Origin of the sequence: Pseudoalteromonas sp. SS15 (genome assembly GCF_049257195.1) — a bacterium.
Taxonomy (GTDB): Bacteria; Pseudomonadota; Gammaproteobacteria; order Enterobacterales; family Alteromonadaceae; genus Pseudoalteromonas.
This window is the reverse complement of the sequence record NZ_JBMMUD010000003.1, coordinates 173,014-214,528: the sequence shown is the minus strand read 5'-3', so window position 1 is coordinate 214,528 and position 41,515 is coordinate 173,014. Positions and strand designations below refer to the sequence as shown.

General features: G+C 42.3%; 40 protein-coding genes and 1 tRNA gene (1 of these 41 cut by a window edge). 28 read left to right on the top strand and 13 right to left on the bottom strand.

Going from position 1 to position 41,515, the window contains the following annotated elements:
• Positions 1 to 897: hypothetical protein (locus AAEU28_RS07980; RefSeq protein ID WP_421963633.1), on the top strand; the 897-nt coding region annotated here is incomplete at its 5' end.
• 59 nt (positions 898 to 956) lie between these two features.
• Here AAEU28_RS07980 and xerD read toward each other — a convergent pair.
• On the bottom strand, positions 957 to 1,883 hold the full coding sequence (gene xerD, locus AAEU28_RS07975; protein ID WP_138479906.1) for a site-specific tyrosine recombinase XerD: 927 nt from the start codon (positions 1,881 to 1,883) through the stop codon (positions 957 to 959).
• A 79-nt stretch (positions 1,884 to 1,962) separates the two neighbouring features.
• Here xerD and fldB point away from each other — a divergent pair, with 79 nt between their 5' ends.
• A complete protein-coding gene (fldB, locus tag AAEU28_RS07970; RefSeq protein WP_349284499.1) occupies positions 1,963 to 2,484 on the top strand; it encodes a flavodoxin FldB in 522 nt (173 codons plus the stop codon).
• Between the two features lie 405 nt (positions 2,485 to 2,889).
• Here fldB and AAEU28_RS07965 read toward each other — a convergent pair.
• A tRNA-Leu gene (locus AAEU28_RS07965) sits at positions 2,890 to 2,974 on the bottom strand.
• A gap of 252 nt (positions 2,975 to 3,226) precedes the next feature.
• Between AAEU28_RS07965 and AAEU28_RS07960 the strand changes: the two genes are divergently transcribed.
• Positions 3,227 to 3,724 (top strand): RDD family protein, encoded by a 498-nt coding sequence (locus AAEU28_RS07960; protein ID WP_058028864.1) that lies wholly within the window; start codon positions 3,227 to 3,229, stop codon positions 3,722 to 3,724.
• A gap of 340 nt (positions 3,725 to 4,064) precedes the next feature.
• Here the strand turns inward: AAEU28_RS07960 and AAEU28_RS07955 are convergent, their stop codons facing one another.
• Positions 4,065 to 4,988 carry a hypothetical protein gene (locus tag AAEU28_RS07955; RefSeq protein ID WP_421963632.1) on the bottom strand — a complete coding sequence of 308 codons (924 nt, stop codon included), beginning with the start codon at positions 4,986 to 4,988 and terminating at the stop codon, positions 4,065 to 4,067.
• Positions 4,989 to 5,003: 15 nt separating this feature from the next.
• A complete protein-coding gene (gene radA, locus AAEU28_RS07950) occupies positions 5,004 to 6,374 on the bottom strand; it encodes a DNA repair protein RadA (RefSeq protein ID WP_138479877.1) in 1,371 nt (456 codons plus the stop codon).
• Between the two features lie 204 nt (positions 6,375 to 6,578).
• On the opposite strand from radA, the gene AAEU28_RS07945 reads away from it, so the two are divergent.
• The gene (locus AAEU28_RS07945) at positions 6,579 to 9,083 is read left to right on the top strand and encodes a PilZ domain-containing protein (RefSeq protein ID WP_421963631.1); all 2,505 of its coding nucleotides are present in this window, start codon (positions 6,579 to 6,581) and stop codon (positions 9,081 to 9,083) included.
• Between the two features lie 28 nt (positions 9,084 to 9,111).
• Here AAEU28_RS07945 and ampE read toward each other — a convergent pair whose 3' ends face one another.
• Complete coding sequence (ampE, locus tag AAEU28_RS07940; RefSeq protein WP_421963630.1) at positions 9,112 to 9,963, bottom strand: beta-lactamase regulator AmpE; 852 nt, start codon at positions 9,961 to 9,963, stop codon at positions 9,112 to 9,114.
• Between the two features lie 7 nt (positions 9,964 to 9,970).
• Entirely contained in the window at positions 9,971 to 10,540 is a 570-nt protein-coding gene (ampD, locus tag AAEU28_RS07935) for a 1,6-anhydro-N-acetylmuramyl-L-alanine amidase AmpD (RefSeq protein WP_421963862.1), read from the bottom strand.
• 128 nt (positions 10,541 to 10,668) lie between these two features.
• On the opposite strand from ampD, the gene nadC reads away from it, so the two are divergent.
• The 7 genes from nadC (at position 10,669) to yacG (ending at position 17,582) form a co-directional block, all read left to right on the top strand.
• Positions 10,669 to 11,535 carry a carboxylating nicotinate-nucleotide diphosphorylase gene (gene nadC / locus AAEU28_RS07930; RefSeq protein ID WP_421963629.1) on the top strand — a complete coding sequence of 289 codons (867 nt, stop codon included), beginning with the start codon at positions 10,669 to 10,671 and terminating at the stop codon, positions 11,533 to 11,535.
• A gap of 558 nt (positions 11,536 to 12,093) precedes the next feature.
• Entirely contained in the window at positions 12,094 to 12,582 is a 489-nt protein-coding gene (locus AAEU28_RS07925) for a pilin (protein WP_421963628.1), read from the top strand.
• A 51-nt stretch (positions 12,583 to 12,633) separates the two neighbouring features.
• Entirely contained in the window at positions 12,634 to 13,869 is a 1,236-nt protein-coding gene (locus tag AAEU28_RS07920; protein WP_349284513.1) for a type II secretion system F family protein, read from the top strand.
• A gap of 35 nt (positions 13,870 to 13,904) precedes the next feature.
• Positions 13,905 to 14,795, top strand: a complete 891-nt coding sequence (locus tag AAEU28_RS07915) for a prepilin peptidase (RefSeq protein WP_421963627.1) — start codon at positions 13,905 to 13,907, stop codon at positions 14,793 to 14,795.
• A 27-nt stretch (positions 14,796 to 14,822) separates the two neighbouring features.
• Positions 14,823 to 15,431: a dephospho-CoA kinase gene (gene coaE, locus AAEU28_RS07910; RefSeq protein WP_421963626.1), complete on the top strand. Its 609-nt coding sequence runs from the start codon at positions 14,823 to 14,825 to the stop codon at positions 15,429 to 15,431.
• A gap of 135 nt (positions 15,432 to 15,566) precedes the next feature.
• Positions 15,567 to 17,249: a type IV-A pilus assembly ATPase PilB gene (gene pilB / locus AAEU28_RS07905; RefSeq protein ID WP_421963625.1), complete on the top strand. Its 1,683-nt coding sequence runs from the start codon at positions 15,567 to 15,569 to the stop codon at positions 17,247 to 17,249.
• Between the two features lie 93 nt (positions 17,250 to 17,342).
• On the top strand, positions 17,343 to 17,582 hold the full coding sequence (gene yacG, locus AAEU28_RS07900) for a DNA gyrase inhibitor YacG (protein ID WP_421963624.1): 240 nt from the start codon (positions 17,343 to 17,345) through the stop codon (positions 17,580 to 17,582).
• 315 nt (positions 17,583 to 17,897) lie between these two features.
• On the opposite strand, the gene AAEU28_RS07895 is transcribed toward yacG, so the two are convergent.
• Positions 17,898 to 18,338 (bottom strand): Spy/CpxP family protein refolding chaperone, encoded by a 441-nt coding sequence (locus AAEU28_RS07895; RefSeq protein WP_421963623.1) that lies wholly within the window; start codon positions 18,336 to 18,338, stop codon positions 17,898 to 17,900.
• A 160-nt stretch (positions 18,339 to 18,498) separates the two neighbouring features.
• Here AAEU28_RS07895 and AAEU28_RS07890 point away from each other — a divergent pair, with 160 nt between their 5' ends.
• From AAEU28_RS07890 to AAEU28_RS07880, 3 genes are read left to right on the top strand one after another with little or no spacing between them, the layout of a single operon-like run.
• Positions 18,499 to 19,182, top strand: a complete 684-nt coding sequence (locus AAEU28_RS07890; RefSeq protein ID WP_421963622.1) for a response regulator — start codon at positions 18,499 to 18,501, stop codon at positions 19,180 to 19,182.
• Entirely contained in the window at positions 19,163 to 20,560 is a 1,398-nt protein-coding gene (locus AAEU28_RS07885; protein WP_421963621.1) for an ATP-binding protein, read from the top strand. Before AAEU28_RS07890 ends, AAEU28_RS07885 begins: the two co-directional genes overlap by 20 nt.
• The gene (locus AAEU28_RS07880; protein ID WP_421963620.1) at positions 20,557 to 21,522 is read left to right on the top strand and encodes an alpha/beta fold hydrolase; all 966 of its coding nucleotides are present in this window, start codon (positions 20,557 to 20,559) and stop codon (positions 21,520 to 21,522) included. Before AAEU28_RS07885 ends, AAEU28_RS07880 begins: the two co-directional genes overlap by 4 nt.
• On the opposite strand, the gene AAEU28_RS07875 is transcribed toward AAEU28_RS07880, so the two are convergent.
• Positions 21,474 to 22,373, bottom strand: coding sequence for a cation diffusion facilitator family transporter (locus tag AAEU28_RS07875; RefSeq protein WP_421963619.1), 900 nt, complete (start codon positions 22,371 to 22,373; stop codon positions 21,474 to 21,476). The two genes, AAEU28_RS07880 and AAEU28_RS07875, sit on opposite strands and share 49 nt — an antisense overlap.
• A 102-nt stretch (positions 22,374 to 22,475) precedes the next feature.
• On the opposite strand from AAEU28_RS07875, the gene trmL reads away from it, so the two are divergent.
• Together trmL and AAEU28_RS07865 are read left to right on the top strand one after the other, a co-directional pair.
• A complete protein-coding gene (trmL, locus tag AAEU28_RS07870) occupies positions 22,476 to 22,940 on the top strand; it encodes a tRNA (uridine(34)/cytosine(34)/5-carboxymethylaminomethyluridine(34)-2'-O)-methyltransferase TrmL (protein ID WP_138479849.1) in 465 nt (154 codons plus the stop codon).
• Between the two features lie 88 nt (positions 22,941 to 23,028).
• Complete coding sequence (locus AAEU28_RS07865) at positions 23,029 to 26,685, top strand: EAL domain-containing protein (protein WP_421963618.1); 3,657 nt, start codon at positions 23,029 to 23,031, stop codon at positions 26,683 to 26,685.
• A gap of 79 nt (positions 26,686 to 26,764) precedes the next feature.
• Here AAEU28_RS07865 and gpsA read toward each other — a convergent pair whose 3' ends face one another.
• Genes gpsA through AAEU28_RS07845 form a run of 4 tightly spaced genes read right to left on the bottom strand, consistent with a single transcriptional unit; the run spans position 26,765 to position 28,998 of the window.
• Positions 26,765 to 27,772, bottom strand: coding sequence for an NAD(P)H-dependent glycerol-3-phosphate dehydrogenase (gpsA, locus tag AAEU28_RS07860; protein ID WP_404391462.1), 1,008 nt, complete (start codon positions 27,770 to 27,772; stop codon positions 26,765 to 26,767).
• 4 nt (positions 27,773 to 27,776) lie between these two features.
• Complete coding sequence (gene secB, locus AAEU28_RS07855) at positions 27,777 to 28,259, bottom strand: protein-export chaperone SecB (RefSeq protein ID WP_138479843.1); 483 nt, start codon at positions 28,257 to 28,259, stop codon at positions 27,777 to 27,779.
• A 36-nt stretch (positions 28,260 to 28,295) separates the two neighbouring features.
• The gene (grxC, locus tag AAEU28_RS07850) at positions 28,296 to 28,553 is read right to left on the bottom strand and encodes a glutaredoxin 3 (RefSeq protein WP_349284526.1); all 258 of its coding nucleotides are present in this window, start codon (positions 28,551 to 28,553) and stop codon (positions 28,296 to 28,298) included.
• A gap of 13 nt (positions 28,554 to 28,566) precedes the next feature.
• Positions 28,567 to 28,998 carry a rhodanese-like domain-containing protein gene (locus AAEU28_RS07845; protein ID WP_390446859.1) on the bottom strand — a complete coding sequence of 144 codons (432 nt, stop codon included), beginning with the start codon at positions 28,996 to 28,998 and terminating at the stop codon, positions 28,567 to 28,569.
• A 215-nt stretch (positions 28,999 to 29,213) separates the two neighbouring features.
• Between AAEU28_RS07845 and gpmM the strand changes: the two genes are divergently transcribed.
• The 5 genes from gpmM to AAEU28_RS07820 all read left to right on the top strand — a co-directional run bounded on the left by gpmM (position 29,214) and on the right by AAEU28_RS07820 (position 34,484).
• Entirely contained in the window at positions 29,214 to 30,758 is a 1,545-nt protein-coding gene (gpmM, locus tag AAEU28_RS07840) for a 2,3-bisphosphoglycerate-independent phosphoglycerate mutase (RefSeq protein ID WP_421963617.1), read from the top strand.
• Entirely contained in the window at positions 30,758 to 31,891 is a 1,134-nt protein-coding gene (locus AAEU28_RS07835; protein WP_421963616.1) for a murein hydrolase activator EnvC family protein, read from the top strand. The genes gpmM and AAEU28_RS07835 overlap by 1 nt, the downstream gene beginning before the upstream one ends.
• Before the next feature lie 41 nt (positions 31,892 to 31,932).
• Positions 31,933 to 33,162, top strand: coding sequence for a S41 family peptidase (locus AAEU28_RS07830; RefSeq protein WP_421963615.1), 1,230 nt, complete (start codon positions 31,933 to 31,935; stop codon positions 33,160 to 33,162).
• Between the two features lie 52 nt (positions 33,163 to 33,214).
• Complete coding sequence (locus tag AAEU28_RS07825) at positions 33,215 to 33,985, top strand: divergent polysaccharide deacetylase family protein (protein WP_421963614.1); 771 nt, start codon at positions 33,215 to 33,217, stop codon at positions 33,983 to 33,985.
• 79 nt (positions 33,986 to 34,064) lie between these two features.
• Positions 34,065 to 34,484: an HPP family protein gene (locus AAEU28_RS07820; protein ID WP_390446845.1), complete on the top strand. Its 420-nt coding sequence runs from the start codon at positions 34,065 to 34,067 to the stop codon at positions 34,482 to 34,484.
• 99 nt (positions 34,485 to 34,583) lie between these two features.
• Here the strand turns inward: AAEU28_RS07820 and pepB are convergent, their stop codons facing one another.
• Positions 34,584 to 35,879 carry an aminopeptidase PepB gene (pepB, locus tag AAEU28_RS07815; protein WP_421963613.1) on the bottom strand — a complete coding sequence of 432 codons (1,296 nt, stop codon included), beginning with the start codon at positions 35,877 to 35,879 and terminating at the stop codon, positions 34,584 to 34,586.
• Between the two features lie 82 nt (positions 35,880 to 35,961).
• Between pepB and sfsA the strand changes: the two genes are divergently transcribed.
• The 7 genes from sfsA to panC form a co-directional block, all read left to right on the top strand.
• Positions 35,962 to 36,666: a DNA/RNA nuclease SfsA gene (sfsA, locus tag AAEU28_RS07810; RefSeq protein ID WP_421963612.1), complete on the top strand. Its 705-nt coding sequence runs from the start codon at positions 35,962 to 35,964 to the stop codon at positions 36,664 to 36,666.
• A 173-nt stretch (positions 36,667 to 36,839) separates the two neighbouring features.
• The gene (dksA, locus tag AAEU28_RS07805; RefSeq protein ID WP_390446838.1) at positions 36,840 to 37,283 is read left to right on the top strand and encodes an RNA polymerase-binding protein DksA; all 444 of its coding nucleotides are present in this window, start codon (positions 36,840 to 36,842) and stop codon (positions 37,281 to 37,283) included.
• 8 nt (positions 37,284 to 37,291) lie between these two features.
• Entirely contained in the window at positions 37,292 to 38,185 is an 894-nt protein-coding gene (gluQRS, locus tag AAEU28_RS07800) for a tRNA glutamyl-Q(34) synthetase GluQRS (RefSeq protein WP_421963611.1), read from the top strand.
• Positions 38,186 to 38,576: 391 nt separating this feature from the next.
• A complete protein-coding gene (gene pcnB / locus AAEU28_RS07795) occupies positions 38,577 to 39,944 on the top strand; it encodes a polynucleotide adenylyltransferase PcnB (protein WP_421963610.1) in 1,368 nt (455 codons plus the stop codon).
• Positions 39,941 to 40,429, top strand: a complete 489-nt coding sequence (gene folK / locus AAEU28_RS07790; protein ID WP_421963609.1) for a 2-amino-4-hydroxy-6-hydroxymethyldihydropteridine diphosphokinase — start codon at positions 39,941 to 39,943, stop codon at positions 40,427 to 40,429. The genes pcnB and folK overlap by 4 nt, the downstream gene beginning before the upstream one ends.
• 21 nt (positions 40,430 to 40,450) lie before the next feature.
• Entirely contained in the window at positions 40,451 to 41,245 is a 795-nt protein-coding gene (panB, locus tag AAEU28_RS07785; RefSeq protein WP_421963608.1) for a 3-methyl-2-oxobutanoate hydroxymethyltransferase, read from the top strand.
• On the top strand, positions 41,245 to 41,515 hold the beginning of the coding sequence (gene panC / locus AAEU28_RS07780) for a pantoate--beta-alanine ligase (RefSeq protein ID WP_421963607.1). 578 nt of this gene lie beyond the right edge of the window; 271 of the gene's 849 nt are visible here — the first part of the coding sequence; its start codon is at positions 41,245 to 41,247; the stop codon falls past the right edge of the window. The genes panB and panC overlap by 1 nt, the downstream gene beginning before the upstream one ends.

Sequence of the window (41,515 nt, the reverse complement as noted above, 5' to 3'; positions counted from 1 at the left end):
GATAAAACCTATGCTTTTAAAGTGGGTCATAATAATCAGGGCCAGCCTCGATATGATTTAACCCCATATGTTCAAGACCTAAACAATGTGCCAAATGAAATACGTACATTACTGACTAGTACGGCCAATGGCTATAAAGTACTCACAAATGTAACCCGTAGCCTTAATCGTAACTTTAAAATCAATACGTACACCTCTTCTGCTAACACATCTCAATCAATTCACCCCATTATTGATGAAAACTCATTGGGAATAATGAGTAGCTGTGCCAACAGCCCTGAGATGAAAGCGATGAAGTTAGCAGGTAGCATAGTAGCTAAATCTAACTTACAAGTTGAAGCTAATGCTAAAGCGTTTAAAGACGAAAATTTCGAAAACAACTTTCAAGGAATAAGAATTATAGGAGCAAATTTTCAAGGCGCCCTTGGAGCATTTGGGATTGGGGGCACGGTTGAATATGTTGATATTACACAGAACATAATCACTGACTTTACTTACAAAACGAAATATTTCGGCCAAGGTGCAAAAAACGAAGTTGTTTTTGATTTAACTTCAAAAAACGGAGGAATCTCAGTAAGTACAAACCAAATGAGAACAGTTATTGGTGGTTACCCTCTAAACCAGATAAAATCTAGCGGTAAAGCTGAAAATATCTTGAGATCCAATGATATCTCAAAGTGTTTGGCGGAAGCTATTGATAGTACTTATCTTAAAACAGTTTCTAGCCCAACAGGAAACAAATATTCAACCCCTGATGGTTCTGGTTATAAAGGGCCAAGTTTTAATCACTTTCCCCTAAGTGGAGGGGGTGACGGGGGTTCTTTATGTAAACATACTTATTACGATTTAAATGGTAATGAATTGTTTTCTTTTGAGGGCCCATGTCCGGGCGACTAAAAGTGTTAACTCATATTGCCAGAGTTATATAGTTACTCAGGCAATATTTATGGCAAATTTTAAGCTCTAGGATGATGTTCTTGATGCAGCGATTTCAACCTTTCACTCGCTACATGAGTATAAATTTGTGTCGTCGATAAGTCGCTGTGGCCTAACATCATTTGCACGACTCGTAAGTCAGCACCATGATTCAACAAATGTGTTGCAAAGGCATGACGTAACGTATGTGGCGATAATGGCGACGTTATGTTTGCCAAAATAGCATAGTGTTTGATTCTATGCCAAAAAGTTTGACGAGTCATACCTATGCCACGTTTTGATGGGAAAACAAAGTCGGTGGCATGCTTAATCATTAAAGCGCGACCTTGCTGTATAAATAGCTCTATCCAGTGCTGCGCTTCTTCTCCCATCGGCACCATGCGCTCTTTGCCGCCCTTACCACGGACTAACACTACGGCTTGGCGCAAATTAATTTGCTCCATACGCAAACCCACCAGCTCAGTGACACGTAAACCTGTTGCATATAACAGCTCTAACATGGCTTTGTCTCTAAGCCCCATAGGGTCTTCAACATTAGGCGCATCAAGTAAGGCTTCAACTTCGTTTTCGGTGAGTGTTTTCGGAATTGCCTGACCAGTCTTTGGCAGAGCAATATTGACCATAGGTGACGCTGAAATTTTTTGCGCTTTCACCCAGTGTAAATAGAAACGCTTTAATGCACTGATCGCTCTGGCAGTGCTCCGAGGCTTTAAACCCAAATCGACTCGGTGTGCCAAATATTGCTCAATATCTTGCTGCGTTACTTCAAGTAGATTCTCTCTGCCTTGTTCTGCTTTCATAAAAGCATCGCACTTTTCTAAATCGGTGCGATAAGCAGCTAAGGTATTTTCACTCAAGCCATGCTCAAGAAAAAGCACATCGATAAATGCTTCTATCACATCTTCTTGCTCGGTTATGTCATTTTCAAAATCTGCTAAATCGCTCACTGGTCGCCTGTATCAATTTAAAGTGTCATCAGGTAAAATTTACCCCATCATATCAGCCTTATAAGAAGTGATAAACCGCATGCAAATTGGCTTATTCTATGGTTCAACCACCTGTTACACCGAAATGGCCGCTGAAAAAATTCAAGACATCATCGGCAAAGACACCCTGTCTATGTTCAACATTAAAGATGTGAACTTAAAAGACGCTGAAAATTTCGATTTTTTAATCTTCGGTATTTCGACATGGGACTTTGGTGAACTACAAGAAGATTGGGAATCAATCTGGGACGACATCGAAAACGTCAACCTAGCAGGTAAAACCATCGCGCTATTCGGTATGGGCGATCAGCAAGGTTATGGCCAGTGGTTCCAAGACGCCCTAGGCATGCTACACGATAAAATCGCACCACAGGGTGTGACCTTTTTAGGCTACTGGCCAAATAACGATGAATATGAGTTTGAAGCCTCAAAAGCACTGACCGAAGATAAATCACACTTTGTTGGCTTGGCTTTAGATGAAGACAGCCAGTACGAAAAAAGTGATGAGCGCATTGCGACCTGGGTTGAGCAAGTACTTACTGAGTATAGTGAGACGTTATAAGCTAAAAGCTAAAAGCTAAAAAGTTTAGATGAAGCCGCGTTATTTATCGCGGCTTTTTGTTAAGTGAATTTCAGGCATAAAAAAACCCTAACCAAACGGTTAGGGTTATAGAAAAGTGGTACCAGTGGGCGGACTGTTAACCTGTATTAGCGCCACCTGCGTGGCGCTCGAGTTCACCAGTGTTAAACATCAAAAAATAAGGTAATAGTGAATTTCAGGTATAAAAAAACCCTAACCAAACGGTTAGGGTTATATAAAAAGTGGTACCAGTGGGCGGACTTGAACCTGTATTAGCGCCACCTGCGTGGCGCTCGAGTTCACCAGTGTTAAACATCAAAAAATAAGGTAATAGTGAATTTCAGGTATAAAAAAACCCTAACCAAACGGTTAGGGTTATATAAAAAGTGGTACCAGTGGGCGGACTTGAACCGCCACGCCCGAAGGCAACGGATTTTGAATCCGTCATGTCTACCAATTCCATCACACTGGCATAATTTTTCTTTGATCTTCTAACCAAGAGAAAATAAAGAAAAACCACTTTGAGCTTAGGCTTTTTTTCTGTGCCCTCATCTCTGTGCAAAACACTATACAAACATCCCCTAGTGGGAGCAAGCAATTTTTTTATTGCTCCATTTAACTGCTGATATTTTAATCGCTTAACTTTTATAAACAGCAGTTTCGCCATTTTCACTGGCTTTGTGTAAAATAGCTGCATTATTTTCTTATTTAAGTGTTGGCTACGATGTCTGAATTTCCTCGCGCTGGATTAATGCGCCGACTTGCTTCTTTAATGTATGACGGTTTAGTCGTGATCGCGTTTGCTATGCTAACTACCGTGGCTTATCTGCTCATTATTCAGGGCTTTATTTCGTTAGGTATGATTTCATTAGGTGATCATGAAGATGTGTCTGCACTGATTCAATCCACTCCTCTTCTATACGGTCTTCGCAGCATATTGTTAGTTTTAGTCAGTATGATTTTTTTCAGCTATTTCTGGACTAAGAGCGGTCAAACAATTGGTATGCGAGCATGGCGTTTAAAAGTTCAAACCCCTGATGGTCAACTGCTATCTTGGCCGAAAGCCATGGCGCGTAGTTTATTTGCTCTATTAGGCTTAGGTAATTTACTGGTACTGGTTGACTTTAAACAAAAGCGTGCGCTACAAGATATGATCTGTGGTACAGAAGTATTATTACTGAGCAAAGAAGAAAACAAGCGTGTCTATAACAGCTTAGATTAGAACTATACCCAAACTTCCTCAAGATGCATGATTCAGAGCGCAGCCTTCTGTTCTAGTTCAAGGAAAAGAACGCAGTGTAATGACGAGTCCTTTCCAAGTTCTTTGACGATGAAATAGGACTGAAAGCACGCTCCCTTGGGCGAGTTTGATTGGCTTCCATACTGCGTTATCAATTTTCGATTTAGAACCACTAGACCTTCAAATCGATGCCTTGTCTGACAGCCAATCAATTCTCGCTGAACCTCGTATCTTGAGGTGGTTTGGGTATAAAAATAACAGCAACAAAAAAGGCTTCACATCTGAAGCCTTTTTTAATGTTAAGCCAAAATAATACGGTTGCTTAACTACCTTTAACTTGTAAGTTAAGGAACTCTGCTAACTTTTCAGGCTGCTGAGCTAGGCCTGCCAATTCCATTGCAAGTTGCGATACTGCTTTGTTTTCGTTTAGTTGCATTGAAATATTTAAGCTATTTAAGCCATTTACAAAGTTCATTAATTCAGACTTTGAATCTTCAGCAAGCGGCAGCATATCTACTTGCATCTGAGCTTGTTGTACAAACGTCAGTTTATCTAATTGAACTGCAGACAGTTGCTTCTCAACAACCGTGTCAAACTGGCCTTTGTTATTAAACGTAAAGTTGAATGATTGCGGTTGCAGCTCTTGCATTGCCATCATCATTTTACTTTGAAGTTGAAGCTCTTGCTCCATAGTGAGTGGGCTTTGAGATTGTAGTTTTTGCGACTCTAGAGACACTTCCATCAGTGACTTTGAGTTACCTAATGAGAAGGCCATATCCATAGAGGCAACTTCACCGGCAACAAAGCCAATATCGAAGTCGCTCTTACCGCTTGCTTCGTCATACTTTAAGCTTGAAGTGATGTCGTAGCTTGCATTTAATAACTCTGACGGTGCCGTTTGCTGTGCTTGCTCAATGAGAGGCTGAGCAAAACGTAAACCTTGTAAGTCCATTGATGTATATGGGCTAATCTTGTCAGTTTCATAGCCTTCAATGATGATTTGGTTAATCACTGCAAGGTCTTCACCTTCAGGGCCTTTAAACTGAATGTCTTTCAGACTGACTTCTTGGCTAAGCAATGAGTAATTTGCTTCTTTGTAATCAACAGAAAAACCTGATGTTTCTTCAAAAACAGAGATCTGCTTGGCAATCTCGTTATTTAGTTTTTCATTGGCTTTATATTGAGTTACACCGTAACCCGCTGCTATTGTGCCAATAACAGCAATCGCGATAAGCGGTTTTTTCATGTTTTAACTTCCTGATTAAAATAACGCGTCCAGGGCTTCGCTTAGACTGTTCACGCCTATAACTTCCATCCCTTCAATAAGCTCTTTTGGCTTATTGGCATTAGGTACAATAGCACGTTTAAAACCATGTTTCGCGGCTTCTCTTAATCTTTCTTGACCACTTGGTACAGGGCGAATTTCGCCACCAAGTCCAACTTCGCCAAAAACAACCAATTGTCTATCGAGTGAGAAGTTCTTAAAGCTCGATACCAGCGCGGTGATCAAAGCAAGGTCAGCACTGGTTTCAGATACTTTTACGCCACCGACCACATTCACAAACACATCCTGATCTGACACTTGTAAACCGCCATGGCGATGCAATACAGCCAATAACATCGCTAAACGGTTTTGCTCTAAACCAACGGTAACGCGACGCGGGTTGGCTAGCTGGGAATAATCAACCAAGGCTTGTACTTCAACAAGTAGCGGGCGTGTGCCCTCCCAAATGACCATAACCAGTGAACCCGGTGTTTGCTCTTCACCCCGGTTCAAGAAAATAGCCGATGGGTTAGATACTTCTTTTAGACCTTGCCCTGTCATAGCAAACACGCCTAATTCGTTCACTGCACCAAACCGGTTTTTATTACCGCGTAATGTTCTAAAACGGCTGTCACTACTGCCTTCTAATAAAATAGAACAATCAATACAGTGCTCTAGTACTTTGGGGCCCGCCAAAGTGCCGTCTTTGGTTACATGACCTACCATAATAATGGCGACTTGATTCTGTTTCGCAAAACGCGTCAAGTAAGCGGCACTTTCACGTACTTGTGAGACACTGCCCGGTGCCGATTGCACATCGCTCATATGCATCACCTGAATTGAGTCAATCACCATGATGCTCGGCTTTTCTTGTAAAGCCAGTTGGCAAATTGTCTCAACATTGGTTTCTGCAAGGGTTTTCAATTTGTTAGTTGGTAGCCCCAAACGGTGGGCACGCATGGCAACTTGTTGCAGTGACTCCTCACCAGTGACGTACAAAGTATTCATCGACTCGGCAAGTAAACACATGGTTTGCAGTAAAACGGTACTTTTACCTGCACCCGGTGAACCACCGATCAAAATTGCACTGCCGGGAACAACACCGCCACCTAGCACACGATCAAACTCTTTAAAGCCAGTCGAAAAACGCGGTAAGCTCTCAAGGTTTACTTCATCAAGCGTCTGCACCTTAGCATCAACCATGCCCGCATAGCCTGCCATCGCTGAGCTGCGAGGTGCTGACTTAACACTCGGCACCCTAAATTCAGTGACGGTATTCCAAGCCTTACATTCAGAGCATTGCCCTTGCCACCTGGCAAATTCGGCACCACACTCACTACATACAAATGCTGTTTTTTTCTTTCCCATACTAAGGCACACTTTTTGCTTTAAAACTTACTGAGTAAAATTATATTCAGTTTTGTCATATAAATCTGGCACTTTACTCATTTATTGCTCAAGAATAAGTTAACTATGTCTAATTATTGTCATAGTATTAACTAAGAAATCTAAAAGAAAAATTAATGCCGGTATTTGCACGATTACAAAACACGGTAAGTAAAATGGTTTTATATGGCTGAAGACAAGCTGCAACAATATCAACCTTTGATAGAAGAACTCAAGCAACAGTTAGGCTCGCCTGGCTTTGATGGGCTCTTTGCGCAAAAAACAGCCCACCTGTCTAAGCCAGATCAGTTTTTGATCAAAATGGAAATGTCTCGCCTATCTCAACCTATCGCACGATTTATCGATTTACGCGGGCAGGTTTCTGGTGAAGTAAAACCCTATATTCATGATGGCAAGCAGCACTTTATGGACGACTTAGCCATCGCAGTGTTTGAGCAAGAAATTGCTAAACACGGTAAGTATACCCTTGCGGTATATGAAGCTGTCATGAATACCGATAATAACTTTAGAGTCATGCAGAAACGCGCACAGCAGCAAGCGCAAGATGATGCTAACACACCAACGCCCTCTGTTACACATGGGGCGAAGTTAATCAAATTCGCTTCTTATGAAAGTCGCATTGAAGAGCGAATGAATTACTCAATCAAGATAACGGTTGAGATATCTAAGAAAAATATTATTTCTGCTAACACGTCAGATATTTCATTAAGCGGTGCAAAGATCAAAGTGCACCCGAAAGCCGTTTTTGAAAAAGGCCAATTACTGAGCATTCGATTAGTAGGACTTGAACAAGATTTTGAGCTTGGCCTTAAAGACGGCATTCAATACGAAGTCGTTGCTGTAGAGCCGGTAAATAATGAATTTCAATTTGTACGCTTAAAGCGAACATTTGTTGAAAACAATCAGGGCTTTGATGAATTTTTAAATAGCTTCATACACGGTAACAAGCGTCGTTATAAAATCAATTTAGATAACACTATGGATGCGGTCGTATGCAAAGGCTATGAGCAATACTATTTACCACGAGTCAGCTCACTGTTTGTATTTCTCAGCAAGATCAATGACAAACTCACACTTCCTTCAATGGTGCTGACCAACGAAAACAATGCTTTCATTCATTATTACTTTGAAGATGAAAGAAAAAAATCATGTTTGTATAGTATTTTTAATCAAAAGCGACTGGCCTATTTAAATAGCCTTCATAGCCCAGTAAAAGAAGCGGTACTGTATACTTTTACTCACTCAAACGGCGGTAAAATTTACTATTATTCGGCCTTTGATTTCGAACTAAAGCAAGAGCCAAGCCTTAATTCGTTATTCTTTGGGTTTGGCGCCCAAAAAGACAGCTGGCGCGCTTTTAAAGTGCAGATCATGCCAAGCTACCATGAAGATGCTTTTATTCCGCTGTCACTACCTGCCAGTGCCGGAAAGTCGCTCGAAAAATTGAATAAAAGGCCAACACCTCGCGTGCAAGGTTTTATTCAAGACGTACAAAACCTAATGCTACTGACTGATATTACAGATCCGCGTCGCACCGCAGAATATAAAAAGCATCAATATGATGCTGGGCAAGTCAATTTACTCAAACACTTTGGCCATGGTAAGTCATCCACTCCGCCAGCATTGGAAGTTGTAGCGCTAGAATATGTAAATCTGCGCGCACATAAACGCTACCTATATAAAACAGGCACTATTTTTCATGTCGACAGCCACACTGTAATCCAAGGCCATACCCGTGATTTGTCTGTTATGGGCCTTCAAGTCGAGCTTAATTCGCCCACTGATGCGAAAAAAGGTGACTTAGTTTATATCGACTTACCAGAATTGCAGAAAATCACTAAGAAACATGATTTAAAACACTTACGCTATCAAGTCATGGCGGTCAGTAAATCAAAAACTATCATTAATTTAAAAGTACATAAGGTATCTGAAAATAAGCACCCTGCTATTGAATTTTTTACGCAACTCATTGATAAAAACAAGAGCAAGCTGCAAGCCTGTGAGGAGACGCCAAAGATCCCTGGGTTATCGACAGCACTGCGTAATATGATCACCAAAAGTGTGTGCCAGTTTCCTTTGTACTTACATAAAGAGTCGGCGCACTTTAACATTGGTGCTGTAGGTCGAGGCCTTTACTCTACTAAGCTGCACAAAGTTTTAGAGCACTTCAACCAAAGCGGTGACGAGCAAATAGAAATCGCGCCGGTTTTTCCTGCTAACTTTATTGAAGATGAGCTTTCAGAGGCACTACGTAAACAAACACGACAAGACAAACCGCTCAAATACACCCTATTTATGCGCTTTGACCCAGACAAGAAAACCCTAGCTGACGCTGTCAAAAGCCAAATATTGAGGGATGAAGACTCACTTGATAGCCTGTTTTTATTTATCAAAAAAGCGCTCAGAAAAGAGATCTTATTTGTATTCCAACTACAGGTATCTAAAACAGGTCGTCCAGATACCGACTACTTAGCGAATGAGCTCAAGTATGTAAGCCATTATGCACTTCACAAGGCAAAAGATTTAGAAGAATCATTGTGGAATGTAGCAGGAGTCTGCGATCTTATCGATATTACCGATGAAGTGATCCCGACACTTGAGGTTGAAGATAACTTAATCGAAAAAATGACAGAAAAAAAGCAACTCTGGTTTGAGTCGCTTCCTATGTAATTATTACTCGCTGTCTCAGTAAGACGTTTTAAGCAACGCCACCAAACAGTGTAAGTAAGGCTATCAGTGCCAAGTAAAATAAAATATTACGCTTAACCAAACGCATCATACAGGTGGCTTCGTAAGTACAGCCCGCGTATTGCTGTTCGATTTGCTCTGCGGCAAGCGCTGTACTGGTCACGACTTTACGGTTTGGGGTTTTGAAATCTAACGCATATTTCAGCCAACAGCCTGTGCCCTTTGAAAAGTTACCAATAATTAGATAACCAAAACTGGTAATGCGCGCCGGTAACCAGTTTAACCAATACAGCATATCGGCCAATATGCTACTGCGTGCAGCAAGCACACTTTCGTCACTTTGTTGGGCTTGGTCGAATAAGCTGCGCGTCACAGCATACATCACTGCGCCTGGGGCTCCGAACACAACAAACCAAAAAATTACCGCACAGTAATGTCTAAAGTTGACCCAAGCTAGTGTTTGACCAACCCATTCACCACCTTGTTGATCTTCAGTACGGTGTTGGCCTAACTGAAGTGCATATAACGTTGCCCCTTCACTGTCACCTCGCGTAAGCGCATTTAAATAGCCCTTATACAAAGCGCGTGGTTTAGCACAGCCAAAACAGACAAGTAATAATAGCGTATTTAATGCCAACTCAAAAAGGAAGAAGTCGGCAAAATCCATGACAAAATACACACCTAAAGCTGGCAATAAGACCCATAGTGCAAACACAAATGGCGATTTTAATAATGAATTATTCTGCAATAACGACTGACTCATATTGAGATAGCCATTACTGTAATGATCAATCTGCCAATGTGCATCTCGGGCACCTAGCCGCTCAATGGCCAGCGCTAAAATTATTGAGATCAAAATCATAATTTACTCATTCACTTAACAACTTAAAAAATTTCTGCCAATCAAAAGCTTCTCCAGGATCTGTCTTTCGACCTGGTGCAATATCACAATGCCCAACGATGTGTTCTGGAGTAATGTCAGGATACAGCTGCATGATGTAACGTGTGCAGGCAGTCAAAGCGACATATTGTGCATCGGTATAAGGCGTTGTATCTGTGCCTTCTAATTCAATACCAATGCTAAAATCATTACACCTTTGTCGACCTTTAAACTCCGACACACCTGCATGCCATGCCCGCTTATTAAATGGCACATACTGCAGCACTTGCCCATCTCGTCTAATAAAGCAGTGCGCTGACACTTTTAGCCCTTCTAAATCGGTAAAGCTAGGATGTGCTGCACAATCTATATTACCAATAAATAGCGCATCTACATGTTCAGTACCGAATGCACCCGCGGGCAGAGAAATATTATGAACCACCAGCAAGTTGACATCTTGCTCATTCGGTCTCTCATCAAAAAAAGTACAAGGCCTTTGCGTCACCCTAAAGCTTGAATTTGGCAAGCAAAACTCTGTGTGTTTCACGGTTAAAACCATTTGCTTCAATAATAAGCTAACCTTAACAAGCTTTACGAAATTTCACTAGCGCGATTGTCTTAAACTCTTGGAAGCAGTAAAATTTAGTTCTCGCACAATGCAATTAGACAACATAAGTGACGCTTAGTATGCAAAACCAACTTCTTACGCCTGCTCTTATCAGTGAATTAGTCACACAAGCTTTAAATGAAGACCTCAACTTTCAATCGGCTGCCGATGGTGATATCACAGCGCAGTTAATACCTGAAGCGCAGCAAGCCAACGCTTATGTGATCACCCGTGAAGACTGTGTATTCTGTGGTAAAGACCTAATTTTAGAGGTATTTAAACAGGTTGATGCAAGCGTTGAAGTTGAAGTACTCGTCAACGATGGGGATTTTGTTGCAGCGAATAGCCAACTATTTATCGCTAAAGGCTCAGCTCGTGCCATTTTAACCGCTGAGCGTACCGCCTTGAACTTTGTACAAACGCTTTCAGGCACCGCAACGACCACAGCTCATTATGTAAAAGCTTTAGCAAACAGTAATACTCAACTCCTTGATACACGTAAAACTGTGCCGGGTCTTCGTGCATTACAAAAATATGCCGTGGCTTGTGGTGGCGGTAAAAACCACCGCATTGGTTTGTTTGATGCATTCTTAATTAAAGAAAACCACATTGCAGCCTGTGGCGGTATTGCAGCCGCAGTTAAACAAGCTAAATTGAATCACCCAGCTAAACCAGTTGAAGTAGAAGTTGAAAATCTAGACGAGCTACAGCAAGCCATTGAAGCTGGTAGCGACATCATCATGCTAGACAACTTTAGCGTACCACAAATTCAACAAGCCGTCGAAGTGACAGCACAGCGCGCTAAACTTGAAGTGTCGGGTAATATGACCATAGAAATCTTAGCAGAATACGCGCAAGCAGGTGTCGACTACATTTCAAGTGGTGCACTGACTAAAAATGTGCAGAGTATCGACCTATCAATGCGCTTCAATAACACGCAAGTGTAATTGGCTGTAATCTAAGATAAGTGCATAAATATTGACAATTGATTTTAAAGAGAATTTAATGAGCGAGTTTTGATATGCTGGTAACAAATTATTAATTTTTTCCTTGTGATATAAATTAATATAAAAAATTGCCAGTATTAAATAATTAGCTCCAGATCTTAAAATAAGAATTAATTCTTATTTACTCTTGTTAATATCAAGTTTAACAATTAGAGTAGCAAATAATTAAGTTTGTCGTTTATTTAAATACAAAATTGCCGATAACCTAATATTAGAGATTTTAATTAGATAAAAAATCTAAACTTTAATTGAGATGGTGGTAATGCGTTAAACCTTAAAGAAGGGTGATACGTACGCTAACAACCCATGCATGGTGCATTGTTTTAGATATTTTTAAAACAATTATCAGCCATCATAGTGGGAGCCCCATTAAATGAGTTAGCACTATAAATTTGCAATACAATGGGTGTAAACTTTATCCATTGATACAAACTTTATAACTATTTAATAACCTAGCTTACCGCGGTGAGTTAGCATTTTTCCTTTAGGAGGCACATCATGACGCAAAATCAAAAGGGTTTTACCCTAATCGAACTAATGATTGTAGTTGCAATCATCGGTATTCTAGCTGCAATCGCATTACCTGCTTATCAAGATTACACGACTCGCTCTAAAGTAAGTGAAGTAATTTTAGCTGCTTCTTCTTGTAAAACTGCCGTATCTGAGGCATCTCAAGTTGGTCTTAGCACGGAAGCAGCAAATGGCTTTGGTTGTGAAGATGCGACTGGTCCGGTATCACAGTATGTGCAAACTATTCAAACAACTGCTCTTGGTGCTATTACAGTAAAGGCTAGAGGTATTCCTGCACTTGTAGAAAATGGTACTAACTTTGATTCTATTACATTCACACCATACAAAGACGCTGCGGGCACTGCGGCATTTGAAGCTGGTGATTTTAATGGTGCGAATGCAGTAAGAGCGTGGAAATGTACTTCTGCTGCAACTGATGGCATCAAAGCAGAATACCTACCTGCAAGCTGTCGTTAATCTTAACGCACTAACTTAAAGGGCTGTTAATTCAGCCCTTTTTGGTTATTTATGAAAAAAGATAAAGATACCGCAGATAAACTCGATACCTTCGTTTGGACTGGTTTAAGCGCCCGAGGCAAAAAACTCGAAGGTGAAATGACCGGTACCAGCATTGCCCTAGTTAAAGCCCAGCTTCGTAAACAAGGCATTACCCCTTCTAAAGTAAAACGCAAACCCAAACCCTTATTTGGTATAGGTGCCGGTGGTCAAAAGATTACCGCCAAAGACATTGCGATTTTCACCCGACAAATTGCTACCATGTTGACTGCGGGCGTACCGCTGATTCAGTCTTTAGAAATGATTTCATCTGGGGCAAAAAACAAAAGTTTGAGTAAACTCATTGGCGGCATTGCCGATGAAGTAAAAGCCGGTCAGCCACTGGCGAAATCACTACGTGCCTACCCTCGTTATTTTGATGAACTCTACTGCGATCTCATTCATTCAGGGGAACAGTCTGGTGCCCTTGATAAAATTTTTGACCGTGTTGCCGTTTATAAAGAAAAAGCCGAGGCGCTAAAATCAAAAATCAAAAAAGCCATGTTCTACCCTATTGCGGTGGTTGTGGTCGCACTGATAGTTACTTCGATTCTACTTATTTTCGTGGTGCCACAATTCCAAGATATTTTCAGCAGCTTTGGTGCTGAGCTCCCCGCATTTACGTTATTTGTAATCGGTATTTCTGAATTTATGCAAGAGGCCTGGTGGGTGTTCTTGTTAGTTATCGGAGTGAGTATATATTCATATAAAGAGGCCTTGATCCGCTCATCTGCCGTGCGCCATTTCAATGACCGCTTGGTATTACAATTACCCGTTGTTGGTATGATTTTGCACAAAGCTGCAGTAGCACGTTACGCGCGTACACTCTCTACCACATTTGCAGCAGGTGTGCCGCTCGTTGATGCACTAGATTCAGCCGCTGGCGCATCAGGTAATGTAATTTATAAAAATGCCATTACCGAAATCAAAGCCGAGGTAAGTTCAGGTAACCAAATGAACTGGGCGATGCGTAATTCAAAACTCTTTCCTGATATGGTGGTGCAAATGGTCTCTATCGGTGAAGAGTCGGGCTCACTTGATGGCATGTTAGAAAAAGTAGCCAATATTTATGAACAAGAAGTCGATGATGCCGTTGATGGTCTATCAAGCTTGCTTGAGCCGTTAATTATGAGTGTATTAGCTGTGCTTGTTGGTGGCCTTATTATTGCCATGTATTTACCTATCTTCCAACTGGGCTCTGTGGTTTAAGCCCAGTTTTCTACCTTTTAGAAAGTGACGTTTTAATGCAAGAAGTAATTTATTTAATGCAAAGCCAGCAGTGGTTTTTTCTTTTGACCGTTGGTTTAGTGAGTTTGTGTATTGGCAGCTTTTTAAATGTGGTGATTTACCGCCTACCTATCATGATGCAACGAGAGTGGCAGCAAGAGTGCCGTATTTCACTGGCCGATGAACTGTCAAACTCAAGTAAAAAAGCCAAATTAAGCAACGACACTTTCAACCTGATTAAACCTAACTCGACTTGCCCACACTGCAAAACCCCAATTAAAGCTTGGCATAATATTCCCTTGTTGGGCTGGCTGATGTTAAAAGGCAAATGCGCCAGTTGCTCAGCAAAAATATCTGTTCGTTATCCACTAGTAGAGTTAGGCACTGCCCTTGCCTCACTTTGGATTGCATTGCAGTTTGGCGCCACTGAACTTGGCTTGCTTTATATTTTTATCACTTGGGTACTTGTGACGCTTATTTTTATCGATATCGATCACATGTTATTACCCGACCAGCTCACGCTGCCTTTAGTTTGGCTGGCGTTAATGGCCAGTGTTATGGGCTATACCATTGCCCCCAGCGACGCCATTATCGGTGCTGCGGTAGGCTACTTAAGTTTGTGGACGGTGTTTTGGGCATTTAAGCTACTTACAGGTAAAGAAGGCATGGGATATGGTGACTTTAAGCTGTTAGCTATTTTTGGTGCACTATTAGGTTGGCAAGCCATTTTGACCATAGTTTTATTATCCAGTGTTGTTGGCGCAGTAATAGGCAGCATTCAATTAGCTGTGCAAGGTAAAGAGCACAGTACACCTATTCCATTTGGGCCATATTTGGCCATCGCGGGTTGGCTAGCAATGATCTATGGCACCGAGATTCAAACTTGGTACTTTTCTCTTTTAGGCTAATTCAGCCCGTTTTTCAGGTAAACAAGTATGAGTAACTGGATTTTAGGACTCACAGGAGGCATAGGCGCAGGTAAAACTCTCGTGTCAAACCACCTTGCTTCTCTAGGTATTGAAATTGTTGATGCCGATGTCATTGCCCGAGATGTCGTAGCAATTGGCAGTGATGGTCTAAGCGCCATCGAGCAGCACTTTGGCAAAACTATTTTGTTAGACGATGGTTCTCTCAATAGAGCTAAGCTCCGTGAAATTATTTTTGCCGATTCAGAACAAAAAAGCTGGTTGAATAACTTAATGCATCCACTTATTCGTCAAAATATCACAGCACAACTTGATGCTGCTACAAGCCCTTATGTTGTCTTGAGTGCGCCACTCCTATTTGAAAACAAACTTGATGCACTCTGCGACCATACTTTACTGGTTGATGTCCCTGTCGAGGTGCAACTTACTCGTACAGCAAACAGGGATTCTGTCAGCACTGAGCAGGTAAAGAACATTATTGCTGCACAAATGTCACGGGAAGATAAGGTACAAAAGGCCAATTCAGTTCTTGATAATCATCGTGAAATTAGTTCAGTCCTTTTAGATGTTGAAGAATTACACCACGCTTTTTTGCAACAAGCTGAAATACGTAAATAGTTTATTGGCCTTTATTATTCGGCAGCTCGTACCGAGCACTCATTAAGCACAAAAGTAATACTTTGAGTTAGGTCTATTTTTTGCTTTGATATTTTTTGCTAAGCTAAACTAAGTTCAAGTCGTCATAGAGGCATTATGGAACATCACTCTCCCCTTTTACGGAAATTTATTACACTCGGTCGTGTGACCGCAGAGCAATTAAAATTAAAGCAGACCGAAGCACAGTCAACTGCAGAGCTTATCTGTTTATGTAGTGGGATGACAGGTCAAGAGCTGGCTGAACAATGCCTAGATCTCTTTAGAGTGCCAATGTTTGACCTAAGTGACTTTGACGTTGAGCAGCTACCAAAAGAGCTTATTAAAGAAAAGCTGATCCGCCAGCACCATTTACTGCCTTTAGTCAAAAAAGGTCGCAAGCTGTATATCGCCACCTCTGATCCCACAGATTATGGTGCATTTGAAAACTTCGAGTTTAGCACCGGCTTACAATGTGAAGTAGTGGTGGTTGATTACAAACAGTTAGAGCAAAAGATAGATCAACTATTCGACGCCAATGGCGGCATTTCCATGAGTGAGGATGACTTTAAAGAGTTCTCAGGCATGGATGTTGAAGACACTCAACAGCAGCAAGACACCAACGATGAAAAAGACAAAGATGATGCCCCTATCATTGTCTACATCAATAAAATCTTAATGGATGCCATTAAAAAAGGCGCGTCAGATTTACACTTTGAGCCTTACGAACATAAATACCGCATTCGTTTTCGTATCGATGGCATGCTCCATGAAATGGCCAGCCCACCAACCAGTTTATCAACGCGTTTGTCAGCCCGTATCAAGGTTATGTCTCGCTTGGACATCGCCGAAAAGCGTAAACCACAAGATGGTCGTATTAAATTAAAGATCTCAGATCGTAAAAGTATCGATTTTCGTGTCAGTACCCTACCCACTTTATGGGGTGAGAAAATCGTAATGCGTATTCTAGACTCATCAAGCGCCATGTTAGGCATTGATGTGTTAGGTTATGAACCAGAACAAAAAGCACTCTACATGGATGCTTTAGCACAGCCACAAGGTATGATCTTAGTAACCGGTCCAACGGGCTCAGGTAAAACAGTATCACTTTATACGGGTTTAAATATTCTTAACAAACCAGAGCGTAATATCAGTACCGCAGAAGATCCGGTTGAAATTAACCTCGAAGGGATCAACCAAGTTCAAATCAATCCAAAAGCAGAGATGACCTTTGCCAATGCGCTTAAAGCCTTCTTACGTCAAGATCCAGATGTGGTTATGGTTGGTGAGATCCGAGACTTAGAAACCGCTGAAATCTCTATTAAGGCAGCACAAACAGGTCACTTGGTAATGAGTACACTTCACACCAACTCAGCACCTGAAACCTTAACCCGTCTACTGAATATGGGTGTACCCGCTTATAACGTAGCAAGCTCTATTAGCTTGATCATCGCACAACGTCTTGCGCGTCGTTTGTGCCCTAAATGTAAAACACCTGAAACCTTGCCTGAAGAAGAGCTCAATCGCCAAGGTTTTGTCAAAGCAGGGATCAACGACATAACGCTATACAAAGCCAATGGCTGCGATCACTGTACCGAAGGTTACAAAGGCCGTGTCGGTGTATATGAAGTGGTGAAGATCACGCCTGAAATAGCACAAGTCATTATGGAAGGTGGTAACTCGATTCAAATCGCTGAAATGGCAGCAAAAGCAGGGTTCGCCAATTTACGTATTTCAGGTCTGAAAAAAGCCGCTGCTGGTGTGACTTCTCTTGCCGAAATAAACCGAGTCACCAGTTTCTAAACTCTAGATACCAAACCTAGGTGCGAGTATCAGGTAGCAAAGCGCATTAGTTTTAATTACACTGTGGCCAAACCAAATCAATAGAGAATGATGATGGCCACAGTTGTAAAATGCCCGACTTGCCAAGCCGATGTCGTATGGGGCGAGCAAAGCCCACACCGCCCTTTTTGTTCAAAGCGTTGTCAGTTAATTGATTTAGGCGAATGGTCTGAAGAAAATAACAAGATATCCAGCAAGATCTCTGCAAACGAAGAACTCGATGAGCAAGCCAAACAAGATATGATTGAAGACATTGAAGCCATGTTGGCTAAAAACGATGACTTCTTTCAATAACATCTTTCTATAACTCACAAAAAAGCTTGAAAGAATGTAAAAAAAGGCGGCTATCTTAAATTGATAGTCGCCTTTTTATACCAATCCTCTTAATTAAGCGGTCTATTTTGAGGCAAGAAAAACTAGTCGATAACGCCGCTTACGCGTCCTGCTATCGCTGAGGTACCTACTTCCATGTAGGCAAGGCGGAAGTTTTGCTATTTAGTTGTTATAAATAAGAAATTTTCAACGAAGTTAGCGTCAGTTTTAGTCCCTCAAAATGATTGAGTATTATTGAGGATTGGTATTATGTTGAAGTTATTTTGTAACTGATAGTTAGTCGCGGTGACGACGCTGCTTGTTTTTGCGCTTTTCGCGCATCTCGGTTAACTTTTCTCTTTGCTCTACGGTCAGTAGCTGCCAAATCTGATGACGGCTTTTTAGGTGCGCTAACACTTTTTCTGAACGCTCAGCTTTAATGTCTGACATCAAAGCTTTGGCTTTATCTTCATCAAAGCTTTCAGCTTCGACTAAAGCGCGAAATGCTTCACGATTTTCTTTACGCTCTAGCTTTCTATCTTTTTTATCCGCTTTTAATTCTGTAATAATCGACTTGATTTGTGCTTGCTGATCGACCGTTAGATCCAGTACTGCCACTGCGCGCTTAGAAAGTAAAAAGTCTCCGCGGTGCTCTGAATGACCTTTAGCGTTGGCCGTCAGCGACACTAAAATACTGCCAGATAAAACGATGGCGCTTAGTAAAGTTGATAGTTTCATAATAATTTCTCTCTCGGGTTAGCTCTGATTAACTTATAAATAAGTCTACTCGCTGCAATGCAAAGTAACGCAAGCGAACGTAAAGAGTGTGTAAAGTTCTGCAATACAATGTGATTATCAGTACACTAGAGATAAGAAGTACAATGCTGTCAGGTGCCTCATGAGCCAATTATTATTAATAGAAGACGATATTGAATTAAGTAATTTACTTTGCGAATACCTGCAAAGTCAGAATCATACTGTCAGCCAAGCGTTTGAAGGAGAATCGGGTTTAGCAATGGCTAAAGCAGATAACTTCGACGTCATTTTACTTGATATCATGTTGCCAAAACTCGACGGCTTCGAAGTGCTCAAGCAGTTACGCCAGACTCACCTGACTCCCGTGATCATGTTGACCGCCAAGGGCGATGATTTTGATCGCATATTTGGACTTGAGTTAGGTGCCGATGATTACATTTCCAAGCCTTTCAATCACAGAGAATTATTGGCTCGTATTAATGCCATTACCCGCCGTGTCGAGTTTGTAAAGCAAGCTGAAATCGCTGAGATCATCGAACACAATCGCGTTTCTCTTAATATGGCTGCGCGAACCGTGCACGTAAACCAAGCACAGCTTACACTCACAGGCACCGAGTTTGCCGTGTTGCAATTACTTATGACACAAGTCGGTAAAGTGGTCACCAAAGAAACGATTAGCCAAGAAGTGCTGGGCCGTCGGCTTGCCCCATTTGATCGCTCTATCGACATGCATGTCAGTAACTTACGCAAAAAAATAGCGCAACATAGCGATGCGAATTGTATCCAGACCATGCGAGGCAGCGGTTATGTCTTTTTGGCTCAGTAAAACCAACTTTAAGCAAGTCCTGAGTAGCCGGCTATTTTATAAAGCATTCGCAGGATTCTGGCTGACCATAGTTTGTATCTTTTTATTATTGGTTTTATTCACCCGCCTGCAAGGCGAGTTGTTAGACAATGATCCGCTTCATGGCAGACAGTTAGACAGTCTTAATCATTTAAAGCGAAATATTGTCAGGCTGGTTGAAGAACATAATAAAACGCTACAACAAGCCGTGGACCACCCGCGTTTATCGCGCCACAGTATGATTTTATTGGTGCATGACAATATCGATAAAACCATTGCGACCGGAAATAACGACCGTAATTTAAACTTATCGGTATTAAACGATCTTGGCGATGAAAATGTGCCGAGCCAAATTAGAACTGAGCGCTATGTCGCTTACGGACCTGTTGATATTTCACTTAACCAAGAAGCATACCGTTTATATCAAATTAAGCCTCTGCGTAGGCCTATGCTTTTTCATTCTATTCGTATGCTACCTGTGTGGATGAAATTACTCGCAGTATTTATTCCTTCTGTGGTTTTGAGCATCTTCTTAACCATTTATTTAATTACACCATTAAATACCCTCAGTCGAAGTGCAAGACGCCTTGCACAAGGCGAGCTTAATGTGCGTGCACCAGCTGACTCAGAGCGCAAAGATGAAGTCGCTCAGCTCATTCATGACTTTAACTTTATGGCAGATAAGCTCACTAATAGCATTCAAGCACATAAACAGTTACTGGCCGATGTCTCCCATGAATTACGCACACCGCTGACGCGTTTAAATCTCGCTAACGCCATGGCACAAGATAGTGCCGGAGATGCAACGCAAAGCTATTTAGCCCGCATAGAAAAAGAGTCTCAATGTTTAGATAAAATGCTCGCTGATGTACTGACTTTGTCGCGATTAGAATATGCTGATCATCAACTTAACATTGAGCCAATACCACTCTCTAGCTTGCTACAAGAATTACTTCAAAATGCCAAATTTGAAGCGCAGCAACACAATAAGACTCTGTCGAACAATGTAATCCCCAATATAGAACTAAATTGTGATGCTGCCTTGCTGACATCGGCAATTGAAAATATCACCAGAAACGCCATTAAATATGCCGATTCTTGTATTGAGTTCGACATCATGCAGCAAACAGATAAGTTGATCATTCGCATTAAGGATGACGGTCAAGGCGTTGATGATGCGTCATTGACTGAACTTGGTAATGCGTTTTACCGCACCGATAGTGCTCGAGCTCGACAATCTGGTGGGATTGGTTTAGGTTTAGCCATTGCTAAGCGGGCACTGTTCGCCCACCAAGGTGATATTCACTTTGCTAACCACCAGCCACATGGGTTAACGGTCACAATTACATTACCACTATGACGTTTTACAGCTATTCAGATCAACTTAACAACAATATCAATACCATAGAGCAGCATTGGCAGTCGGGAACACATAGCCAATTTGCTGGTAAACATGGCAATTTGTTTTACACCATTCATCAGCCTGAACACATTGATTATGTGGTGGTGCTGATTTCTGGGCGCATTGAAGCAAGTCATAAATATAGAGAGTTAATCTGGGAGCTCAATCAGAACAATATTGCCGTGTACTGCTGTGACCATATTGGGCAAGGGCAATCTGCACGTCTCACAGCAGATCAACAGCTAGGATATATTGAACAGTTTGAAGACTTTGCTGACGATTTACACCTCTTCATTGAAAGCATCGTAAAACCTCACATTAACTGCGATTATTTTTTGTTGGCGCACTCTATGGGTGGCGCGATTTGCTGTGATTATATGGCGAGATACCCGGTAAACGCACAAGGTGCCTTTATATGTGCGCCTATGCTGGGAATAAACACCGCACCTTTTCCAAGTAAAGTCGCTCTCTGGGTCGCACGCTCAGCATGTCGCCTAGGTTTTTCACAGCGTTATGCGTTTGGCCAAGCTAGTTATGCAGAAAAGCCCTTTTCTGAAAACGAGTTAACCAATAGCGCTGAAAGATATACGCATTTTAGAGCACTCTATGCAAATCAAGCCCATCTTCAATTAGGTGGAGTAAGCTTTGCGTGGTTACAAGCGGCACTCAATTGGACTTTTTTATTGCCTGAACTTCTAAACCCTACGCCGATCCATATTGCACTTGCAGAGCAAGACAGTATTGTTGATAACCTAGCAACAAAAAAGTGGGCGCAACAACAAAAAAACATCGGTATTTCTGAATTTCCCATGGCGAAACACGAACTGCTAAATGAGATTGATTCTATTCGTCACCCACTTATGCAGCAGTTTTATGGGTTTTGTGATTCACACCGCTCATTTAAGGCAACCGGATCTTGATGCACCATAATATCGATGTGCTCGCCAAATACCGCGCGAATTTTTTCGCAAACTTCAGCGGAGATCGCATGTGCTTGCTGTAAGCTTAGCTGCTTATCGAGTTCAATATGAAATTGCACAAATTTTAGTTTGCCACTTTGCCGTGTTCTTAAATCATGCACCCCCTGTACGTCGGGGTGTTTTGAAATTATAGAAACTAGGCGGACTTTCTCTTCGTCAGATATTTCTTTATCCATTAGATGATTGGCACTTTCTTTGGCAATTTCCCAGCAGTTGAATAACAGGTAAAACGCCACACCGATGGCAAACACGGAATCTGCAAATAAATAACCTATTGATGCTAAGTAAATACCTACTAGCACCGCAGCATTTAATAATAGGTCTCCTTTGTAGTGCAGTGAATCCGCTTTTACAGCGATAGACTCAGTATGCTTCACCACATATTGCTGAACCGCCACGACCAATAATGTGCACAGTATTGCGAAACCACTGACCCAAACGCCCAACATGGAGTGAGGTAAAGGAACGGGATTAATTAAACGCTCAATACCATGAAATGCCAAAAAGCATGCAGAACCGGAAATAAACGCGGCTTGACCTAGTCCTGCCAAGGCCTCTGCTTTTCCATGCCCAAAGCGATGGTCGTCATCAGCAGGTCTGAGTGCGTAGCTTAAAACCAAAAAGCTCATCATTGATGCCGAAATATCTAACAAGGAGTCTGTCAGCGAGCCAAGCATAGCCGCGCTACCAGATGCTAACCAAGCCCAAGCCTTTGCCGCTATCATGATACTCACGACTGCCATGGTAAATAGGCTTGAAAAACGTACTAGCACATCGTACTGACGCGTCATAAACTCACTCCTTAATTGGTTCTCATTGGGTATAGACACCTAAATGACTTATTGCTCAGTATACTTTTCGGTATACTTAGCTCAATAACTTTAGAGGTGATTATGTTAGATATTGTTTTATACCAACCTGAGATCCCACCAAATACGGGAAATATCATTCGTTTATGTGCTAATACCGGCTACACATTACACTTAATAGAGCCGCTGGGCTTTGAGTGGGATGATAAGCGTATTCGTCGTGCAGGTCTTGATTATCATGAATTCAGTGAAGTAAAACGCCACCCTTCCTTTGAAAGTTATTTAGAGACTGAGCAACCTAAACGCGTATTTGCATGCACCACCAAAGGCAGCACATATCATCATGAGCCAGAGTACCAAGCCGGTGATTGTTTAATGTTTGGGCCTGAAACACGCGGGTTACCCGAAGACATCATCTTTTCTCTGCCTGCAGAGCAAAGAGTGCGTATTCCGATGAAGCCTGACAGTCGCAGTATGAACCTATCAAATGCGGTATCAGTATTCGTTTACGAGTCATGGCGTCAACTCGGCTTTCCAAACTCAAAATAGTTAGCCGTTTTTTAACATTTTACTCGCACAGCGATGAATAATTCACTAATATTAAATATTAAAAGGACTGAGGAGGATATTAAATATTATGAAGTTATGGCATTCATTGCTGTTGTGTCTCGTAATATTGTGCAACTCAGTTTTTGCATCGCAGCGCACTACCCAAGCCATAGCAAGTCAGGCCAATAATCAGCATTGGTTTTTATATGCTGATGATCTTATTAAATTCGACGGCCATAACGAGTTTAATGCTCAGCAACTCACTCATGACCTCACAGCACCGTTTTTAAGTATTTTAAGTCAAGCGCCTTTTCTTTGGGTAGGTCATCAAAATGGCCTAACTAAGATCAATACAGTGACAGGTGAAACACGCACCTGGCTACAAACCCCAGTCACAAAAATCAGCCAAACAAACAATGGCATCATTTTTCAAAGCAATGAACGCCTTTATCAACTGGTGAATACGACTTTATCGGTTTTACCTATCGATTTAAAACAGCAACTCTGGCAAACCTCACCAAAAGGCGTGGTCTATGTCTCTGAAGACAACGCCCTAATGCGTTGGGACATGATGAGTGGCAAGCAACAACTCGCAACCTTACCATTTGACGCTGACACCTTATTACTCCATCAAGATAAAGTCATCTTAAAATCTTTAGCTAGCGAGGTGTTTTTGTTTGATAACACTTTACAAACTCAGCCTCTTTTTTCAGCTGACAACCTTGTTGTTTTTGATTCTAAATTATTGAGTTTCAAAGGTAGCTTTATCAACAGCTACAATCTAAACACACAGACCCAGTACCAATACCAAGTTAATAACTTGCCGATTGATGATTTAAAAGTGTCAAACAAGTCAATCTGGCTTTCTCAACTGGGTGAATGGCACAAGTTTCAACCTACTCAATTAAACTTACAAACCGATATTGAAAATTCTGAAGAATTAAAGCTTTACCAAATAGGTATGCGGGCTTTTCAGCAATTTGCTAAAAGTCAGCCCGTTAATGCAGTACGTTATATTGATGGTGGACGCTGGGCAGTCGCAACTGAACAACAAATTTTTATATTTAGCGGTGAGAAAGGGAGTTTCTCCCCTTTTATTGATAAGCAAAATACACAAGCGCTCTATTTTACCCATGATGGCAATTTATGGGTCAGAGACAACAGTAGCTTAAGCCAGTTTGATATGGGCAGCAAAACGCTGCTACACCGCTATGATATTGAAAGTATCCATAGCATCACACAGTTATCAGATAATCAGTTTATCGCTTCGACAACCAATGCATTATGGTTGCTTGAACAGGGCTCTGCACAAAAATTGTCATTACCTTTTAAAAGCCTGACATTCCATGATGTGCTCTACACTAAGCATAATAATACACTCCTGCTTAGTACCGAATCGGGCTTGTTTGCGCTGACTTTGGTCAATAAACAAATAACAGGCTTCATCCAGCGTAATCAATTTGCCGGTAAATATTTAGCCCACGCAGAAGAAGGGATTTGGCAATTTGATAAACAAGGGATCGCGCATTATAAAAATCGCGTCACCAAACGCTTGATTGCGCCATTTCAAGCACAACGCCAAGTGCTGAGTTTTAGACAAAAGCTGATGCTATTGAATGACAGTTTCTCTCTTATCGCTGAACAAGCACATATTCAATCTCCAACACTTGCGCTGTCGCATGTGCGCTACCATTATCGAGATAAAATCACTGAGTCATTTTCACCCAAATTGCCGCTTACCATAGAAGCGGATGTAAAGCGCTTTAGTTTATGGTTTAACACCTGCGAAAGCTGCCAGCTAAGCTATCGTTTATCTGAAGATGCACCATGGCGATTACTTGAAAACAATAAACTCACCCTGACTCCCGCTGAAATGTCGGCATTAGAAGTGGTCGCGTCGAGTCAAAGTATGTCGAAAGCGTTGACGGTAACAGCCTCAAAACCAAAGCAAGTTTGGTGGCACTGGGTGTTAGCCTTAGTCATGAGTGCAGGCTGTGTTTACTGGTTGCTAAACAAGCAGCTGCGTACTTCAAAATCAAAATTGACAGAGCATTTCAGCGACATGCTCATGACCCATTCAAAAGATGCAATTTGGCTTGCCGATGAACACTTTAATGTACTCAAAGTGAACCAAGCATATAGTGATATTACAGGCTACTCTGCTGATGCATTAGTAGGTCATAAACCAAAAATTTATACCGAGCAAGGCAGAGACCGTAGACTTGAGCAACATATCGTTGCAGAGAGCCAGTTAAACGATTATTGGACTGGCGAAATCTGGACGCTTGGCGCCAATCATCAAAAACTCGCGCTCGATGTAACAGTGACTAAGTTGACCCATGAAGATCATCCTTCAGAGGTATTTTATCTTGGTGTACTGACAAACATTTCAGAGCGTAAAGCCAATGAAAAGGCACTACTTAATTTATCTACTCGAGATTCAATTACAGGACTCGCTAATCGCACACTCTTTATTGAATCACTTAATCAAGCTATAGCGAGCTGTAATAAGGCGTTTCCATCCCTACTACTGGTGTTGATCGATATCGACCACTTCAGAAAAATTAACGACCTGATGGGTCATGAAAGTGGTGATGCACTGCTAAAAGAAGTCGCTAATCGTTTATCTCAACACCTTGATAAAGGCTTTACACTGGCACGTGTCAGTAGTGATGAATTTGCTGTACTGATACCGCCTTACCTGTTCTCTGGTATGACGATTTTCTTTGCAAAGAAACTCGCTGATGACATTTTAAAATGTATTAATCATCCTTTTACGCATCAAGGCGTAGAGACCTCAGTCAGCGCTTCTTGTGGTCTAGCTATCTATCCTGACGATGCAATTGATAGTGAGCATCTGATCCGCTGTGCAGACTCTGCATTAGATCATGCAAAACACAAAGGTAATAACAGTTACCAGTTTTTTGATAAACAGCGTCATCAATTAGATCCCACTATCTTATCCCGAGAATCTGCCCTGTTGAGGGCCATAGACGATCAGCAATTTAAACTTTTTTATCAGCCTAAATATCAAGCAGAAAGTAGAAAACTTGTAGGTTTTGAAGGGTTAGTTAGGTGGCAGCAGGACGATGGCAGCATAGAAAGCCCTGCTAATTTTATTCCTTTTGCTGAGGAATGCAGCGCGATTATTCCTATGACGAATTACTTATTGGATGTTGCTTGTAAGCAAATCAGTCATTGGCGCATGATGGGGCTTTCTGGTAATCATGTGGCGATCAATATTTCAGCTAAGCATTTTGAAAGTGACTTTTTAGTCGACACAGTCCGTGAATGCCTGCTAAGGCATCATATACCAGCGCAATGTTTAGAGCTTGAGATCACTGAAAGCGCGATGATGGCCGACCCTGAGCAAGCCCTTAAAATTATGCATCGCCTTAAAGCGCTGGGCGTGACGATTGCACTTGATGACTTTGGGACTGGCCATTCATCACTTGGCTACTTAAAACGCTTTCCGATTGATATCCTCAAAATCGATCGCTCGTTTATCATGGATATTGAGCAATCAGATCAAGATAGAAATATCACCGCCACCATCATTCGCTTGGCCAAATACCTCAACATTACTGTAGTCGCTGAAGGGGTCGAAAATGAAAGACAAGCTTATCTATTAAACGTCATGGGTTGTGGTATTTTGCAGGGGTATTATTTCTCTAAGCCGCTTCCAGCTGATAAAGCAACTCAACTGTTAGAAAATGCGCTCGAAGAAACCGCAACGCTAAGCTAGCGTGCGCACCTTATTAAACTTATAACACATAAAAAACGGCGCTATTAAGCGCCGTTTTTTGTTATGACTTCTTTGAGTGTTACTCAGACTTTTGCTCTCTACCTAACAGCGCCATGGCTGCCTCTTTTACATCTTTATTTTCATAAAGTACTTGGTAGATTTGCTCACAGATTGGCATTTCAATACCGCTGCGTTGAGCCAATAAATACACTTCTTTGGTATTACGGTAACCTTCAACAACCTGCCCTATACTTTCCATCGCCTCATCAACACCTAACCCTTTGCCTAAGGCAAGACCGAAGCGACGGTTACGAGATTGGTTGTCTGTACAGGTAAGGATCAAATCTCCCAAACCCGCCATACCCATAAAGGTTTCAGATTTTGCACCCAGTGCGCAACCTAAACGGCAAAGCTCAGCAAGACCACGGGTGATTAAAGCTGTACGTGTGTTTGCGCCAAAGCCAAAACCATCTGACATACCGGCACCTATGGCGATGACATTTTTTACTGCCCCACCCAATTGAATACCAATAAAGTCATCATTGCTGTAGACACGAAATGAACGACCACAGTGAAGTAATTTAGCTAAATCACTAGCAAACTCAGTTTCAGTTGCAGACACCGAAATAGCCGTCGGCAAGCCTGCCGCCATTTCTTTGGCAAACGTTGGGCCAGATAGCACAGCTAAAGGCACTGTTTCACCAAGCTTTTCAACTGCAACTTCTTGAAGCAAGCGCCCGGTATTCGGCTCTAACCCTTTTGTCGCCCACACCACTTTAGCACCCGCATTGAGCATAGGTTGAATTTGCTCTAATGTTTTTGCAAAAGCATGGCTTGGCACAACCACTAAGATGATCTGACTAGCCTTAACTGCTTTTGCTAAATCACTCTCAAGCTTTAAAGTTTCAGGGAAAGTAATATCGGGAAGATAACGTTGATTTTTACGCTCAGTTGCTAGCGTCTCAACATCATCGGCGTTTCGACCCCATAAGGTTACTGCGTGTCCATTTCGGGCAAAACTAATAGCAAGGGCGGTGCCATACGACCCCGCCCCTAGTACAGATACAACTGATTGTTCTGTTTTCATATAATTATGCGTCAGCTGGTTGCTCTGCTTGTGCTGCACGTTGCTGCATGTACTGAGCAAATAGCGCGTCAAAGTTTACTGGCGCTAGGTTAAGTTGTGGGAAAGTACCCTTGTTCACTAAACCTGCTACTGCTTCACGTGCATATGGGAACAGAATGTTCGGGCAGAATGCACCTAGCATGTGTGCCATTTGTAGTTCTTCAAGTTCAGCGATTTGGAAAATACCCGCTTGCTGAATTTCACATAGGAATGCTGTTTCTTCACCGATAGAAGCGGTTACAGTCAGTGCTAGTACAACTTCAAAGATACCTTCGTCTAATTTGTTAGAACGTGTATCCATGTCTAATTTTACTTCAGGCGTCCACTCTTTTTGGAAAATAGCAGGAGAGTTAGGCGTTTCAAAAGATACGTCTTTTGTGTAAATACGCTGAATTGTGAATTGTGGGCCTTCCTGCGGAGCTGCAGCTTGATTTGCTTGTTCTGTCATGAGTGTTCCTAAAACTTGTATTTCTTAATGTAATTATTATGCGTTCAATAGGGTATCTAGTTTACCCTGCGCTTCGATTGCCATCATATCATCGCAACCGCCAATATGCGTGTTGTTGATAAAGATCTGTGGAACTGTCGTGCCACCGTTTGCTTTTTCAATCATTTCGTCGCGTAATTCAGGCTGAGCAGCAATATCGTATTCAGTGTATGTTACACCTTTACTGTCCAATAATGCCTTTGCTCTGTGGCAATACGGGCAGTAATCTTTAGTATAAATAACAACGTTGCTCATAAAATCCTCTTGATTATTTACCGGTTGCTACAGGCAGGTTAGCATTTTGCCATGCGCCCATACCACCGCTTAGTACATAAACATGCTCGAAACCCGCTTTTAACACGTTGTTTGCGATGCCATTTGCTGTCATGCCTGTTGTACATACCAATATAATGGGCTTAGATTTAAACTTTTCAAGGCCTGCAAAGTCACTTTGTTTGGCTTTTTCAGCGCTCAGTTGAACAGCACCCGCAATACGGCCTGCGTTAAACTCTTTTGCCGGACGAATATCAACAACTTGACCATCTTCTTTATTAACCAACAGTGTCAGTTGCTGTGGGTTAATTTGGCGAATTGCAGAAAATTTGCTTTTAAACCAGCTCATTACAATCATCGCAACAAGGGCTAACCAAATAATGCTTAGCACAGCATTATTGCCGATAAATTCAATATATTGTTCCATGAAAATTCCAACTACTTTGGATCTAATGATTTAGATCTTGTCTTAATGTTCAATGACACGGCAGTATACCGTTTGCAATTGTTTGGGTATACCCTTTTATAAAAGCGTTATTTACTTCACGCTAATATGAAGATTATTCCGTTTCAAAGGGCTGAATATTCATACAAAACACGGTATGCTACGCGCAGAGTTCGTGCCTTAGTTTAGGAGCCCAAATGACTGCACAGAAAAAACCACTTGTTCTAATGATTTTAGATGGTTGGGGATACAGAGAAGAAAGCGAAAGCAACGCAATTTTAGCTGCAAACACGCCCGTGTTAGATAACTTATGGGCCACCCGCCCTCGTACACTCATTTCAGGTTCAGGTTTAGATGTGGGTCTACCAGATGGACAGATGGGTAACTCTGAAGTCGGTCACGTAAATTTAGGTGCTGGCCGTATTGTTTATCAAGACTTTACCCGCATTACTAAAGCAATCGACGATGGCGAATTTGAACACAATCCAGTGTTAGTAGAAAACATCGATAAAGCCGTTAACGATGGTAAAGCTGTACATTTAATGGGTCTATTAAGCCCAGGTGGTGTGCATAGCCACGAAGATCATATTATTGCGGCCATTAAGCTTGCAGCAAAGCGTGGTGCAAAAGCTGTTTACTTCCATGCCTTCTTAGATGGTCGTGATACACCACCTCGCAGTGCACAAGCTTCAATCGAAAAAATCGAGGCGCTATTCGCAGAGTTAAACTGTGGCCGTCTAGCTTCAATTGTGGGTCGTTATTATGCAATGGACCGCGATAACCGCTGGGAGCGTGTAGAATCAGCTTACAACCTAATGGTGTGTGCTGAAGGTCAATATACTTTCAGCAATGGCGTTGAAGCGTTGTTAGCCGCTTACGACCGTGATGAAAACGACGAGTTTGTTGCAGCATCACTGGTTCAGCCTGATGCAGCGCCTGCTTCAACCATTAATGATGGTGACACGGTTATTTTCATGAACTTCCGTGCTGACCGTGCCCGTCAAATGACACGTGCGTTTGTCGATGCTGATTTTGCAGGGTTCGAAAAGAAACAAACACCTGAATTAAGCGCCTTTGTGATGATGACTGAGTATGCTGCAGACATTAACGCACCAATCGCCTTCGCACCTGAAAAACTGCATAACGTGCTTGGTGAGTGGTTAGCAAAACACGATAAGACACAACTACGTATTTCTGAAACAGAAAAATACGCACATGTGACCTTCTTCTTCAGTGGTGGTCGTGAAGAGTTATTTGCTGGTGAAAAGCGTGAGCTGATCCCTTCTCCACAAGTTGCCACTTATGACCTTCAACCAGAGATGAATTCAACGATGTTGACTGACAAGCTGGTTGAAGCAGTTGAAAGCGGTGAACACGATGTGATCATCTGTAACTATCCGAATGGCGACATGGTTGGTCACTCTGGCGTATTTGAAGCGGCAGTAAAAGCCTGTGAAGCCGTTGATGCATGTATTGGTCGTGTTGTTGAAGCGTTAGAAAAAGTCGGTGGTGAAGCACTGATCACAGCTGATCACGGTAACGCTGAACAAATGACCAATGCAAAAACGGGTCAAGCTCATACAGCCCACACTAGCGAGCCGGTACCATTCATTTATGTAGGTCGTGAGGCACAACCGCACGCAGGTAAAACATTAAGTGATGTAGCGCCAACTATGCTACACCTACTTGGTATGGAACAACCTGCAGAAATGACAGGTTCACCTATTATGACCATTAAGTAATGCGCACAAGCTTACGCATTATTTTCGGCATAACGACTATGTTGGTATTGGCTTTTGCCAATGCCAACGAGTCTCGTACTAAGCAAGATTTAGACGCAGTACAAAAAGAACTAGAGAAAAGCCAAAAAAACTATCAACAGCAAAGCGAAAGATTCAATAAACTCAAACGCAAATTACGTGACTTCGAGTTACAAATTGCACAGCACGCTAAAGCACTGTCATTGACCGAGCAAGGGATCAATGAAAATCGCCAGCAACAATACACCCTCGAAAGTGAAAACAAGCGCTTAGAACAACAAAAAAGTAAGCTACAAACGCTACTCGCAGGACAATTAAAAAGCGCCTACATGACTGGCAGTCATGACTATTCAAAAATGCTACTCAATCAAGAACATAGTGCAACACTTGAGCGTACTTTAAGTTATTACGATTACTTCAATAAAGCCCGTATCACACAAATTGAAGCGTTAAAGAAAGTCATAGAACAACTAGCTGAAAACCAACAATCGCTTGAACAGAAACAACAGCAACTCAATGATTTATTTACGCAACAAACAGAGCGTTTAGCCGCACTTAAAGCCACCAAAGAACAACGTCAAAACAGCTTATCGCAACTTAATAGCGCTCTAAAACAAACTCAAAGTGCGATTGCCTACTTAAAAGAGAATGAGCAAACCTTAATCACCACGCTCTCGCAATTAAATGAACAGCAAAGCGAGTCATTGGTGCCTGTTGAATTAATTGGGTTACGCAGTAAAAAAGGTAAATTGCCTTGGCCGAGTAAAGGCCGCTTAAAACACCGCTTTGGCCAACGTAAACATGCTGGCATGAATTGGAAAGGTGTATTTATTGCTGCAAAAACAGGAGATAACGTTAAAGCAGTGCAGCAAGGCCAAGTGGTTTTTGCCGATTGGCTCAATGGTTTTGGATGGGTCATTGTCATCGATCATGGTCTTGGCTACATGAGTTTATATGGTCACGCACAAACGCTTTTAAAAGACGTCGGTGATCAAGTTCGTAGCGGTGAAAGTATTGCATTAGTAGGTCAGAGCGGCGGACAAGCTGATCCTGGTCTATACTTTGAGTTACGGCATAAAGGAAGCGCTGTCGATCCAGTAAAGTGGTGCAAATAAGTTAAGAGAATAACCTTGCTGCACCTGACTAGGAGCAGCATATGAATTCATTCTTAATCAATTCAAAACCGTTAGATTGCCTTAAATCTAAATTTATTTTTTTATGCGTGTTTACGGTGCTGAGTTTATATATCAGCTTTACAGCTATTGCATCAACAACACAATTTACTCAGCAACAAACCAACGAAATTCTCTACCATATTCACACCTATTATGTGGATGATGTGCCATTAAGTCAGTATCACAAAAGCAACTTAACCGATGTCTTTGATCAACTTGATCCTTACTCAAAGTATTTGAGCGAAAGTGAACTTGAAAGCTTGTTCAGTGCCGCGAATGGCCGTTATACAGGCATTGGTATTGAGGTAGAAGAAGTCGATGATCGCATTGTGATCTTAGGGACATTACCCGGCTCACCCGCTGAACAAGCAGGCATTGAAGGCGGCGATAAACTGGTAGCGATAAATTCTGAAGATGTCACAAAAAGAGACATCGCCCACGTGTCGAAGTTACTCAAAGAAGCGGCGCTAAAAACCATTTACATCACTGTCGAGCGCGCTAAAAGTGAACTTACTTTGGCTTTAAGGCGCGAAGAAATTAATGTAGAGAGTGTCTTTAGTCAGCTCTTAATCAACCAAAATGCCTACATTTCGCTTCAGAGCTTTAATAATCATAGCTACCATGACGTTGCACGTCACATCAATAAACTGACTTCAAATAATGGTGGACCACTTTCAGGACTGATCATCGACCTGCGTGATAATCCAGGAGGCACTTTAAGCAGCGCGGTAGCGATTTCAGATTTGTTTTTGCAAGCTGGCACCATAGTCACCACCAAAGGACGCTTTTATGATGCTAACCAACAATTTGTCGCACAGCATGGTGATATTTTAAATGGCGCGCCGATTGTGGTTTTAATCAACGAACAGTCGGCTTCTGCGGCAGAGATCTTAGCTGGTGCTTTACAAGATAACCAACGCGCAATCGTCGTTGGCAGCAAGTCGTACGGTAAAGGTTCAGTCCAGTCACTGATCCCCATCGGCGATGGCACTACCGCACTGAAACTCACAACCGCAAAATACTTTACGCCTTCTGGTCGTTCTATCGATGGTGTCGGGATTAAACCTAATATTTTACTGGCAGAACAAGGGCTTTCACATTTAAATAAACGCGCTATAATGGCTGGTGAACTTTCGAACAACATGGCTAATTTAGCCTTGCTAGACAAGCATTTAGTCGACGCGAAAAGTTATTATAAAGATAAAAATTAAATAAGAGAGTACTCACTCTCAAGCTACAGGCTTATAAATAGAAGAATACACTGTGCGCTCATTATTATGGTTATTGCTAAGTGTTTTTTACTTAGCAATACCTTTACATGCTAAACAAATTGCCATTGTGATCGACGATGTGGGAAACCACCAGCGCGATCTCAATTTACTTTCCCTCCCCGGTGAGCTGACTTTTGCCATTTTGCCGCATACTCCCTATTCTCAAAAATTCGCATACCTAGCCAGCCAACAGAGTAAAGAGCTACTTTTGCATGTACCTATGCAAGCAATTGAAGACAAAGCGCTCGGACCAGGCGCACTAACTTTAAACATGGATAAACAAACGCTACAAATGACACTGGGTCACGCGCTAGCCAGTTTACCTCAAGTCAGTGGCGTGAATAATCATATGGGATCGGCACTGACTCAATATAGCGATCCGATGAAATGGACGATGGAAGTCTTACGCAAACGCGGTTTATATTTTCTTGATAGCCGAACGACCAATGAATCACAAGCGCAAACCGTGGCTGACTTATATGGTGTAGCGAATATTGCACGCCAGGTTTTTCTCGATAACGAGAAACAAGAGACCTACTTTACTCAACAATTAAATGAAGCAAAAAGTATCGCGTTAAGAAGTGGCCAAAGCGTACTCATCGCGCACCCATACCCTGAAACTGTGGCATTTTTACATGCACAGATCCCGCTTCTACTTGAACAAGGTTACGAGCTCGTTCCCCTATCACAACTCGTTCGCTCTCGATACATTCAACTCGCCAAAAACACAGGGACAGTCGTACCAAGCATCGCTGAAAAATAAAACTTTGATCTCGATTTAAGCAAGCTCGAATAAAATGGGTTATAAATTTATACATTGATCCAAATTAGGACTGTTTAATATGCTTCATATTGTTTCTGATCTCATGACTGCCGATCCATTTGCAGTGCACCATCAATCAACCGTTAAAGAAGTGCACGACTTGATGCGCGAAAAAAACATTCGCCACATTCCAGTGATCGATGATCAAGGTATTTTAAAAGGTATGCTGACACAAAAGATCATGGTCGCACAAGTGATGAAAATCATGGCAACCTATGGCCCAAATGCAATTGAAAGGAAGGAAAAACAAAGCATTGCCCAAGACATTATGGCAACCGATTTTGCCAGTATTCGACCAGAACAGTCTCTTAGTGAAGTGGCACAGTTTTTTGTCGAAAACCGCCATGGTTGTATGCCTGTCGTCGACGAAGATGGAAAACTATTGGGGATTTTAACTTCATCTGATTTTGTTAGACTTGCAGCGGCTCTTTTGTCTTAATATCTAACCTGAGCTCTTAATTAAATCAGTTATAAAGCAAATACAAAAAAGGAGGCTTCGCCTCCTTTTAAAATTTATGTAGCTTAGCTTAAAAAAAGCTTACGCTTTTGCTTGAAGTGTTCTTGCTACAGTACGCATACCTAGTGTTGTTGCACCAGCAGACCATAAACTACCAGCGCTGTTTTGGAATGAAGCGGCTAGATCGATGTGTACCCAACCTTGACCTTCATTTGGTACAAAGCGCGATAAGAAACCCGCAGCATTCGATGCACCGCCGTAGCCACCACCTTTTTGTGCACGGCTGTTAGCAGTGTCAGCGTAAGGTGAAGGACAGTTGTTTTGGTGCCACTTTTCAAGGGGTAGTGGCCAAGCCGCTTCGAACTCCTCTTCAGCGAACTGCTGAACTTCTGACACCAATGCTTTATCAAGACCAAATAAAGCATTGTACTCTTGACCTACTGCAACCAGGGCTGCCCCCGTTAGCGTTGCCGCATCAATAATTAATGGCGCACCCGTTTCACCTGCCGCCATTAGACCATCAGCCAGAACTAAACGGCCTTCAGCGTCCGTATTTACGATCTCAACTGTTGTGCCATTTTTATAAGTTAGAATATCACCTAGCTTATAAGCATGACCTGAAATTAAGTTTTCTGCGCAACATAAGAATAACTTGATGCGTTTGTCGATGCCGCGCTGAATAGCAATCGCAAGGCCCGCAGTCACAGTCGCAGCACCACCCATGTCGCACTTCATTGATAACATGCCTTCGCTAGGTTTGATTGAGTAACCACCTGAATCAAATGTAATACCTTTACCTACAAGCGCAGCGCTTACAGGCGCATTTTCGTCGCCTGTTGGGTTGTAATCAAGCTCAAGTAATACAGGTGGACGTTCGCTACCACGACCTACTTCGTGGATACCGATCCACTGTTGTTCAAGTAGTGCGTTGCCTTTGATGATATTGTAACTTACATGCTCAGGGGCTAGAGATTGAATAAACTCAGCCGCTTTGCTAGCTAGGCTCTCAGGGTAAACATCTTCAGCCGTGCCGTTGATCATCTGGCGCGTCCAAGTTGCTGCATTTTTTAATGCAGCAAGTTCAGCTAAATCTGACTGTTCATTGTCAACAAACTCAACACCATCAAGTTGCTTAGCAGTGACAAAACCTTGATAGAACGCCCACTGTGACTCAGTACACCAAGCATCGCCCTGTAATACCACTTGCTTAACACCTTGTTGAGAAAGGCTACGCGCAGCTTTTTGTACTAACTTAAGTGTTTCGTTTTGCTGCAGGTGAACAATGGCACCAAGTTGATCAAACGATAGCAATGCATCAGCACTCCAAGGCGCTGTCGGTGCTTGTTCACTGATACGAACAATGAATTTATCAGACATAGATTGTGTTCTCTTATACGCTTATTAGTGGCATTAAGTGTACACTAGCACCGAGTATCACCCAACCTATTGCGATTAAACAATGAAGTTCACGCCAAAGCTCGAAAAAGCCACTTTAATAAAGCGCTATAAACGCTTTTTAGTCGACCTAGAAACACCTAATCAAGCATTTACTGTTCATTGTGCCAATACAGGCAAAATGACCGGCTGTGCTGATCCGGGCTTTAATGCTTACTACTCAACCAGTGATAATCCAAAACGAAAATATGCGCACTCACTGGAACTCACAGAGAATTCAGCGGGCGACCTTATTTGCGTGAACACTGCGATTGCCAACAAGCTGGCGATTGAAGGCATAGAACAAGGTACAATTTCTGAATTGCAAGGCTATACACATTTGCAACCCGAAGTGAAATACGGACAAGAAAATAGTCGCATTGATATTTTGCTTAAAGATGAACACAAGCCACTTTGCTATGTTGAAGTAAAATCAGTCACTTTATTAGAAGACGGACAAGGTTACTTTCCAGATACTCAAACGGTACGCGGTCAAAAACATCTTAGAGAATTAATCGATATCGTTCAGCAGGGACATCGCGCTGTACTACTATTTATGGTGATGCATACGGGTATAGAGTCGGTAAAGGCTGCTGCCCACCTTGACCCGAAATACGCGCAATTACTGAGTGAAGCACAGACAGCCGGCGTAGAAATTATCGCCTATAATTGCCAAATAAGCCCACAGGAAATAATCCTAAATCACAAAATTCCCGTACTTAGCTCTTGAATTAGTCATCTATGCCCTCATATAGCAGCCAATATTAAGTTGTTCTCTTAATTTGGCACCTGCTGTATTTTAGCCAATCCACAGTAAAAAAAGTGTTTGCTTAGGGGAGCATATTTTGCTATTTATAGCCGCCGGCGTCAGCCGCCGTTATATTAAGGATTTAGGAGAATGCTATGCCAGACCAAAAAAAATTAGGGTTATTGGCTCAAGCCGGTTTACAACCATACCAAGAACAACCGGGCGAAGAATACATGAATGACGCACAACGTGCGCATTTCAAAAAGATTTTAGAAGCATGGCGTTCAGACCTACGCAACGAAGTAGACAGAACGATGAACCATATGCAGGATGAAGCCGCAAACTTCCCTGATCCGGTTGACCGTGCTGCGCAAGAAGAAGAATTCTCTTTAGAGTTGCGTACCCGTGATAGAGAAAGAAAACTCATCAAGAAAATCGAAAAAACACTTAACTTAATCGAAGAAGACGACTTTGGTTATTGTGAATCGTGCGGCATTGAGATTGGTATTCGCCGTCTTGAAGCTCGTCCAACTGCCGACCTATGCGTAGACTGTAAGACGCTGGCTGAGATCAAAGAAAAACAGATCGGCCGCGCTTAATACGGCACATGCATAAAGAAGCATTGTCCAATTCAAGGGGCTATCGAGGCCGATTTGCCCCTTCGCCTTCGGGCCCCCTTCACTTCGGCTCTCTCGTTGCCGCCCTAGCAAGTTATCTTGACGCAAAAGTACATCAAGGCGCTTGGCTTGTACGTATGGAAGACATAGATACGCCTCGTGTCGTGCAAGGTGCTGACAGTGCAATCTTAACTGCGCTTGAAAAGTTTGGTTTGCATTGGGACGAACAAATCGAATACCAAAGTCAGCGTCACGCGCTTTATCAAGACACCCTAGCACAGCTTAAGCCCGACCTTTACGCCTGTAACTGCACGCGTAAAATGATCAAACAAGCGGGTGGACTGTATCAAGGTCATTGTAAATCACTGGCTCTGGATTTTAATGAGCATGCTATTCGTTTAACGCAAACGCACCCGGTTTATCAATTTACTGATTTACTACAAGGTCAGGTAAATGTACCTCACGATTTGGCCGACGAAGACTATATTGTAAAACGTCGCGATGGCTTATTTGCCTATCAGTTAGTGGTCGTGGTTGATGATATTGAGCAAAAGATCAGTCGCGTTGTGCGTGGTGCCGATTTGTTAGAGCCCACAGCAAGACAAATTAGCTTGTTTAAACAGCTCGGTCACACAGTACCTGAGTATGCCCATGTGCCTTTAGCTGTCACAGAGCCTGGCTTTAAACTCTCGAAACAGAACCATGCCCCTGCCATCAATATCGATGATCCGCTCCCTGAATTATTGCGCGCGTTAAGCTTTTTAGGAATAAACATCACTGATGATATGAAACTCAGTAATGTTGAAGAAGTTTTGACTTGGGCAAGCACACAGTTTTCTCTTACCGCTATTCCACAAGTGCTTGAAAAGCGCATCACACTATAGCTAGACGCACATCAAGTATATTCACACCAGATAACGACACACTAAAGCCATTTTTAGATCAGTTTATTTCTACTCCTAGCTTAATTTTTTAGTGACGCTAGTATATTATTAGCCACTTTGATTTTACCTATTCAAGCTGAGCTGTGGTTAAGAGATTTACTAATTTATTGATATTGAATTAGTAAACGTTTTTTAAAGTCTACAGCCGGAAACTTTTAGGGATAACAAGGCGAATTTACGCGTCAATAGCAGGCCTATTGCAAGTAAATTCAACGTAGTTAGCGTTAAAAGTAACCGCTGGAGATAAATTTATTATCCAGAGCTCAGGTTATTAAATAGGTTACCAACTGAGCGTTTTAGGAGACGGGTCATTATTTCCAAGCTAATTAACATGTGCAAAAAGTGGGTCAAGCCAGACTCTGCAGATGCACACCATACAACCTCGGCAACACCCGCATTAATCACTCGTGCCGAGCATGGTATCTCGCGCAAGCAATTTAGCCCGAATGCCATCAAAGTTTTGTATCGCTTGAAAGATGGTGGCTATGACGCTTACCTAGTTGGTGGTTGTATTCGTGATATTCTAATGGGGATCCAGCCAAAAGATTTCGACGTTGTTACCAATGCGACGCCAGAAGAAATCAAAAAATTATTCAGGAATTGTCGCCTGATCGGCCGCAGATTCCGTCTAGCGCACATCGTTTTTGGTCGTGAAATCATTGAAGTCGCCACCATGCGTGGTCACCATGAAGCCGATGAGCGCAAAAATGCGACCAGCCAATCAAGCGAACATGGCCAACTGCTCCGTGACAATGTATACGGCACCATTGAAGAAGACGCTCAGCGTCGTGACTTCTCTATAAACGCCCTGTACTACTCGATTAATGACTTTAGCATCCATGATTTTGCACGTGGTGTCGAAGCTATCAAAGCGCGTAAAATTGAACTGATTGGCGACCCTGAAACTCGTTATCGTGAAGATCCGGTGCGCATGCTACGCGCGGTTCGCTTTGCAACCAAGCTCGACATGGAAATTGCGCCAGGCACGAAAAAGCCTATTTATGAGCTTGCTGATTTACTGGGTAATATTCCGCCTGCCCGCTTATTCGAAGAAACACTAAAATTATTCTTAAATGGTAAAGCGGTTGAAAACTACTTACAGCTTCGCGAGTTTGGCTTATTCAAACAGCTATTCCCTGCACTAGATGAAATCTTAGAGCAAAGCGAAACCGGCTTTGAAGCGCGCTTCATTGAGCAAATGTTTGCCAATACCGATACGCGCATTAATCAAGATAAAAAAGTCACACCGGCGTTTGTCTATGCCGCGCTACTTTGGTTCCCACTGCAACAACGTACTCAGCAGATCATCGAGCAACAAGGCATGTCAGAATTTGACGCCTTCAATCAGGCAATGAACCAAGTTTTAAGCCAAAACGCCCAGCACGTATCTGTGCCAAAACGCTTTACGTTAGGTGCACGTGATATCTGGCATATTCAAATGCGTTTAGACAAACGCTCAGGCCAACGCGCTTATCGTTTAAGCCTGCAGCCTCGCTTCAAAGCCGCTTATGATTTCTTACTACTGCGTGTAGAAAGCGGCGAAGACACTCAACAAACGTTAGCTGATTGGTGGACTGAATACTTACAATCAGATGTCACCGGTCAAAAAGAGCTTGTCAAAAACTTAGGTCAATCTGATGGCAAAAAGCCGCGTCGCCGTTACCGCAGAAAGCCAAAGAAAAAAACAGGTGATGCATGATCCCTGTTTATATTGGCTTAGGCGCCAACCTTGAAGCACCTGTTGCACAGCTGCACAACGCGGTTAAAGCCCTAAGTGCACTTGCTGACTGTGAGCTTAAAAAAGTCTCACAGTTTTATTCATCTAAGCCTATGGGGCCACAAGACCAGCCTGATTATGTTAATGCCGTCGCATTACTCAATACCACGCTTGCACCAGAAGCTCTGCTTGATGAATTACAACGTATTGAACTTGAACAAGGTCGTCAGCGTAAAGATGAACGCTGGGGCCCAAGAACCCTAGATTTAGATATTTTGCTATTTGGCGAGCAAACCATAAGTACAGAGCGCTTAACCGTGCCGCACTATGGTCTGTGTGAACGTGAGTTTGTGGTATATCCACTATTAGAAGTCTCACCTGAGCTAAAGCTGCCTAATGGCAACACACTGGCTGACATTGCTCAGCAAGTGCCACTCAATGGTTTAACGCCATTAGAGTTGAATTAAATTAACCCCAAGAGGAACAACATGGCTAAAGTGACCGTCTCTACACTGGCTAAAATGAAACAAGAAAAACAAAAAATTACCGCATTAACGGCTTATGATGCGAGTTTCTCTCAGCTTTTTCACAACCAAGGTGTTGATGTTGTTTTGGTTGGTGATTCACTGGGTATGGTTTTGCAAGGCGGTGATGACACGCTTGCTGTTACTACTGATGATATTGCCTATCACACCAAGTGCGTTCGCGCAGGTTCAAAAGATTTATTTGTGATCGCAGATATGCCATTTATGAGCTATGCCAACGTAGAGCAAGCGTGCAACAATGCTGCACAGCTGATGCGTGCGGGTGCAAACATGGTGAAGTTAGAAGGCGGTGAGTGGTTACACGACAGCATAAGTGCGCTTACTCAACAAGGCATACCAGTTTGTGGTCATTTAGGTCTAACACCGCAGTCTGTTCACGTATTCGGTGGTTTTAAAATTCAGGGCCGTGAGTCTGAGCAAGCAGATAAAATGGTTGCAGACGCGCAAGCACTAGAAGCTGCTGGCGCACAACTACTCGTCATTGAGTGTATTCCTTCTGCGCTAGCTAAGCGCATCACTGACTCTGTAAACATTCCTGTGATTGGTATTGGTGCAGGCAAAGACACCGATGGCCAAATCTTAGTGATGCATGACCTTGTTGGCATTTCTGCGGGTTACATTCCTAAGTTTTCGAAAAACTTCTTAGCCGAAACAGGCAACATGCACGATGCAGTTAAAAAATACTGTGATGACGTTAAGTCAGGTGCCTTCCCAAGTAGTGAGCACGAGTTTAACTAATGCAGTCAGTCAGTGAAATAAAATCGCTTCGCAGCCAAATTAAGGCTTGGCGTCAACAAGGCTTAAGCATTGCATTTGTGCCAACTATGGGTAACCTCCATCAAGGTCACTTTTCACTTGTTGAAAAAGCGAAAACGCTCGCGGATAAAGTGGTTGTGAGTATTTTCGTCAATCCAATGCAATTTGGTGCCAACGAAGATTTAGACAGCTACCCAAGAACGTTAGACGCCGACAAACAAGGCCTTGCTGAAATTGGTACTGCGCTCGTAT

Excerpts from the sequence above, each read along its gene's own strand:
- fldB (WP_349284499.1), top strand. The coding sequence starts at position 1,963 with ATGCAAATTGGCTTATTCTATGGTTCAACCACCTGTTACACCGAAATG.
- AAEU28_RS07960 (WP_058028864.1), top strand. The coding sequence starts at position 3,227 with ATGTCTGAATTTCCTCGCGCTGGATTAATGCGCCGACTTGCTTCTTTA.
- AAEU28_RS07955 (WP_421963632.1), bottom strand. The coding sequence starts at position 4,988 with ATGAAAAAACCGCTTATCGCGATTGCTGTTATTGGCACAATAGCAGCG.
- radA (WP_138479877.1), bottom strand. The coding sequence starts at position 6,374 with ATGGGAAAGAAAAAAACAGCATTTGTATGTAGTGAGTGTGGTGCCGAA.
- AAEU28_RS07945 (WP_421963631.1), top strand. The coding sequence starts at position 6,579 with ATGGCTGAAGACAAGCTGCAACAATATCAACCTTTGATAGAAGAACTC.
- ampE (WP_421963630.1), bottom strand. The coding sequence starts at position 9,963 with ATGATTTTGATCTCAATAATTTTAGCGCTGGCCATTGAGCGGCTAGGT.
- ampD (WP_421963862.1), bottom strand. The coding sequence starts at position 10,540 with ATGGTTTTAACCGTGAAACACACAGAGTTTTGCTTGCCAAATTCAAGC.
- nadC (WP_421963629.1), top strand. The coding sequence starts at position 10,669 with ATGCAAAACCAACTTCTTACGCCTGCTCTTATCAGTGAATTAGTCACA.
- AAEU28_RS07925 (WP_421963628.1), top strand. The coding sequence starts at position 12,094 with ATGACGCAAAATCAAAAGGGTTTTACCCTAATCGAACTAATGATTGTA.
- AAEU28_RS07920 (WP_349284513.1), top strand. The coding sequence starts at position 12,634 with ATGAAAAAAGATAAAGATACCGCAGATAAACTCGATACCTTCGTTTGG.
- AAEU28_RS07915 (WP_421963627.1), top strand. The coding sequence starts at position 13,905 with ATGCAAGAAGTAATTTATTTAATGCAAAGCCAGCAGTGGTTTTTTCTT.
- coaE (WP_421963626.1), top strand. The coding sequence starts at position 14,823 with ATGAGTAACTGGATTTTAGGACTCACAGGAGGCATAGGCGCAGGTAAA.
- pilB (WP_421963625.1), top strand. The coding sequence starts at position 15,567 with ATGGAACATCACTCTCCCCTTTTACGGAAATTTATTACACTCGGTCGT.
- yacG (WP_421963624.1), top strand. The coding sequence starts at position 17,343 with ATGGCCACAGTTGTAAAATGCCCGACTTGCCAAGCCGATGTCGTATGG.
- AAEU28_RS07895 (WP_421963623.1), bottom strand. The coding sequence starts at position 18,338 with ATGAAACTATCAACTTTACTAAGCGCCATCGTTTTATCTGGCAGTATT.
- AAEU28_RS07890 (WP_421963622.1), top strand. The coding sequence starts at position 18,499 with ATGAGCCAATTATTATTAATAGAAGACGATATTGAATTAAGTAATTTA.
- AAEU28_RS07885 (WP_421963621.1), top strand. The coding sequence starts at position 19,163 with ATGTCTTTTTGGCTCAGTAAAACCAACTTTAAGCAAGTCCTGAGTAGC.
- AAEU28_RS07880 (WP_421963620.1), top strand. The coding sequence starts at position 20,557 with ATGACGTTTTACAGCTATTCAGATCAACTTAACAACAATATCAATACC.
- AAEU28_RS07875 (WP_421963619.1), bottom strand. The coding sequence starts at position 22,373 with ATGACGCGTCAGTACGATGTGCTAGTACGTTTTTCAAGCCTATTTACC.
- trmL (WP_138479849.1), top strand. The coding sequence starts at position 22,476 with ATGTTAGATATTGTTTTATACCAACCTGAGATCCCACCAAATACGGGA.
- AAEU28_RS07865 (WP_421963618.1), top strand. The coding sequence starts at position 23,029 with ATGAAGTTATGGCATTCATTGCTGTTGTGTCTCGTAATATTGTGCAAC.
- gpsA (WP_404391462.1), bottom strand. The coding sequence starts at position 27,772 with ATGAAAACAGAACAATCAGTTGTATCTGTACTAGGGGCGGGGTCGTAT.
- secB (WP_138479843.1), bottom strand. The coding sequence starts at position 28,259 with ATGACAGAACAAGCAAATCAAGCTGCAGCTCCGCAGGAAGGCCCACAA.
- grxC (WP_349284526.1), bottom strand. The coding sequence starts at position 28,553 with ATGAGCAACGTTGTTATTTATACTAAAGATTACTGCCCGTATTGCCAC.
- AAEU28_RS07845 (WP_390446859.1), bottom strand. The coding sequence starts at position 28,998 with ATGGAACAATATATTGAATTTATCGGCAATAATGCTGTGCTAAGCATT.
- gpmM (WP_421963617.1), top strand. The coding sequence starts at position 29,214 with ATGACTGCACAGAAAAAACCACTTGTTCTAATGATTTTAGATGGTTGG.
- AAEU28_RS07835 (WP_421963616.1), top strand. The coding sequence starts at position 30,758 with ATGCGCACAAGCTTACGCATTATTTTCGGCATAACGACTATGTTGGTA.
- AAEU28_RS07830 (WP_421963615.1), top strand. The coding sequence starts at position 31,933 with ATGAATTCATTCTTAATCAATTCAAAACCGTTAGATTGCCTTAAATCT.
- AAEU28_RS07820 (WP_390446845.1), top strand. The coding sequence starts at position 34,065 with ATGCTTCATATTGTTTCTGATCTCATGACTGCCGATCCATTTGCAGTG.
- pepB (WP_421963613.1), bottom strand. The coding sequence starts at position 35,879 with ATGTCTGATAAATTCATTGTTCGTATCAGTGAACAAGCACCGACAGCG.
- sfsA (WP_421963612.1), top strand. The coding sequence starts at position 35,962 with ATGAAGTTCACGCCAAAGCTCGAAAAAGCCACTTTAATAAAGCGCTAT.
- dksA (WP_390446838.1), top strand. The coding sequence starts at position 36,840 with ATGCCAGACCAAAAAAAATTAGGGTTATTGGCTCAAGCCGGTTTACAA.
- gluQRS (WP_421963611.1), top strand. The coding sequence starts at position 37,292 with ATGCATAAAGAAGCATTGTCCAATTCAAGGGGCTATCGAGGCCGATTT.
- pcnB (WP_421963610.1), top strand. The coding sequence starts at position 38,577 with ATGTGCAAAAAGTGGGTCAAGCCAGACTCTGCAGATGCACACCATACA.
- folK (WP_421963609.1), top strand. The coding sequence starts at position 39,941 with ATGATCCCTGTTTATATTGGCTTAGGCGCCAACCTTGAAGCACCTGTT.
- panB (WP_421963608.1), top strand. The coding sequence starts at position 40,451 with ATGGCTAAAGTGACCGTCTCTACACTGGCTAAAATGAAACAAGAAAAA.